This is a genomic window from Nocardioides palaemonis, from assembly GCF_018275325.1.
GTDB lineage: Bacteria > Actinomycetota > Actinomycetes > Propionibacteriales > Nocardioidaceae > Nocardioides > Nocardioides palaemonis.
On record NZ_JAGVQR010000002.1, the window covers coordinates 1 to 50,620 of the forward strand.

At 68.8% G+C, this 50,620-nt stretch carries 46 protein-coding genes and 3 pseudogenes; 35 read left to right on the plus strand and 14 right to left on the minus strand.

The genetic code is table 11. From position 1 onward, the window contains the following. Positions 1–596: 596 nt before the first annotated feature. Genes KDN32_RS23525 through KDN32_RS22895 form a run of 3 tightly spaced genes read left to right on the plus strand, consistent with a single transcriptional unit; the run spans position 597 to position 2,072 of the window. A complete protein-coding gene (locus tag KDN32_RS23525) occupies positions 597–1,241 on the plus strand; it encodes a P-type ATPase actuator domain-containing protein (RefSeq protein WP_372446527.1) in 645 nt (214 codons plus the stop codon). Beyond that, on the plus strand, positions 1,232–1,549 hold the full coding sequence (locus KDN32_RS22890; protein WP_307854022.1) for an HAD family hydrolase: 318 nt from the start codon (positions 1,232–1,234) through the stop codon (positions 1,547–1,549). Before KDN32_RS23525 ends, KDN32_RS22890 begins: the two co-directional genes overlap by 10 nt. Next, positions 1,539–2,072, plus strand: a complete 534-nt coding sequence (locus KDN32_RS22895) for an HAD-IC family P-type ATPase (protein WP_283093527.1) — start codon at positions 1,539–1,541, stop codon at positions 2,070–2,072. The genes KDN32_RS22890 and KDN32_RS22895 overlap by 11 nt, the downstream gene beginning before the upstream one ends. Positions 2,073–2,135: 63 nt before the next feature. On the opposite strand, the gene KDN32_RS12075 is transcribed toward KDN32_RS22895, so the two are convergent. Together KDN32_RS12075 and lnt are read right to left on the minus strand one after the other, a co-directional pair. Then, entirely contained in the window at positions 2,136–2,465 is a 330-nt protein-coding gene (locus KDN32_RS12075; protein ID WP_211732526.1) for a hypothetical protein, read from the minus strand. Between the two features lie 1,525 nt (positions 2,466–3,990). Continuing rightward, on the minus strand, positions 3,991–5,877 hold the full coding sequence (lnt, locus tag KDN32_RS12080) for an apolipoprotein N-acyltransferase (RefSeq protein WP_211732527.1): 1,887 nt from the start codon (positions 5,875–5,877) through the stop codon (positions 3,991–3,993). Positions 5,878–6,048: 171 nt separating this feature from the next. Between lnt and resB the strand changes: the two are divergent. The 7 genes and pseudogenes from resB (at position 6,049) to KDN32_RS12120 (ending at position 12,560) form a co-directional block, all read left to right on the plus strand. Then, positions 6,049–7,529: pseudogene (gene resB / locus KDN32_RS12085) on the plus strand (cytochrome c biogenesis protein ResB). 35 nt (positions 7,530–7,564) lie between these two features. Next, on the plus strand, positions 7,565–8,443 hold the full coding sequence (ccsA, locus tag KDN32_RS12095) for a cytochrome c biogenesis protein CcsA (protein ID WP_307854025.1): 879 nt from the start codon (positions 7,565–7,567) through the stop codon (positions 8,441–8,443). A 93-nt stretch (positions 8,444–8,536) separates the two neighbouring features. Continuing rightward, a complete protein-coding gene (locus KDN32_RS12100) occupies positions 8,537–9,190 on the plus strand; it encodes a copper resistance CopC family protein (protein ID WP_211732531.1) in 654 nt (217 codons plus the stop codon). Then, positions 9,187–9,939: a CopD family protein gene (locus KDN32_RS12105; RefSeq protein WP_211732532.1), complete on the plus strand. Its 753-nt coding sequence runs from the start codon at positions 9,187–9,189 to the stop codon at positions 9,937–9,939. Before KDN32_RS12100 ends, KDN32_RS12105 begins: the two co-directional genes overlap by 4 nt. Beyond that, a complete protein-coding gene (locus tag KDN32_RS12110; RefSeq protein WP_211732533.1) occupies positions 9,923–11,242 on the plus strand; it encodes a cytochrome c oxidase assembly protein in 1,320 nt (439 codons plus the stop codon). Before KDN32_RS12105 ends, KDN32_RS12110 begins: the two co-directional genes overlap by 17 nt. Continuing rightward, a complete protein-coding gene (locus tag KDN32_RS12115) occupies positions 11,239–11,604 on the plus strand; it encodes a BlaI/MecI/CopY family transcriptional regulator (RefSeq protein WP_211732534.1) in 366 nt (121 codons plus the stop codon). Before KDN32_RS12110 ends, KDN32_RS12115 begins: the two co-directional genes overlap by 4 nt. Then, entirely contained in the window at positions 11,601–12,560 is a 960-nt protein-coding gene (locus KDN32_RS12120; protein ID WP_211732535.1) for a M56 family metallopeptidase, read from the plus strand. The genes KDN32_RS12115 and KDN32_RS12120 overlap by 4 nt, the downstream gene beginning before the upstream one ends. 25 nt (positions 12,561–12,585) lie before the next feature. On the opposite strand, the gene KDN32_RS12125 is transcribed toward KDN32_RS12120, so the two are convergent. The 4 genes from KDN32_RS12125 to KDN32_RS12140 are packed head-to-tail and all read right to left on the minus strand — an operon-like array spanning position 12,586 to position 15,207. Next, positions 12,586–13,182, minus strand: a complete 597-nt coding sequence (locus tag KDN32_RS12125) for a TlpA family protein disulfide reductase (RefSeq protein ID WP_211732536.1) — start codon at positions 13,180–13,182, stop codon at positions 12,586–12,588. Beyond that, positions 13,179–13,958 (minus strand): cytochrome c biogenesis CcdA family protein, encoded by a 780-nt coding sequence (locus KDN32_RS12130; RefSeq protein WP_211732537.1) that lies wholly within the window; start codon positions 13,956–13,958, stop codon positions 13,179–13,181. Before KDN32_RS12130 ends, KDN32_RS12125 begins: the two co-directional genes overlap by 4 nt. Continuing rightward, positions 13,958–14,512 (minus strand): vitamin K epoxide reductase family protein, encoded by a 555-nt coding sequence (locus KDN32_RS12135; protein WP_307854027.1) that lies wholly within the window; start codon positions 14,510–14,512, stop codon positions 13,958–13,960. The genes KDN32_RS12130 and KDN32_RS12135 overlap by 1 nt, the downstream gene beginning before the upstream one ends. A gap of 29 nt (positions 14,513–14,541) precedes the next feature. Then, the gene (locus KDN32_RS12140) at positions 14,542–15,207 is read right to left on the minus strand and encodes a DsbA family protein (RefSeq protein WP_211732539.1); all 666 of its coding nucleotides are present in this window, start codon (positions 15,205–15,207) and stop codon (positions 14,542–14,544) included. Positions 15,208–15,386: 179 nt separating this feature from the next. On the opposite strand from KDN32_RS12140, the gene KDN32_RS12145 reads away from it, so the two are divergent. After that, positions 15,387–17,126, plus strand: a complete 1,740-nt coding sequence (locus KDN32_RS12145) for an alkaline phosphatase (protein ID WP_211732540.1) — start codon at positions 15,387–15,389, stop codon at positions 17,124–17,126. Positions 17,127–17,192: 66 nt separating this feature from the next. Here the strand turns inward: KDN32_RS12145 and mobF are convergent, their stop codons facing one another. Then, entirely contained in the window at positions 17,193–20,660 is a 3,468-nt protein-coding gene (mobF, locus tag KDN32_RS12150; RefSeq protein ID WP_283093529.1) for a MobF family relaxase, read from the minus strand. 286 nt (positions 20,661–20,946) lie between these two features. Between mobF and KDN32_RS12155 the strand changes: the two genes are divergently transcribed. The 9 genes from KDN32_RS12155 to KDN32_RS12190 all read left to right on the plus strand — a co-directional run bounded on the left by KDN32_RS12155 (position 20,947) and on the right by KDN32_RS12190 (position 27,553). Beyond that, positions 20,947–21,564 carry a hypothetical protein gene (locus tag KDN32_RS12155; RefSeq protein WP_211732542.1) on the plus strand — a complete coding sequence of 206 codons (618 nt, stop codon included), beginning with the start codon at positions 20,947–20,949 and terminating at the stop codon, positions 21,562–21,564. Positions 21,565–21,854: 290 nt separating this feature from the next. Then, entirely contained in the window at positions 21,855–22,502 is a 648-nt protein-coding gene (locus KDN32_RS12160) for a hypothetical protein (RefSeq protein ID WP_249217030.1), read from the plus strand. A 29-nt stretch (positions 22,503–22,531) separates the two neighbouring features. After that, positions 22,532–23,206 carry an SAF domain-containing protein gene (locus KDN32_RS12165; RefSeq protein ID WP_211732544.1) on the plus strand — a complete coding sequence of 225 codons (675 nt, stop codon included), beginning with the start codon at positions 22,532–22,534 and terminating at the stop codon, positions 23,204–23,206. After that, positions 23,206–23,964 carry a CpaE/TadZ family protein gene (locus KDN32_RS12170; RefSeq protein WP_211732545.1) on the plus strand — a complete coding sequence of 253 codons (759 nt, stop codon included), beginning with the start codon at positions 23,206–23,208 and terminating at the stop codon, positions 23,962–23,964. Before KDN32_RS12165 ends, KDN32_RS12170 begins: the two co-directional genes overlap by 1 nt. A gap of 47 nt (positions 23,965–24,011) precedes the next feature. After that, complete coding sequence (locus tag KDN32_RS22440) at positions 24,012–25,049, plus strand: TadA family conjugal transfer-associated ATPase (RefSeq protein ID WP_307854030.1); 1,038 nt, start codon at positions 24,012–24,014, stop codon at positions 25,047–25,049. Positions 25,050–25,057: 8 nt separating this feature from the next. Beyond that, the gene (locus tag KDN32_RS22445) at positions 25,058–25,489 is read left to right on the plus strand and encodes a P-loop NTPase family protein (protein ID WP_249217031.1); all 432 of its coding nucleotides are present in this window, start codon (positions 25,058–25,060) and stop codon (positions 25,487–25,489) included. A gap of 38 nt (positions 25,490–25,527) precedes the next feature. Then, a complete protein-coding gene (locus KDN32_RS12180) occupies positions 25,528–26,382 on the plus strand; it encodes a type II secretion system F family protein (protein ID WP_211732546.1) in 855 nt (284 codons plus the stop codon). Then, a complete protein-coding gene (locus tag KDN32_RS12185; RefSeq protein WP_211732547.1) occupies positions 26,379–27,281 on the plus strand; it encodes a type II secretion system F family protein in 903 nt (300 codons plus the stop codon). Before KDN32_RS12180 ends, KDN32_RS12185 begins: the two co-directional genes overlap by 4 nt. Before the next feature lie 89 nt (positions 27,282–27,370). Next, positions 27,371–27,553, plus strand: coding sequence for a hypothetical protein (locus tag KDN32_RS12190; protein ID WP_211732548.1), 183 nt, complete (start codon positions 27,371–27,373; stop codon positions 27,551–27,553). Between the two features lie 10 nt (positions 27,554–27,563). Here the strand turns inward: KDN32_RS12190 and KDN32_RS12195 are convergent. Further along, a pseudogene (locus KDN32_RS12195) lies at positions 27,564–28,479 on the minus strand (IS5 family transposase). A gap of 6 nt (positions 28,480–28,485) precedes the next feature. Between KDN32_RS12195 and KDN32_RS12200 the strand changes: the two are divergent. The 9 genes from KDN32_RS12200 to KDN32_RS22450 all read left to right on the plus strand — a co-directional run bounded on the left by KDN32_RS12200 (position 28,486) and on the right by KDN32_RS22450 (position 38,325). Further along, positions 28,486–28,902, plus strand: coding sequence for a TadE family protein (locus KDN32_RS12200; protein WP_211732564.1), 417 nt, complete (start codon positions 28,486–28,488; stop codon positions 28,900–28,902). Beyond that, a complete protein-coding gene (locus KDN32_RS12205; RefSeq protein WP_211732549.1) occupies positions 28,899–29,363 on the plus strand; it encodes a TadE/TadG family type IV pilus assembly protein in 465 nt (154 codons plus the stop codon). Before KDN32_RS12200 ends, KDN32_RS12205 begins: the two co-directional genes overlap by 4 nt. Then, positions 29,360–29,797 (plus strand): TadE/TadG family type IV pilus assembly protein, encoded by a 438-nt coding sequence (locus KDN32_RS12210; RefSeq protein ID WP_211732550.1) that lies wholly within the window; start codon positions 29,360–29,362, stop codon positions 29,795–29,797. The genes KDN32_RS12205 and KDN32_RS12210 overlap by 4 nt, the downstream gene beginning before the upstream one ends. Continuing rightward, positions 29,794–33,093, plus strand: coding sequence for a LysM peptidoglycan-binding domain-containing protein (locus tag KDN32_RS12215; RefSeq protein ID WP_211732551.1), 3,300 nt, complete (start codon positions 29,794–29,796; stop codon positions 33,091–33,093). The genes KDN32_RS12210 and KDN32_RS12215 overlap by 4 nt, the downstream gene beginning before the upstream one ends. 156 nt (positions 33,094–33,249) lie before the next feature. Further along, positions 33,250–34,305, plus strand: a complete 1,056-nt coding sequence (locus KDN32_RS12220; protein WP_211732552.1) for a bifunctional DNA primase/polymerase — start codon at positions 33,250–33,252, stop codon at positions 34,303–34,305. After that, on the plus strand, positions 34,302–35,225 hold the full coding sequence (locus KDN32_RS12225) for a serine/arginine repetitive matrix protein 2 (RefSeq protein ID WP_211732553.1): 924 nt from the start codon (positions 34,302–34,304) through the stop codon (positions 35,223–35,225). Before KDN32_RS12220 ends, KDN32_RS12225 begins: the two co-directional genes overlap by 4 nt. After that, the gene (locus KDN32_RS12230; RefSeq protein WP_211732554.1) at positions 35,218–36,261 is read left to right on the plus strand and encodes a ParB N-terminal domain-containing protein; all 1,044 of its coding nucleotides are present in this window, start codon (positions 35,218–35,220) and stop codon (positions 36,259–36,261) included. The genes KDN32_RS12225 and KDN32_RS12230 overlap by 8 nt, the downstream gene beginning before the upstream one ends. 72 nt (positions 36,262–36,333) lie before the next feature. Further along, complete coding sequence (locus KDN32_RS12235) at positions 36,334–37,005, plus strand: hypothetical protein (protein ID WP_211732555.1); 672 nt, start codon at positions 36,334–36,336, stop codon at positions 37,003–37,005. Between the two features lie 102 nt (positions 37,006–37,107). Beyond that, complete coding sequence (locus tag KDN32_RS22450; RefSeq protein ID WP_307854034.1) at positions 37,108–38,325, plus strand: NlpC/P60 family protein; 1,218 nt, start codon at positions 37,108–37,110, stop codon at positions 38,323–38,325. 98 nt (positions 38,326–38,423) lie between these two features. On the opposite strand, the gene KDN32_RS22900 is transcribed toward KDN32_RS22450, so the two are convergent. From KDN32_RS22900 to KDN32_RS22905, 4 genes are all read right to left on the minus strand, one after another. Further along, complete coding sequence (locus KDN32_RS22900) at positions 38,424–38,549, minus strand: hypothetical protein (protein ID WP_283093530.1); 126 nt, start codon at positions 38,547–38,549, stop codon at positions 38,424–38,426. A 204-nt stretch (positions 38,550–38,753) separates the two neighbouring features. Beyond that, positions 38,754–38,930 (minus strand): hypothetical protein, encoded by a 177-nt coding sequence (locus tag KDN32_RS12245; RefSeq protein WP_211732556.1) that lies wholly within the window; start codon positions 38,928–38,930, stop codon positions 38,754–38,756. Beyond that, positions 38,923–39,828, minus strand: coding sequence for an RHS repeat-associated core domain-containing protein (locus KDN32_RS12250; RefSeq protein WP_211732557.1), 906 nt, complete (start codon positions 39,826–39,828; stop codon positions 38,923–38,925). Before KDN32_RS12250 ends, KDN32_RS12245 begins: the two co-directional genes overlap by 8 nt. Positions 39,829–40,077: 249 nt before the next feature. Continuing rightward, the gene (locus KDN32_RS22905; protein WP_211732558.1) at positions 40,078–43,314 is read right to left on the minus strand and encodes an RHS repeat domain-containing protein; all 3,237 of its coding nucleotides are present in this window, start codon (positions 43,312–43,314) and stop codon (positions 40,078–40,080) included. A 1,309-nt stretch (positions 43,315–44,623) separates the two neighbouring features. On the opposite strand from KDN32_RS22905, the gene KDN32_RS12260 reads away from it, so the two are divergent. Then, a complete protein-coding gene (locus KDN32_RS12260; protein WP_211732559.1) occupies positions 44,624–45,361 on the plus strand; it encodes a chymotrypsin family serine protease in 738 nt (245 codons plus the stop codon). 133 nt (positions 45,362–45,494) lie between these two features. Here the strand turns inward: KDN32_RS12260 and KDN32_RS12265 are convergent, their stop codons facing one another. Continuing rightward, positions 45,495–46,082, minus strand: a complete 588-nt coding sequence (locus KDN32_RS12265; RefSeq protein ID WP_211732560.1) for a hypothetical protein — start codon at positions 46,080–46,082, stop codon at positions 45,495–45,497. Then, positions 46,079–46,564, minus strand: coding sequence for an RNA polymerase sigma factor (locus tag KDN32_RS12270; protein WP_211732561.1), 486 nt, complete (start codon positions 46,562–46,564; stop codon positions 46,079–46,081). The genes KDN32_RS12265 and KDN32_RS12270 overlap by 4 nt, the downstream gene beginning before the upstream one ends. Before the next feature lie 315 nt (positions 46,565–46,879). Between KDN32_RS12270 and KDN32_RS12275 the strand changes: the two are divergent. From KDN32_RS12275 to KDN32_RS12290, 5 genes and pseudogenes are all read left to right on the plus strand, one after another. After that, positions 46,880–47,795 (plus strand): annotated as a pseudogene (locus KDN32_RS12275) (IS5 family transposase). 78 nt (positions 47,796–47,873) lie between these two features. Next, positions 47,874–48,161: a DUF6112 family protein gene (locus tag KDN32_RS22465; protein WP_249217035.1), complete on the plus strand. Its 288-nt coding sequence runs from the start codon at positions 47,874–47,876 to the stop codon at positions 48,159–48,161. 34 nt (positions 48,162–48,195) lie between these two features. Next, entirely contained in the window at positions 48,196–48,495 is a 300-nt protein-coding gene (locus KDN32_RS12280) for a DUF6112 family protein (RefSeq protein ID WP_211732562.1), read from the plus strand. 10 nt (positions 48,496–48,505) lie between these two features. Continuing rightward, the gene (locus KDN32_RS12285) at positions 48,506–49,879 is read left to right on the plus strand and encodes a TrbL/VirB6 family protein (RefSeq protein WP_211732563.1); all 1,374 of its coding nucleotides are present in this window, start codon (positions 48,506–48,508) and stop codon (positions 49,877–49,879) included. Positions 49,880–49,971: 92 nt separating this feature from the next. Beyond that, positions 49,972–50,620: SCO6880 family protein (locus KDN32_RS12290; protein ID WP_372446528.1), on the plus strand; the 649-nt coding region annotated here is incomplete at its 3' end.

Genomic DNA, 50,620 nt, shown 5'->3' on the forward strand with positions numbered 1-50,620 from the left:
TGAGCACGGCACCGTCCGCGTCGACGACGGTCGCACCCGATGGGCAGGGTGCTGCCGCGGAGCACACGCCCCGGATGACGACTGCTGTGCTCCGCGCGGTCCTCACCCGATGAGCCGTTGACGTACGAGGAGCTCACGCCGTGGTGGCGCGACCGCGCGCTGCTGCTCCCCGGCGTTGGCCGGCCTGCTCCTCGCAGCCAGCCTGGTCGCCGGCTGGGTGGACGCCACTCGGTCGCAGGCAGTTCTCGAGTGGCGTCCCTGGCAGCCGGGGCATGGACCTTCGCCCGGGCGCCCCTGCGCAGGTTGCGCCGGGGTCGACTCGGCGTCGGGTTGCTGATGACCATCGCCGCGGTGGGCGCAGTGGCGCTCGGCCACATCGGTGAAGCCGCCGCCTTGGCGTTCCTGTTCTCGATCGCAGAGGCGCTAGAAGACCGCGCCATGGACCGCCGCCCAGCAGGGCCTGCGTGCCCTCCTGGCCCTCATCCCGGACCGCACCCGAGTGGAGCGCGACGGCCGCGAGGAGGTCGCGAAGCCTCCGACCTGCGCGTCGACGACGTCCTGGTCGTGGGCGCCGCGAGCGGGTATCGACCGACGGCGTGGTCCAGGACGGGTACTCGAGCCTCGACACCTCAGCCATTACCGGTGAGTCGATCCCCGTCGAGGTCGGGGCAGGCGACGAGGTCCGCTGCCGGATCGGTGAACGGCTCGGGCACGCCCGGATCCGGGCAACCGCCGCAGGGACGGACAACTCTCTGACCCAGATCGTGCGGCTCGTCGAGCAGGCCCCATGCCCGCAAGGGCGAGAGAGCCAGGCTCGCCGACCGGATCGCGCGCCCGCTGGTGCCCGAGTGCTGCTGCTCTCCGCGACCGTGGCGCTGCTCGGGCTCCTCACCGACGACCCGGGCCTGTGGCTCGAGCGCGCTCTGGTCGTTCTGGTCGCGGCATCACCGTGCGCCATGGCCATCGCGGTTCCCGTGACGGTGATCTCGGCCATCGGGTCGGCGAGCAAGCTCGGCGTGGTCATCAAGTCCGGGGCAGGCTTTCGAGCAGCTCGGCACCGTCCGTACGGTCGCGCTCGACAAGACCGGAACGCTGACTCGCAACCAGCCCGAGGTCGTCGAGGTCGCAACGACCAGTGGGTTCGACGAGGACACCGTGCTCGGCCACGCCGCCGCACTGGAAGCCACGAGCACCCCACCCGCTCGCCGACGCGGTCCGCGCGGCCTCCAGCGTGGCATTGAGCGCCTCTCAGGTGGACGAGCACGCCGGCCACGGGATCACCGGCACCGTCGATGGCCACGCCGTCCGGGTGGGCAGCCCGCGATGGATCGCGCCCGGCCCGCTGCAGCGGCGCGCGGATGAGATGGCCGCCCAGGGCATGAGCCTGGTGATCGTCGAGATCGACAGCAGCATCGCGGGCGCCATCGGCGTGCGTGACGAGCTGCGTCCCGAAGCCGCCGAGGCGGTCTCCATGCTGCACGATCGTGGCATCGGCGTCGTCATGCTCACCGGCGACAACGCCCGCACCGCGGGGGTCGTTGGCGCGTGAGGCCGGCATCGACGACATCCGTGCCGAGCAGCTGCCTGCCGACAAGGCGAACGAGATCACCCGGCGAGCCGAGCAGGCCCCGACCGCGATGATCGGCGACGGCATCAACGACGCACCCGCGCTCGCAGCTGCGACCGTCGGGATCGCCATGGGAGTGACCGGATCCGCCGCCGCGATCGAGTCGGCCGACGTCGCCTTCACCGGACACGACCTGCGCCAGATCGCCCGCGCATTCGACCATGCGCGGCGCGGCCGGCGGATCATGACCGGCAACATCGCACTCGCACTCGCCATCGTCGTCGTGCTCGTCCCCCTGTCGCTCGCCGGCACCCTGAGCCTGGCGCAGGTCGTGCTGGTCCATGAGCTCGCCGAGGTCCTCGTCATCGGCAACGGACTCCGCGCCGCGCGGCTCCGCCCCGGCGTCCGCGCTGACGCACGACCTCGTCCTACTTGCTCGACCTCGAGGCCGCGGTCCAGGGCATCCCATCGGCCGCGGCTTTCGCGTGCAGGGGTTCGTAGATGACTCGATACTGTCCAGCCCGCGCATCGACGAAGGCGTACTCGACGCCCTTGTACTCCCGCATAGTCAGTTCGGCGCGCACCCCGTTGCGTTCCACCGAGGCGAGCGCCCACCGAGCGCGGAAGTTGGGAGCATCGTCCTCAGCAAACCGTCGACCCTGTCGTCGACCCTCAGCTCGAAGTCGAGCGTGCCATTGCCCCAACGAAGGTGGTTGACGGTGGAGCCGCTCCGTCCTTCTGTCCACTCGAGCAGCTGTTGCGCCGACACCATCGGCACGTCGAGCTCACGTGCCACCCGCTCGAGCTCGACGTCGAAGTCCGTACTGAAGTCGAAGTGCGTGCCAAAGGCACCCACGAACCCCTCTGGTCCGCGCGCCCGGGTCACGAGCGCGCGCACGGCATCGGGTTGCCAACAAAGACCTCGTCCACGAGGTGCGTCTACTGTTAGTAGACGTCGACGAGTCCTCCCGCGAGGTCGCTGAAGCGAGAGGCAGGCCGGAGCCAGTCATGAAACCCGGCCTGCGCTGACCCCAAGCACCCGGCCAGTAGTAGTAGTTCATGTCCAGGCGGACACCCCCAGTCACGCTCGATGGCGGGCTGCGACGTCATCTGGCTCCACGCGATGCAGTGAAGCCGGCTCCCGGCCTGAGGCGGCAATCGGGGTAGGCCAGTCGGAAGCTCCGCAGGCTGCGCGGGAATGCCAGCCGCAACGAGCCCTCCGACCAGTTCTGGCAGTGAGTGGTGACATGAGCGCCGAGGTCGAACCCAGCGTCGCGCAGCTCGATGGAGTCCTCCCGACTGAGCCCGCTCTCGGGATAGAGCCACGACGTCGCTCGCGCGCACTCCCACGCATCGACGTCACAACCGCTCGGGTCGCCGGCCTGCAACCGTGCGAACGACGACGCGGTCCCCGAACCCGTGCCGTGGTCGTCGGCAGCCATCACCAGTACCGCCTCGGCGTCGTCCGGGAAGTACCAAACCGAGGGATGGGCGAGGCGTTGTTGGTCATCGTGCTCAGCAGGCTGGTCAGCAGCCTCATCTGCTCGTCGGCCTGAGGGACGTCGACCTCGTCGAGTCCACCCAATCATCGACACTTTCTCCCCCGAAGAACAGGTCGTTGGGCCGCACAGGAGGAATGCCATCGCGGTCCTGTCCCGCCCAACGCGGGTTGCCTTGCCGAGTGAGAACCACCGACTGAGCGAGGTCGAAGGTGAAGGCGGCGACGTTGCCTCCAGCAGAGCCGACGGACCTCATCGTCACCGCTACCGAGGATCGATCTTCCTTGGTCAGCCGAGCCACGACCTCCGTGTCGTCATCTTCTCGAATGACGCGTGCCGGCGCATGCACTGCGATGGGCGTCGAGGCCAACCCTCTTCCGGCGGTGCTGCTCCCGTCCGCCCACAGGCTGCCGTTCGTCACCGAGTCTCCCGTCGGGCTGTGACCCGCCAGGTCTGCGAGTTCCCCCTCGGGGCGCATGGTGATCAGCTGACCACCAGACTCCACCCAGCCCCGCAGCTGCGACATGGCCTCGCTGTCGGGGTTCCGGACAACAGAACGACGGCGTGACCGTCGAGAGCGGCGGCAGACAGGTCACGAAGATCCACCGAGGTGAAGGACGTGAGCCCTTCCGCCCGGAGCATCTCGGCGTAGAACTCGTCATATGGGTTGCGATTGTCCGTCACGAGAAGGACCGGTCCGCCGGGGCCGCTGCTCAATCGCGGCCGCGCCGCACCTCGAACGACCATGTGTAGGCGCTGGCCATGCTGGATGTCTCGATGCTCGCCTCATAGCGTCCTGGAGACAAACGCCCGGCTGGCTCCAGCGTCGCTGAGTGAGTCGGGACTCCACCGCGCTCCCGCCGGCACTGGATTGCCATCCACGTCGCGCAAGGTGAACGAGAGGAATCGACCGCATCACCCGCGTCACGGTCGAAGACGACGTCCAAGGTGATGCCGGCGGAATGTCCGCCGCCCCGTCGCGGGGAACTGAGCAACCACTGTCTGTATCGGCGCCGAGCCCCGTGCTGCGCTCCACACCACTGCGACAGCGACGAGCACCACCAGCGGGCGGCACCACGACAGCGCGACCTTGGTGCGCCCAGATCCTGAGATTGCCCCCACGGCGCGGAGCGTACGAGGCACCCATGGTCCGTTCCCTCCGTGCGGCCACGCCGTACCTAGCAAGGGTGAACCCTTTCCGTCTCGAGCAGGCTGTGAGGTTGGCCCGAGCTTCGCCGCGACCCCGGTTGCCCGCAGCAGGCCTGCTCCCGCGTCCCCCTTCCGGCGACGCCTCCGCACCGCCACGAACAAGCTCGCGATAGCCAGCGCCCCTGTGACGCGCGAGGGCCATGCCCCGACGCGCGTCGCCAAGGTCATCCCTGACGCGATCGGGACGTCGACCACCGTGGCGCCCGCGCGGGTATCCGGTAGACGTTCCAGTACCGACCCGTCGTACGACACGACCCCGGTGATCCCGTTCATCGAGGAAACGACGACCGACCGTCCCATCTCGACGGCTCGCACCCGGCTGATTGCCCACTGCTGCTCCTGTTGGGCGGTGCCGAGGAACATGGCGTTGCTCGTCTGCACGACCACGACGTCGGCACCCTGCCGTACCTGGTACCTGAGGACGTCGTCGTAGGCCACGTCGAAGCAGAGCGCGTTGGCGATCCGGAGGCCATCGGCATCCATCGGCGCCGCAGCAGGGCCAGGAGTCATGTCGCGGCCGATCTCCGCCACCCGTGACGACAATCGCTCGGCGAGCGGGCGCAACGGGACGTACTCGCCAAAGGGCACCAGATGCTGCTTGGTGTACCGAGCATCGGATCCGGCGCCGGACCACAGGATGGCCTGATTGAGCACACCGTTCCTGCCGCCGTCGACGATCGACCCGGCCAGGAGGGGGACGCCGGCCGCCCTGGCGGCACCGGCAAGCGCTGACCGCGCCCGCAGATCGCGCGCCGGGTCGACCGCTGTGGCATTCTCGGGCCACACCACCAGGTCGGGGGCTCGCCCGGAGGCTCTCCATCGAAGCGCGGCCGTGCGGGTCTCGGCCATCAGCGTGTCGGTGACCGCGCGGTGGTGGGACACCACATCGGTGCCGCCGCCTGGAACCTCGGCCTGGACCACGGCGATGCGGACCGACCGCTCACCGGCGCCCCCGGCCACCTGCCACCCGCCGGCACGACCTGCGAGATGAGCGGCGACGACAGCCGTAAGCCCTGCCACCGACAACGCGACGATCGTCGTCGGCGACACCGGCCGTGGGCCTTGGTGGCGCAGCGACCGGGCCAGCACCGCGAGCAGGGCGCCTCCGAGGGCGATCAGCACGCTCGTACCGGCGACACCGAGCGCGGCGAGCGATCCCACCCACGGTGTGTCGAGAGCAGTGAGGCCGAGGCGGCCCCACGGGAACCCGCCCCAGGGCCAGGCCGAACGGGCACTCTCGACTGCCGTCCAGGCGCAGGCCGTCCACACCGGCCACGCGCGCAACTCCTCCCTCAGTATCCGCGTGAGGACACCGAGCGCTCCGAACCACATGCTCTGGACCAGCGTCAAGGCGACCCATGCCGCCGGGGCGATCGACTCGGCGAGCCACCAGGACGTGACCCCGACGAACACCACACCGAACACCGCACCGCAGGGCGCACTGCGACGAGGGCCACTGCTCACCGACACGACGAACCCGGCGACCCCGACCGGCGCCAGCCACGAGACGGACCACGGCGCGAAGCACGCGCCCAGCACGAGACCTCCCGCCACTGCGGCGGTGACGGACTGCCGCCCCGTGAGCTCCACCCACACCTCCACGTATCTACTATGCAAGATAGTATGTCGCTGATGGACGCCGCTCAGGAGCAGGAGGCCCTCGGATCGGACGAAGCCGTTCGATCCACTCTCGTCGACCCTGGGCGCGGCGGTCCGTCGCGCCCGTCTGAGCTGTCCGCCTGGGCCCGATGGGTTTGGCGTCGCCTGACATCGATGCGCACCGCGGTCGTGTTGCTGGTCCTGCTCGCCCTGACCGCCGTTCCGGGCTCGCTGTTGCCGCAACGAGGCGTGTCCAGTGACCCATCGGCAGTGGCGAACTACTACCGCGCGCACCCGGATCTCGCGCCGTGGCTCGATCGCCTGTCGCTGTTCAACGTCTACAGCGCGCCGTGGTTCGCCGCGGTCTACGTCCTGCTCCTGGTGTCCATGACCGGGTGCGTCATTCCTCGCTCGGCGCAGCTGTGGCGGGACTACCGCGCCGAACCGCCCGCGGGGCCGCGTCGCCTTTCGCGGGAACAGCAGCACCGTCGCGGCTTCGTCGACGATCCGGACGCGACCCTCGACGCGGCCGTCCGGCATCTTCGCGACCACCGGTTCCGGGTCGTGCGGGTCGACGGAGAGGTGCGTGCCGAGAAGGGTCGTCTGCGCGAGCTCGGGAACCTCGCCTTCCACATCTCCCTGCTGGTCCTCCTCTTCGGCGTCGCCGGAGGCAAGCTGCTCGGCTACGAGGGTCGGGTCGCGCTGGTCGAAGGGACGACGTTCGCCAACGTCTCGTCCTCCTACGACGCGCTCACGCCGGGCCCGTGGACGGACCTCGACGGGCTCGAGCCGCTGGAGCTCACCCTCGACGACTTCACGGCGAAGTTCGAGACCGAGGGCGCACGCTTCGGTGAACCACGTGACTTCGAGGCGGCGGTCTCGTACAGCAGCGAGGCCGCAGGCGACGGGTCGTTCACGATCCGGCCGAACCGGCCCCTCGACATCGACGGAACCAAGTTCTTCCTCACCGGTCACGGCTACGCACCCGAGCTGACGGTGCGAGACGGCAACGGCGACGTCGCCGCGTCAGGACCCGCCATCTTCTTGCCCGTGGACCAGGCGTTCACCTCCGACGGCGTCGTGAAGGTCCCGGACGCACGCCCGACGTCGCTGGCCCTGCAGGGTTGTTCCTCCCCACCGGCGTGGATGGCCCTGACGGGATGGCGGTCTCGGCGTACCCGGGCGCAGCCAACCCGGTCGTCCAGCTGTCGGCCTACACCGGCGACCTGGGTCTCGACGACGGCACGCCGCAATCCGTGTACTCCCTGGACTTCAGTGACCTCGAGCGGGTGCTCGGCCCGGACGACAAGCCGTGGCGGGTGTCCCTCCTCCCGGGCGAGACCGTGCAACTGCCGAACGGGTTGGGGTCCGTGACCTTCGACGGGCTCTCGCGATTCGCCAACTTCCAGGTGGCCCGCGACCCCGGCAAGGAGATCTCCCTGGTGGCAGCGATCCTGCTGATGCTCGGGCTCACCACGTCGCTGGCCGTGCCCCGGCGTCGAGTGTGGGTCCGCCGCGGTACGGACGGGACCGTCGAGCTCGCCGGCCGCTCCCTGTCCCGTCGACCCGCGCCACCCGACGAGCTCGACGACCTCGCGGCCGCCATCGGGTTGAAGCCACTGCATGCCGAACAGCGACGAATGGAGTCACAGTGATGTACGTCGACTCGGCCCGGTGGTCCGACACACTCGTGACCACCGCGCTGGCCATCTTCTCGCTCGCCCTCGTGGCATATGCGCTGACGGCAGCGCTGACGCGCGCCCGGGCCGGTCGCGCGAGGCTGGATCCGGCCGTCGTTGGCCCCGCCGGCGCGGTCCAGCCGTCCGATGGCCCACTGCTGAACGAGCACCGGGCAGGTGCCGTCAGCCGCAGCGCCACCGCACTGATGGTGCTGGGCACGGTGTCACTGTCCCTTGCTGTCGTGGCCCGGGGGCTGGCGGCCGGACGCGCGCCCTGGGGCAACATGTACGAGTTCGGGCTGACCGGAGCCGCTTCCGTCGCCGTGGCATTTCTCGTCCTCAGCCGCGGGCGGGCGATCAGCAGCCTCGCACCTTGGACGGTCGCGATCGTCCTGGTGTTGCTCGGCGTCTCGGTCACGTCGCTCTACACACCCGTGGACGACCTCGTCCCCGTCCTGAACTCACGATGGCTCGTCGTCCACGTCGCGGCCGCGATCATCGCCGGTGGACTGTTCACGATCGGCGCAGTGGCGACCGTTGCCCATCTGGTGCGGCAGTGGCGCAACAAGGGCGACGCGCCAGCCGACGACCAGCTCTCGGAGCTCGCGCACACCGTGCACCTCGTGGCGTTCCCCATCTGGACGTTCGCCGTCATCGCCGGCGCCGTGTGGGCAGAGAACGCCTGGGGTCGCTACTGGGGCTGGGACCCGAAGGAGACCTGGGCGTTCATCACCTGGGTGTTCTACGCCGCTCACCTGCACGCCCTGTCGACCGTCGGTTGGCGGCGTCGGGCCGGCCTCCTCGCGGTCGCGGGCTTCCTGGCGTTCCTCTTCAACTTCTTCGGGGTCAACATCTGGATCCCGGGCCTCCACTCGTACGCAGGAGTTTGACGACATGAGCAATGGCCTCTCCACCCTCATCGTGGGCTTGGTCGCCACCATCGGCACCCTCGCGGTGCTCTACCTCCTGGCCAGGGCCAAGTGGTGAGCAACGCGATGAGGATTCGACGTTCTGCCGTGCTCCGTGCCGCGGGAATCCTGGCGGCCGCCGGCCTCGGCGTGCTCGTGTCGGCGACCCCGTCGGGTGCGCATACCGACTTCATCGGGGCAGACCCACACGACGGAGCCAACCTCCACGAGCTGCCTCGCGAGGTACGACTGGAGTTCTCCGAGCAGATGGATCCCGGGCTGAGCTCGGTGAGCGTGCGGGGCGGGGCAGGAACCGGCGTGAATGTCGACGTCGCGACCGGGGAGAAGCCCACCGAGCTGGTGGCGACGCTGCCGGCATCGCTGGCCCCGGAGAGTGGGACCACCACCGAGTGGACCATCTCGTTCCGCGTCGTGTCCCGCGACGGACATCCCGTGGCCGGCACCACGACCTTCACCCTGCGAACTCCCGTGTCCGCGACGCAGGACCCTGATCCGTCCGACGAAGAATCCGAATCCTCGTCCACCTCCCCGGACAGCTCGACTTCCGAGCCTGCAGGACAACCCAGCGAGGCAGGTCAGACCGACCGAGCCCAGCGCGACGACAGGAACCTGTGGCTGCCCCTCACCATCGGTGGCGGCGTGCTGATCATGCTCCTGCTGGCCGTGGCCACGACGATGCGACTCGTCGGCCGGGATCGAGAGGCGTGAGTCGTCCGGCGCGCGCCCAGGGCGTCGCCGTGGCTGTGACGGCACCTGCGCTCATGGTCTTCACTGCGCTGGTGGCGATCGGCCTGACCGGCGGCCTCAGTCCCCTGGGCATCGAGGGACTGCCAGATCCGGGGGACCTCACGCGCGTGGGGCTGCCCACGGTGCAGGTGCTGCGCGACCTCGCCGCCATGATCACCGTCGGGGTGCTGGTCATCACCGTGACCTGTGTCGGTCCCGGCACTGGCGTCGAACCGCGGGCCCTCGGCGCGACCCGCGCGCGATTGGTGGCGTACGCCCAGCTGGGTGCGACCGTCTGGTCGCTGAGCAGCCTGGCCCTGGTCGCGTTCGTCTACTCCGATGCGTCCGGCACTCCGGTTGGCGCGCCGGGGTTCATGACCGAGGCGGCGTTCTTCGCGCTCGAGTACGAGCTCGGCCAGTACGGGCTGTGGAGCGCCGCCCTGGCGGCTGCCGTTGCGGTGGGGTGCGTGATCTCTACCCGACTCGGAGGCGCGGGCATCACGACGGTCATGGCGCTGGTGGCGTTGTGGCCCATCGCGCTCACGGGACATGCGGCGGGCACCCTCAACCACGACGAGGCCGTCAACCTCCAACTGTTCCACCTCGTCGGCATCAGCGTCTGGCTCGGCGGACTGGTCGGCGTGATTCTGGTACGACGCCTGGGCGGGACCTGCTTGTCGCTACGGCCCGTCGGTACTCCACCCTCGCCGGTTGGTGCCTCGTGCTCGTGACCCTGTCGGGGTCTACGGCGCGTGGCTCCGGCTGCCGTCGGTCGCCTCCGTGATGTCGCCCTACGGAATCGTTCTCGGACTCAAGCTCCTCGCGGTCCTGGCGTTGGCCGTCGCCGGCTGGTGGCACCGGCGGCGCACCTTGGGCGCCTTGGCCGCCGGAGCGCCTCGCGCCTTCGCCAGGTTGATCACCGCCGAGATCGCAGTCCTGCTTGGAGCCGCCGGACTGGGTGTCGCCCTCAGCCGTACCGCACCTCCGGCGGGTCCCGCGACACCGCTCACCAACGCCGAGTCCTTGCTGGGCAGCCCGATGCCGGCACCGCTCGACGCCGGTCGGTGGATCGGGACCTGGTCGCTGGACACGCTCTTCCTGCCCCTCGCGCTCGCCGGCGCGATCGGATACCTGTGGGGCGTCGTACGACTGAGGAAGCGCAACGACACGTGGCCCTGGCTGCGGACCGTGTCGTGGTTGATCGGGTGCGCACTGTTCATCTGGGCCACCAACGGCGCCCCCGGCGTCTACGGACGCGTCCTGTTCAGCATGCACATGGTTCAGCACATGACCATCGCCACCGCGGTCCCGGTGTTCCTGGTCCTGGGGACCCCGATCACTCTCGCCCTTCGTGTCCTTCGTCGCCGCGAGGACGGCTCGCGCGGCCCCCGCGAGTGGCTGCTGGCCGCGAGCCGCTCCCTGCTCGTGCACGTCCTGGGCCATCCTGTGGTCGCGGCCGGCATGTTCGTGGTGAGCATGATCGCCTTCTACTACACCTCCGCCTTCGCGGCTTCCCTCGAGTCGCACACGGGTCACGTCCTCATGACGTTCCACTTCCTGTTGACCGGCTACCTGTTTGCCGAGGCCGTGGTGGGTTCCGACCCGGCCCTGAGCCGGCCTCCGTTCCCCATGCGGGTCCTGCTCGTGATGGTGACGTTCGGGTTTCACGCACTGTTCGCTGTCAGCATGATGGCCAGCACGACGGTGTTCGCGGCCGACTGGTTCAGCGCGCTCGGGCGCACCTGGGGAAGCTCGCTCCTCGACGACCAGTACGTGGGTGCCCAGATCGGGTGGCTCATGGGCGAATACCCGATCCTCATCATGGCCGCGGCGCTCGTGACGAGCTGGGTCAGGGCCGACCAGCGCGAGCGCCGGCGATTCGACCGACGCGAGGCTCGCGACGACGACCGCGAGCTGCAGGCGTACAACGCCTATCTCGGCCGCCTGCGCGACGCCGGCCTGACACATCGGCCGGCGCCTCCTACGATGGAGCCTCGTAGGTCACGTCGTCCCGAGAAGGAGCACCACGAGTGAGGCAGCTGGGTCAGCTAGAAGCCGCCGTCATGCAGCACCTCTGGAGTGCGGGTGAGCCCGTGTCCGTGCGCGCGATGCTCGAGACGCTGACGCAGGGGCGGCCTCTGGCCTACACGACCGTGATGACGGTCATGGACAACCTGCACTCCAAGGGCCTCGTGGCACGCGAGAAGGAGGGGAAGGCGTATCTCTACACACCGACCTCCACACGCGAGGAGCACACCGCCGAAGTGCTCCAGGAGGTGCTCGCCGACTCCGACGACCGGACCGCGGCACTGATGCACCTCGTCGGGAAGATGGATCCGAGCGAGGCTGCCGAGCTGCTGGCGGCACTGTCCGATCGGGCAGACGGGGCATCATGATCGCCGCGTTGCTCCTGCTGGCCTTCGCGGTCGCGGTCTCGGCGGTCGGTCGCGCGGCGCTCTGCCACCCGTGGACCCTGCGGACACCACGCCTCGCCATCATCGGGTGGCAGGCGCTCTCGACCTCCGTCGTCACGTCGATGCTCCTGGCTGCGGTCGCACTCGCGCTGCCGTTCCTGCCCCTGCGCTTCTCGCTCGCCAGCGTGCTCGGTGCCCACACCATCACCGTCGTGGAGCACTACGAGACACCACTCGGCAGCGCACCCGGGGTGCTCGGACTGCTCCTGGTGGCGGTCCTGGCCGGAATGCTCATGACGACCACGGCCCGCAACTTCCTCCGCACCCGTCGCGTCCGTCGTGCACAGCTCGACTCGTTGCAGCTGGTCGGCGCGGCGCACCCCGACGGCTTCACCGTGATCGAGCACGACGTACCCGTCGCCTACTGCCTGCCGGGCCGGTCCGCGACCGTCGTGCTGTCCTCGGCTGCGATCGCGCTCCTCGACGACCGTGAACGCGACCTGGTCCTCGGGCACGAGCGCAGGCACCTCCGCGCTCGACACGACCTGGCCCTCGCCTACTCGGGTGCGCTGCACCGCACGTTCCCGTGGGTGCCCCTGTTCGCCACCGCGCACCGGGAGATCTCGGTCCTGCTGGAGATGGCCGCCGACGACTCGGCGACGACGCCCGCCGACCGACGAGCGCTGGCCCGCGCCATCGTCGCCCTCGGGACGGGCATCCGGCCGGAGACCGCCCTGGCGGCGAGCGACACAGCGGCAGTGGCACGCGTACGACGCCTCACGTCGACGGCGCCGGACACGTCCCTGAGATCGCGAGCCCTCGCCGGGGCGGCTGTGGTCTTCGTCCTGTCGGCGCCCGTCGGACTGGCCCTCGCCCCGGCCGCCGAGGCTGCCGCACGGGACTGCTGCTCGGTCTCCGAGCTGGCCCCGGACCAATAGTCGTCCACGGTCCTCGGCGCTGCGTTCAGCCTTCGGCCCCGTCCGACGCATCTCGCACGAGGCTGACCAGCGTCGAGGCGTCGACCTGACCGACGACCCGGGCGGCCACAGCGCCGTCGCGATCCACGATCACCGTGGAGGGCACAGCAGCAGCGGTCAGCACCCCACGGAACGCCAGGATGGTGCGAGCGCTGTCTGCTGGGCGGACGCTCGGGTACGGGATGTCAAAGGCACGCTCGAACGCGCGAGCGGCGTCGGGGCTGTCGCGGACGTTGATGCCGAAGAACTGCGCTCGTCCCTTCAGGCGCCGGGCGGCATCCACGAGCTCGGGCGCCTCAGCACGGCACGGACCACACCAGGAGCCCCAGACGTTCAGCACCGTGACCGTGCCGAGCAGGTCACCGTCGCTCAGGCTCGAGCCGTCGAGGAGGGTGGCCTCGAACGAGGACACCGACGGCCGGTCACCGGGCGCGTACTGCTGGACGACGTCGCGCGTGGCGCCAGAGCCCGTCGAGCCCTCGGCACCGCCGAGGCTTGGGCGTCCCATCACCAGCCATGCCACGATCCCGGTGACGACGACTGTCGCGACGAAGACTAGACCGTTCTTCCGTCTCGGGTTCACAGCGGCGCCTGCAAGCTGACCACCAGCACCTGCAGGGCCGCAACACCCCGGGACCACAGACCCGAAGCCTGGAGCAGGCCGATCACGATGAGCAGTGCCCCTCCCCCGCGGGTGATCCACGACGAGCGACGACCGACCCAAGCGAAGACACGGGTCGCGCGGGAGATCGACATCGCCGCCACGATGAACGGGATCCCCAGCCCGACTGCGTAGAAAAGCGACAAGAACGCCCCGCGCCCAGCCGTCGCCGTGGTCGTGGCCAAGGTCAGCACGGCCGCCAGTGCCGGACCGACGCACGGCGTCCATCCGACTCCGAACACGGCGCCGAGCAGCGGGGCACCGGCCAGTCCGATGCGAGGCGTGACCCGCGGGCGGATCGTCCGCCCCAGGACGGGAAGCCGCCCGGCGACTCCCGTGAACAGGATGCCGAGGCAGATGGTCAGCACACCTGCCGCCCGCACGATGGTGTCCTGGTGGACGGCGAGCCGAGCCCCGAGCGACCCGAAGGCCATCCCATAGCTGGTGAACACGACTGCGAACCCAGCGACGAAGAGGACGGCGCCCGTGACCGTGCGGGACCTCCGCGCACGCGGGCCGCCGGCCAACTCCCGGGCAACCTCGGAGTCGGCTCCGGCCATGCCGGCGACGTACGACAGGTATCCGGGCACGAGAGGTAGCGAGCACGGCGTGAAGAACGAGAGCAACCCCGCGAGCAGCGCGATCGGGAGCGCTGCCAGCATCGACCCGTCGAGGATGGCGCCCTGTGCCCCTCCCATCACAGCAGGGTGGACCAGTAGGACCAGAAGCGCTCGCCGATCAGCACGAGCAGCAGCAGGAACGGCACGAGGAGCAGGGGCGCGTGCCACTCCCGCACGATCGCCACGCCCCTGCTCGTTCGTGCCCTCTCGCCGAATGCTCCGGCGGACAGGTTGCGGAGGGTGACGTACCAGAAGGTCGGGATCACGACCGCCCACACGACCATGCAGTAAGGGCACAACGCACCGATGCGATAGACGCTCTGGAACGCCAGCCAGGCCACGAGAACGAGACCCGCCGTCACGCCGGCCTGCAGGCCGAGCCAGTACCAGCGAGCGAGCCGACCACCGGCAAGGATCACCATCCCGGTCGTCACGACGACCGGGAACGCAGCCACCCCGATGACCGGGTTCGGGAAGCCCAGCAGCGACGCCTGAGCCGTCTCCATGACCGAACCGCAGCTGAGCACCGGGTTGATGCTGCAGGTGGGAACGTAGTCACTGTTCTGCGCGAGCTTGATGCGCTCGATCAGCAGGACTGCCGCAGCCAGCAGGCCTACCAGTCCGCCGCCCACCAGACCCCAGGCGAGCCGCCGATCGTGGTTCACCCCGCCAGGGCTTCGTCGAGGGCCGTGGAGAAGTCGTCGGCCGTCTGCGGCTGGAACAGCTCGCCGTCGATGTAGAAGGTCGGCGTGCCCGCCACCCCGAGCGACTCGCCGTCCGCCACGTCCTTGGCGATCCGCTCCTCGATCTCCTGCGAGGCGTAGTCGGCGTCGTACTGCTCCATGTCCAGTCCGATCTCCTCGGCGTACCCGCGGAACCGGTCGTCCATCGGCTCCTGCGACTCACCCCACTCAGCCTGCGTCTCGTACATCCGGTTGTACATCGCCTCGAGCTCACCCTGCCGCGCGGCGGACTCCACGGCCTTCGCTGCGCGACCCGAGTTGAAGTGACCGGGCAGTGGGAAGTAGCGGATCACGAAGGTCACCTCGCCGGCGTACGTGTCGCGGAGGTCCTCGACGATCGGGTACGCAGCACCGCACGCCTCGCACTCGAAGTCGAGGAACTCCACCATCGTGACGCCGCTCGATCCCGGCTCGCCCAGGACTCGGCTGTCCTCACGCACGATGGCGCCGTCGGCGATGGCGGCCTCGAGCTCTGCTGCGGCCGGTCCGTCGTCGCCCTGCAACCGGTCAGTGAGGAGGACACCCCCGATGGCCAGGACCACGATCACCGCCACGGCCAGTGCCGCCTTGCTCTGCTGTCGCACGCTCTCTCCTCACGTCTACTAAGAACGATAGTAGCAACGCTGCGGAAGCCCGGACGCACCCTCTACTTCTACTATCCCTGATAGTAAAGGTCGCGTCACCGGGTGGACACCTTCTGTCCCCCGCGCGGACGTCGGCTCCCGGGAGCGTCGGCGCCACCTTCAGACGAGAGGACCCCGACGTGAAGCGTCGTTCCCTTCCTGCCCTGGCTGCCGGCACCGCTGCCGTGCTCGCCGTGGGTATTGCCGCCGCCAACGCGGTTCCCATCGGCTTCGGCGAAGACCGCTCCGCGGAGCTGGCCAAGCAGATCGACCCCTCCAAGCCCAAGAACGTCATCCTCATCATCGGCGACGGCATGGACGACTCCATGATCACCGCCGCACGCAACTACGACCTCGGGGCCAACGGCCGGTTCGCGGGCCTGGACAACCTTGCCTTCACGGGCGCCATGACGACCCACGGCCTGAAGGCGGGCACCGCGCCCGACTACCCGATCGCCTACGTCTCCGACTCCGCGCCGACCGCCTCGGGCTGGTCCAGCGGCAAGAAGACGATCGACAGCCGGATCTCCCAGGGTCCGAGTGAGGCCCTCAACATCGCTGGTGAGGACTACAAGACCGTTCTCGAGTACTTCAAGGAGGCCGGCAAGCCCGTCGGGAACGTCTCCACCGCCGCCCTGACCGACGCCACCCCCGGCGCCGCCGGAGCGCACATCAACGCACGCGCCTGCCAGGGCCCGCGGAACATGGACGCCACCGGCGCCAACAACTGCACCCCGACGAAGAAGTCCGAGGGCGGCAAGGGCTCGATCGCCGAGCAGCTCGTCGACAACGAGATCGACGTGCTCATCGGCGGCGGATACGACCGGTTCGCCCAGGCCACCGACGCAGGCCCGTCGGTCATCGACTACGCCACCGCGACCTACGGCTACGACCTGGTGCGAACGGCTGGCGAGCTCGACGCCGTGACCTCGATCGACGACGGTCCTGTTCTCGGCCTCTTCGCACCCGAGAACATGACGCCGATGTACCAGCCCTTCCTCGCCACCGCTGCCGGCTCCGGCGGAGCGAACACCACGTGCCAGGCCTCGGACCGAGGAACCCAGCCTGACCTCTCCTCGATGACCAAGAAGGCCATCGAGCTGCTGGACAACGATGACGGGTTCTTCCTCCAGACCGAGAGCGCGATGATCGACAAGCAAGAGCACGCGATCGACATCTGCGGTGCGATCGGCGACCTCGTCGAGCTCAACGAGACCGTGGAGGTGGCCCTTGAGTACCAGGCCGAGAACCCGGACACCCTGATCATCGTCACCGGCGACCACGCACACTCCACGCAGATCGTGGGAGGCGCCGGCCAGGGCACCCAGACCGCAACCGTGCGTACGGCCGACGGTGACCCGATGACGGTCGCCTACTCGACCGGTGTTGGCGGCTCGAACCACACCGGCGCGCAGATCCGCGTCGCGGCGTCGGGTCCGCAGGCAGCCAACGTGACCGGGGTGATCGACCAGACCGATCTGTTCAACACGATGATGGGCCGCACGCCGAGCACCTTGCCGACCGACCCGGCACCGACCGTGACGGTCACGGCCACGCCGACGCAGAGTCCCACCCCCACGCCGACTCCGCAGCCGACGTCGACCCCCGCGCCGCAGCCGAGCAGCAAGCCTGCCGTCCAGGTCGCGGCACCGAAGACCGTCGCCCGCGGCGAGCGCGCGTGGATCGCCGTTGCGGCAGGCGACGCCGACACGGTCAAGGTCGTGCTGATCCAGGGCAAGAACCGCATCACGAGGACGCTCAAGGCCGCCGGCGGCACGTTCCGGCTCCCCGCGCTCCGCGCAGGCTCGGCCCGAGTCAAGGTCATCGCCAAGGGCGAGGGCGGCACCACCAAGGTGAAGGAAGCCATCCGCATCCGCTGATCTCACCGCCAGGCCGCACGCCGCGACCGCGGTTCCTCACGGGGAGCCGCGGTCGCCGTGTGTTCCTCAGCTGTGCCGGTCGAGCCCGATGTCGGGGTCGAGCTTCGCTGCTCGCCGGAGGTCGGGCGGTTGTGTATGCCCCTGCCCTGTGGCGAGCCGCTTGGCGCTACGCGCGGCATCTTGAGCTCGACGACGATCGAGCCGCTGTCTCGCTGAATAGGTTCTGCCTTCAGACAGATCGTCCGACGTGACGCCGTACCTGTCGCGATAGGCGGCGACGACCTCCACGTCGGAGAGCCATGTGGCGTAGTCCCCCTCGTCAGTTGGTGGCACCCCCATGGGTCGGATCCAATGTGCGTCCTCAGCGATCGCTTGAGATGTCAGGGCCGCAACCCGGAGTTCGATCAGGTTGTGTCGCTCGTTGATCGCGTTCCGATGTTCGCCAGTCATGGGACCGAGTGGTTCCGGGATGAGACCGGCGATCAGCCGCGGATGGTCGTGGCATCGGCGCGGCGCGTAGGACGCCGTCTGCGTGACGCGGTACTCCAGGACCGCGGCTAGGTCGTCGGCGTCGTCGAGTGGGTGCTGAGCGACGATGCGAGGGAGGAGGACCTCGAGGTCGTGGTGGTGCGCTTCGGCTCGACGCAGGGCCGCCACGAGTGGCCCGAATGCGGCGGACTCGTTGAGGGCATCGAGTTGATCGTTGGTGAGTCCGGATCGCTGCAGGAGGTCGAGGAAGCGTCCGCGTTGTGCTTCTGCGGCGATGGTCTCCAGCTCTGCCGCGAGCCGGTCGACGCTGTTGTAGGTCTCGTGCTCGCGCGTGATCGTGTCGTGGGCCGACAACGACGCACCGGAGGTCGCGAGGACCGCCGCCAGGACCGACCTCGCGTCAGTCTCGCGCTCGTGCATCGAGTGTTCGTCGTCGGGCTCGTCGACGGTGACGTAGGCCCGGTTCGATTCGCGTCCCCTCGTCATGGCCACGTAGAGGTTCTCGCGGGTGGTTGTGGTGGTGACGACGACGTGTGCGGTGTCGACGGTGACTCCTTGGGCGCGGTGCGCGGTCACGGCGTAGCCGAGGTCGAGGTGTTCGCGGACGTAGGGGCGTGGGAGTACGACGCAGCGGCCGTGTGACTCGGTGCTGGTGACGACGACGGATCCGTCGCGTCGCACACTGGTGACGCGCCACCGGTCTCCGTTGCGGACCCACCCGGTGCCTGGGGTTGTCAGTGTGCGGTCGTTGCGTCGGGTGATCACGAGGTCCCCGGCCGAGGCGCGGGTTCCGCCCCTCAGCTCCACCTCTCGACCATTGATCGGTCCCGGCCGCGGGCCGGTGAGGATCCGGTCGGCTCGTGCTCGTTCGTTGAGCGCATGTACCGCGCCAGCCGAGTCAGTGACCATGACGCTGGAGAGGCCGGCGTCGCGGTCGGACCGCCATCCGGCGTAGGCGGCGTCGAGCATGGCGTCGGTGTGTCCCTCGCGGAGCCGGTCGTGCCGCTGGTAGGTGTCGATGACTTGCTGGTCCCCGGCCCTGAGCCCGAGAGATGCGTTCTTCTCCCATTCGTGGTTGAAGCGGTGCAGCTCCAGCAGCTGTGGGGTGTCGGGGCGTCTGCCCACCAGGAGCGCGAACGCTCCGCCGGCATCGACTGACTGCAGCTGGTGGGGGTCACCCACGAGCAGCACCTTCGCGCCGGCCTCGGTGGCGATGGCGGTGATCCGGTCCACCGTCGTCGTACTGGCCAGGGTCGCCTCGTCCACGATCACGAGCTGCCCTGCATGCAGCGCCGTTCGGCCGCGGCCGTGCTCGTAGAGCCACTTCGCGGTGTTCTCACAAGGCACGCCCAGCTCGCCGGACAGTGCCTGCGCAGCGACCGCGGACGGTGCGAGCCCGACCACACTCCTCCGCCCAAGTCGCTCGCTGCCGGCCATCCACGCGGATCGCAGCGCACACATCGTCGTCGTCTTACCGGCACCCGCCGGCCCGACGAGCAGGTCGACCTGGCGCGCCGACCGGGTGATCGCACGGACGGCTTCTCTCTGCTCGTCACTCAGATGCGGCTGCCGTCGGAGTTGTTGCTCGACCGTCTCCGACGGGAGGGTCACACCACTTGTGTCGTTCGCGCGAGCCAGGAGGCGCGCCTCGGCGTCGAGCACCATCCGCGACGAGTACCTCTCGCCGTGACGCTGACGGAAGACGCTGGTCCCGTCTGGTCGCCTGAACGTGGGCGGTGAAGCGGCGAGCTCGGGCGGGGTGAGGGTCAGGGACCTGCGCTCGGCCGCTTCGACGATGGCTTCGGTGACCGCGACCCGGTCGGCAGTCGTGGCGAACATGCGCCCTGTGGTCTGGGTGGCTGCCTCGGCGAGCAGGTTCCAGTGGCTCCAGGTCGATCGCCGCTCGGACACCGCCGCGACAACGCGTTCGCTGAGCTCGTCGATCGCTGCCGCTGGGATCGCTTCCGCAAGCAGGGACTCGCTGCCCTGGTCGACAAGGCCCGCAGACCAGGGCGTCGGGTCCTGTCCGAGGAGCCCGGCGGCGCGAGTGCGCCACTCGGTCGTGAGTTCTGCCAGTGACCGGACCTCTTTCGGCGGTCGGGTGGCCAAGGTCGCTCGGGCGCGGATCTCCACGATGGTCCGGGCCGACGGATGGCGACCGTGCCGGGCGGCGTACTCGGCGATGAGCTCGTCCTTCTTCGCCTCGATCTGCCTGGTCCGTCCCGAGAACTCACGGATCAACTCATCCGGGACGCCCGCGAGTTCCCAACGCGGGTTCCGGTCCGACCCGCGCTGACGCAGCTCCCACTCCAGACCTAAATCGCGACTCAGCCGATCGACTAGGAGTGCGTCGTAGTGAGCCGACAACCCCGTCCGTGCCGCGAACACTGGCCGTCCGTCCAGGCTGCGCCACCCACCGTCCATCGCGGCACGGACCTTGTTCGCAATGACGACGTGGGTGTGAAGCTGCGGATCGTTCGACCGGGAGTCGAAGTGGTCAAACGCAGCAGCCGCCACACCAACCACGCCGACCTGCGCAACCGCCCCGTCTCGTTCCGCGAACCCGGCACGCGTCGCCGCAACCTCGCGCTCGAAGTACGCGAGGACGTCGCTGACGGCCGCATGGTGAGCCTCGACAATCCGCGCCTGCACGTCGGCATCAGCCACGCCCCACAGCACAGACACCGACTTCGGGACGCTGAACGTCAGGTCATACCCAGCCACAGCACGCCGACCCCGACCATCAGGCCCCTCGGGGTCGGCGGCACCCTCGTAGACCGGGTACGCCCGACCGAGCTGCACCCCCGTCACGGGGTCACGGCCCATCCCCACCAACAGACCGAGCTGCTCCTCCGTCACGACGGCGCCCGCCACGATCTGTCCATCGCCAAACTCGCCGAGCCCCGATCCCAGCCATCGTCCTGGCGGAGTCCCCACGTCGGCGTAGTAGCGAGTCAACGGCGTCGACAGCACCCGATCACTGTCACCAGCAGCCACGCTTTTGAGCAGGTACTTGTAGCCGCTGCCCGCCGACATCCGGCGCATCGAAACAGTCACGGCCAGACCAACCCCATAGATGTCAGGTAGCCCGCGTTATCCCCACCCCTCGATCTGCACAGCGTGTGAAGTCCGTGAATGCAGGTATCGAAGGTGGCGATGACGGCGTACCTGCTTGACGAGGCGGATCGAGGGAGGGCTGATGAGCTGGCAGCTGGGCGTTGCGCGGATGAGCGTGAGGTGTCGTAATAGAAGGCGGATGTCGAACGGGAGGGTTCGGCGTTCGGTTTGGTCACTTGGCCCGCGGGGGTCCAGGACGGAACGGGTCTCGGGTATGACGAACCAGCGGAGGGTCGCAGCGCTCGTTCTCGCCGCGCTCATCACGGCGGCGTTGGCCGCGTGCAGCAACGGTCCGGCCAGTACCGACGTCCCGTCGACGACTACGTCACCCGAGGAGCCATCGTCCTCGGCCCCGACCAGCGAGACCCCGACATCCGGTGCGGACGCGGCGGAGCAAGCCGCAGTTGAAGCCATGCATAAGTACTTCGCCGTGGTGGACGAGTTGCGTCAGGATCCGGCAGTTCCACTCGGCCGGCTCAAGGCCGTGGCGCTGGGTGGCCAACTCACGGCTCAACAGGTCTTCACACGGAATCAGCGCAAGGCGGGCAATCGCCAGGTGGGAGACACGAGGTTGCCTGAGGTCGTCGTCCAGCAGCTCAACACCGACGACTCAGCACCGGACGGCGCTGTGGCCCAGCTCGACGTCTGCTGGGACGTGAGCACAGTCGACGTACTGGACCGCCACGGCAAGTCCATCGTGACTCCCGACCGATCCGAACGCGGCTGGACTCGCTACACCCTGACCAACCCAAGGGGCGAGGCTCCGTTCGACGACGGTTGGTTTGTCTCCAACGGCGAGGATCTGGAGAAGGCACCGTGCTCGGCTGCGTGAGGGCTGCTGTTGCCCTCGTTCTTAGCGTTGTCGTCCTTGCCCCCAGTCCCGCAATGGCCGACACGGAGTGTGGCCAGACAGACCAAAGCACCGGCGCCTGCTTGGTATGGGTCGAGGTGCCGGGTACCACCGGAAATCCTGGAACCCCTGACGACAACGAGCCGGCGGACACCGGCTCCGGTCACGCCTGTTACTGGGATCCGGGCAAGCAAGGGCTCACTCAACCGCCGGCAGGGCCGGTCCCGTGTGAGTCGGACAGTGGCTACTGGTCCAACACGCTCAACTGTTACGTGAAGCTGATGGATCCGCAGCCGCCAGCCGGCGACACCGCATGGCAAGGACATGAACCTGGCGATGGTGCGGTCTACCTCTGCTACCAGCCACAGACGGGGATCGTGCTCTTCCGATGGTCGGCCGACCCGCCCGACCAGTCCGGGGCCGGTCCGACGCCGCGCGATGTCGCCCAACTGGCAATTGCGACGATGGACCTGAAGGCGGTTCGGATCGGGATCGCGCCGAAGGCGAGTGAGGACAGCATCGGCATCGTCGGGATGCCGGTGTGGATGTGGGCCAGCCAACCGGACACCGAGACGGTGGGACCGGCGACCGCGACGGCGTCAACCGCGGGCATCACTGTGGTCGCAACGGCGACGCTCGCCAGGGTCACGTGGGACATGGGCGACGGTACGACGCCGGTGATCTGCCGTAAGCCCGGGACGCCGTATGAGTCGAGGTTCGGCAACCGGTCGTCGCCGGACTGCGGCCACACCTACATGACGTCGAGCGCCGGCGAGGAGGACGACAGGTTCACGGTGACGGCGACGTCAAGCTGGATCGTGTCGTGGGAGGGCGCAGGGCAGGTCGGGACGATCCGCCTCAACGGGCTGACGCGGACCACCCGAGTGGCGATCGGTGAGGCGCAGGTGCTCGTGCAGTAGGCGGGCAAAGCAACGGGGAGGGCGACGACATGACGCACATGACCATGCGAGACGACCGGACGTCCGGCACGTCGCCGGCACCGGCCGCGCCGCCGTTGAGACCGCCGCCGCGGCTACGGCGCCGACCGGCGCTCATCGCCGGCGCCGTGGTGAGCATCTGCCTCGGCGCACTCCTGGCAGCGTGGGCGTGGAGCTCGACCACCAACACCCAAGAGGTGCTGACCGCCCGCGCCACCATCCCACGCGGAGCCGTCATCACCAGCGACGACCTCGCCCGGGTGCGGATCAGCACAGACCCTGCGTTGGCGCCGCTGCCAGCGTCGGCGTACGACGACCTCCTCGGCCAGCACGCCGCCCTAGACATCGCAGAAGGCGGACTGCTCACCGCCGCATCGGTCACGACCGAGCCCGTCCCTCCCGAAGGGATGTCGGTGGTCGGGGTGGCACTGACCCCTGCGCAATCTCCGAGCATGGAGCTGCGCAATGGCGACAGAGTCCGGGTCGTGGTGACTCCCGGCGAGGGCGGCGAGCCCTCGGCTGGTGCGCCCGTCTTCAGTGATGCCGAGGTGGTCGGGTCGAGGACCGATGACCTGACGGGCGACCTGCTCGTGGACCTGATGGTCCCGAGCTCGGAGGCGACCGTGCTGGCAACTCGCGTTTCGACGGCGAACGTGGCTCTGGTTCTGGACTCGGGGGCGCAGTGATGGCTGTCATCGCGCTCACCTCAGCGTCGGGTTCACCCGGTGTCACCACGACCGCAGTCGGGCTCGCGCTGTCGTGGCCACGACCCGTGCTGCTGGTCGAGGCCGACCCGACCGGATCCTCGGCGGTCCTGGCCGGCTACTTCCGCGGCACCCGGGAGTACGAGGCCGGGCTGGTGGAGCTCGCGCTCGCCCCGGTCGCCATCGCGGACGCACTGCGCGACGTCGTCACCCGTCTGAACGACGACCATGCGTGGTTCGTCGCAGGCACCCGCGCACCCTCGCAAGCGGGAAGCCTGACCCCGCTCTGGACTCCGTTGGCCGAGGCCCTGGCCGATCTGAACGATCAGGGGCAGGACGTCATCGTCGACGCCGGCCGTCTGGGGCTGGCCGGCACCCCTGCCCCCCTACTCGAGACCGCCGATCTCACGCTCCTGCTGACCCGCTCCGACCTTCCAGCCCTTGCGAGCGCTCGCGCTTGGGCGACCAGCGCGAACGGAAGCAGTGCCTGGAGGAACGGCGGAGCGATCCTGATCGGCGAGGGCAATCCGTACTCGCATCGCGAGGTAGCGAAGGTCCTCGACCTCCCCGTGATTGCCACCCTTCCGGACGCCCCCCGCGAAGCCGCTGTGTTCCATCGCGGATCCCCGCCCCCGCGCAACTTCGACGCCGGGCCACTCGCGCGCGGGCTGCGCGCAACTGCTGCGTCGGTCCAGGCCGCGGTAAGCCGAAGCCGTGCCGAGCTGGCGGGCCAGCCATGACTAACGGCATCCACCACGAACTCCACCACGAGATCACCCGGGACCTCGTGGACGTGGCGTCCCTACCCCTGTTCGCCCGGCTACCCGAGCCCACAGAGGTCACGTCGACGCACCTAGGGGAGACACCAGCCGTCGGCCCCAACAGCACCGATACCGGCGTGGACTGGTCGCTCGTCGCGGCGCTACGCGCCCAGGCGTCCGACCGCCTCAGCCAGTCGATCGCCGGCGAACGCGCCCGCCTCGACCGGATCGCGCAGGAGGAGCTCGGACGCTCCATCGTCCTCGATCTCGTCGAGTCTGCGATGGCGGAGGCGGTGAATGACGGGACCCCTGCCTGGTCGGCCGCGACGCAGACGTCTCTGGCGCATGCTGTCTTCAACTCGCTGTTCCGGCTGGGGCGGCTGCAACCCCTCGTCGACGATGACCAGGTCGAGAACATCATCATCGCCGGGCACGACAACGTGCGACTGGAGCTCGTGGACGGATCGATCGTCCGCGGACCCCAGGTGGCCGACTCCGACGAGGAACTGATCGACTTCCTGGTCTTCCTCGCATCCCGGAGCGAGGTTAACGCGCGCTCGTTCTCCGAAGCCCAACCCCGACTCCACCTCCGCCTCGACGGCGGAGCCCGACTGGCAGCGGCCGCATGGGTTACACCCCGCCCGTCGGTGGTCATCCGCCGCCACCGCCTCATGCAGGTCACCCTCGACGACCTCGTCAACCGAAATATGCTCACCCCGCTCGCGGCCTCGTTCCTCCGCGCCGCGGTCAAGGCCCGCAAGTCCATCGTGGTGTCCGGCTGCCAGGGAGCCGGGAAGACCACCCTCGTCCGCGCACTGTGCGCCGAGATCGATCCCTTGGAGGCCATCGGGACGTTCGAGACCGAGTACGAGCTCCACCTCCACCAGCTCGCCCACCACGAGATCGTCCACGCCTGGGAAGCACGGCCCGGCTCCGGTGAACGCGGCGCCGACGGCAAGCACGCCGGCGAGTTCACTCTCGACGAAGCCCTCACCGACTCGTTCCGCTTCAACCTCTCGCGCCAGATCGTGGGCGAGGTCCGCGGCCGCGAGTCTGGGCAATGATCAAGGCGATGGAGTCCGGCACCGGGTCCATCTCCACCACCCACGCATCCGACGCCGTCGCGGCCATCCGCAAGCTCGTCACCTGCGCCATGGAAGCCGGCCCCCACATCACCCAGGGACTGGCCACCGGCAAGCTCGCCGCAACCCTCGACCTGGTCGTCCACCTCGACCTCGACACCACCCGACCCACCACCAACCACCACCGGAGCAGTCACGGCACCCCCGGCCGAGGTGCAGTGCCGAGCCGAACGAGACGCGTTGCCGAGATCGTGGCGATCGACCCCGGTGAGCGAGAGACCGGCTACGCAACAACCCACGTCTTCGCCACCGGGCCCGACGGGACCGCCCGACCCGGCGTGCTCCCCGACGCGTATCGGGACTTGGGCGGGTACGGGTTCGACCTGTCGGGTTACCTCGCCGAGCAGGGGGTCCTGTCGTGACCCCGGCCGGCGGCGTCCTCGTGCCCGCGGTCGCGGGGATGCTGGTCGTCGGCGGAGCGCTCGCCCTGGTGGCGGGCCTGCGCCGCGTACCTGACACCCGTGGCAGCCGCCGGCGTCGCGCCTCCCGAGTCGTGGTCCCCCGCCGCACCCGGGGTTTGGTCGGGCTCGGTCTGGTAGCGGGGGTGCTGGGCTGGCTAATCACCGGATGGGTTCTCGCGCTTGTCCTTGGCCCGCTGGCGGTGGTGGGGCTGCCGCTGCTGCTGACCCCGGCTGGGGCCAGTGAACGCATCGAACGACTTGAGGCGCTCGAGGAGTGGACCCGTTCCTTGGCGGGGGTGCTGACCGTCGGTGTCGGTCTCGAGCAGGCGCTCGTCGCGACACTGCGCTCGACACCCGCGCCGATCTCGGCTGAGGTCCACCGCCTCGTCGCCCGGCTGCGGGCACGGTGGGTCACCGAGGACGCGCTACGCGCGTTCGCGGACGAGCTCGACGACTCCACCGGCGACCTCGTGGTCGCGAACCTGCTCTTGGGGGCACGGCGTCGCGGCGCAGGTCTGGCGAGCGTCCTCAACGGTCTCGCCGAGTCGGTGTCGGCCGACGTGCGAGCCCGACGCCAGATCGAGGCCGACCGCGCCAAGCCCCGCGCCACCGCGCGATGGGTGACCCTCATCAGCGCGTCCGCCCTGCTGATCCTCGCGGTGTCCGGTGACTACGTCGAGCCCTACGGCACACCGGTAGGTCAGGTGGTCCTCACGCTCCTCCTCGCCGCATACGTCTCCACGTTGGTGTGGATGCGTCGCATGGCCCAAGGTCGCCCCCTCCCCCGCTTTCTCGACACCCAACAATCTCCCCAACTGGCGACCGGGCGAGCGAACATGCAGGTCACCCCGTGACCACCGGACTGCAGCTCGCGATCGCCGCAGGGGCGTTCCTCGGACTCGGGGCAGCGCTCGCTGTGGGTCGACTCATCCCGGCCCAGCCCCATCTGGGCGACGCACTGGACCGCCTCGCTCCCACTCGGGCGATGCCCCCGCTGATGCACGCGACGACCTCGAGCCGCCAGGAACGCCTCGGCGTGTGGGCGATGCGAGTAGTTCCGCCCGGAGTGTGGATCCAGACCCCGCACCGTGAGCTAGCCCTGCTCCAGATCCCAGTCGCCCGGTTCTACGGCGAGAAGCTCACCTTCGCCGCGCTCGGGCTCGTGCTCGTCCCGCTCCTTGGGGTCTTCTTCAACGTCATCGGGCTCGGGCTGCCTGTTGCGGTGCCGGCCATCGCCTCGCTCGGTCTCGCGGTGGTGATGTTCTTCCTGCCCAACTACAACGCCATCGACGACGCTCGGAAGGCGCGCGTCGAGTTCGAACGAGCCCTCGGCGCCTACATCGATCTCGTCGCCCTGGAACGCAACAGCGGATCCGGTGCCCGACAGGCGATGGAAGCCGCAGCCGGCGTTGGCAACTCCTGGGTCTTCGTCCGGCTCAGCGAGGAGCTGTCACGTTCACGGTGGTCAGGACTCCCGCCATGGGACGCCCTCCACGCGCTCGCCGACGAGCTCGGGCTGCCCGCGCTCGACGACCTCGCCGACATCATGCGGCTCTCCGGCGAGGAAGGTGCCGCCGTGTACGCCACCCTGCGGGCCCGCTCCAGTGCCATGCGCGCCGCGATGCTCACCGCCGAGCACGCCGAGGCCAACGCCGTCGGCGAACGCATGTCCATCCCCGGGTCCGTACTGGGCGTGGTGTTCATGGGCCTCCTGGTCGCGCCCTCACTGCTCCGGATGGTCGGCACCACCTAGAGACCAGGGACAGAGCCAGCAGGCGGACACCAGTCATCGAAGACAACCCAAACCGCAAGAAGCAGTCGAGAACGAAGGAGGAACAGCCCATGTGGATCCTGATCCAACTGATCACGGCACGCGCCGTCATCGAACGACGAGCCACGCCAGACGAGCGCGGCTCGGTCACCATCGAGCACGTGGTGTGGGCGGTCGCAGTGATCGCTATCGTCGGCATCGTCGTCGCAGCCATCCGGGCCTATGTCACCACGCAGGCCGACAACATCAACTAGGGCGTGTCTCTTAAGTCGCGAGCCAGATGGTGATGGCTCGTAGGACGACCGCTCCTCGGTAGACGGTTGCGAGCTTGTCGTAGCGGGTGGCGATCCCGCGCCATTGCTTGTGGTCGTTGAAGGACCGTTCGATGACGTTGCGTCCCTTGTAGGTCTTGGCGTCGAAGCCTGGAGGCCTGCCGCCCGCGGATCCGCGGTTCTTGCGGTGCCGGATCTGATCGGAGGGCTGCGGGATCACGGCTTTGATCCCGCGGGTGCGGAGCTCGGTCCGGATCGCGCGGGAGGAGTACGCCTTGTCGCCCAGCAGTGCATCGGGGCGGGTCCGGGGACGGCCTGGTCCGAGGCGCTTGATCGCGAGCTGTGCCAGCATCGGTTTCAGCATTGGCGAGTCGCCGGCTTGGCCGGGCGTCAGGTTGACCACGAGTGGTCGTCCGCGGCCGTCGACGAGTTGATGGATCTTCGTCGACAAGCCTCCGCGAGAACGGCCCAGGGCGTGATCGGGTGGTTCTTCCCGCGGATTCTTGTAGTTCGAATCAGCCCCCTGTGTCGTGCTTGGCGCGGCGGCCGGCGGGCTCCTCGACGCGGCGCAGGGTGGTGGCGTGCTGGTGGGCGCGGTTGATGGTGGAGTCCACGCTGACCATCCAGTCGATGTCGCCTGCGGCGTCTGCCTCGGCGAGGAGGCGGGCGTGGATCTTGTCCCATGTGCCGTCGGTGGAGAAGCGGTGGTGGCGCTTCCACACCGTTTGCCATGGCCCGAAGGATGACGGGAGATCGCGCCATGCGATGCCGGTGCGGAAGCGGTAGATCACGCCCTCGACGACCTGGCGGTGGTCGCGGAAGGGCCGGGACTTCACGCCGTCCGTCGACGGCATGAACGGCGCGATCCGCTCCCACTGAGCGTCGGTCAGGACCCGTTCGCGAGACATGACCGCATCAAAACAGCCCTACCAGCCCGGACTTGGGAGACACGCCCTAGGCGCAACGACCGCGGCTCGGCATCGGTCGAGCTCGTCATCTTGCTGCCCGCCCTGTTCGCGATCCTGTTCCTCGGGACACAGGCCGCGCTCTACCACCACGCCCGCACCGTCGCCATCGCCGCCGCACAAGAGGGCGCACGCGCAGCTGCCGCCGAACGCGGAACCGAACAAGCAGGCATCACCGCGGCAACCGGGTTCGTCGAGGACGCAGGCGGAGACGATGTCCTCACCCGCTCCACGGTGAGCGCCACCCGCACCCCGGTCCGCGCCACCGTCACCGTCCGCGGCACCGCCCTCAGCGTGATCCCGGGATGGCGACCCACCATCCGACAGACAGCCAGCTTGTCCGTCGAACGGCTCACCAGCCCATGAACCCTCTGACAAGAACGATCGCAGTCTGTGGCCGACGAACACGTGGCGACCGTGGGTCGGCGGCGATCGAGGCCGCCGTCGGCGTCCCGGCCTTCGCACTGTTCGTCAGCCTCATCATCCTCGGCGGACGCACCGCCACGGCCCACCAGGCCCTCGAGTCCGCCGCCGCCGACGCCGCACGGACAGCCTCGATCAGCCGCACCGCTGCCAGTGCCACCGAGTCCGCCCGAGCGGCCGCCGAAGCGAGCCTGGAGAACCAGGGCCTGCGCTGCACTGACGTCGATGTCAACGTCGACACGGCCGCGTTCAGCCGGTCCGTGGGAGTCGACACAACAGTGGGAGTGACCGTCACGTGCAAGTTCACGATCGCAGACCTGGGGATCCCCGGCGTGCCCGGTAGCCGGGTCCTGCGTGCCACCGTCACCAGCCCTCTGGACACGTGGCGGGAACGCACACCATGACCCGCCCCGCTGGAGGCCGTCAGGCGGACGAACGCGGCTCCATCACCATCTGGATGGCCACAGCCAGCCTCGCCATGACCATGCTCGTCGGCCTGGCAGTCGACCTCGGCGGCCAGGTCCACGCCCAGCAGCGCGCCCACGACCTCGCAGCGCAGGCAGCCCGCGCCGGAGGGCAAAGCCTCGCAGCCGCCCCGGCCGTCGAAGGCGACGCCGTGCGCCTCGACGCCGCAGCCGCCCGCAACGCCGCCACCCGCTACCTGGCCGCCGCCAACGTCGACGGCACCGTCACCGTGACCGGCGGCACCACCCTCACCGTCACAGTCACCGACGCCTACCGACCGAAGTTCCTCAGCATCGTCGGCATCAACGACCTGACGGTCACCGCAGACGCGTCCGCACGACTCACCCGCAGCCTCGGAGGCACCGAACGATGATCACGCTCCGCACCCGACTCGCCGGCCTCGCAGCATGCACCTGCGTCGCGATCATCGTCCTCGGCGTCCCCGTCCTGCTGACGGCCATCCACGCGACCCCGACCCTCGGAGACGTCGCCTGGGAGCGGCTCACCGAACCGGATGACGGAACCCTCGCGATGGTCATCATCAGCGCTGTCGCCTGGATCGCCTGGGCGGTCATGACCGTGTCGATCTTCCTCGAGGTCACGGCACGCTTCCGGCGCCTCCCCACGATCCACCTCCCCGGCCTCGCCATGCCGCAACGAGCCGCCAGCCAACTAGTCGCGGCGGCCGCGATGCTCTTCATCGCCACACCAGCCGTCCTTCCGACCCCAATGGTTCCGGCCGCTCGCGCAGAGCCCACGAACGCGACTTCCCGAGCGGCGGAAACCACGAGCGCGACCCAATCCCCCGCCCAGTCCACCATCCAGTCCCCCGCCCAGGTTGGAGCCCCAGCGACCGCACACAGTGCACCTCGGACCAAGACAGTGCCCTACACGGTCCAGCGCGGCGACAGCCTGTGGCAGATCGCCGAACGACACCTCGGCGACGGGGCCCGGTTCAGGGAGATCGTCGACCTCAACCACGACCTACTGAACGGACACCCCGACTTCATCACCGCCGGACTGCAGCTACAGCTGCCCGACGTCCAACACACAGACACAGCCACAGCCGACGCCTCCGAGAACTCATCAGCAGGCACCACCGCAGCTGACACCTACGTCGTGCAGCGCGGCGACACGCTCTCCGGCATCGCAGGCGAGGAACTCGGCGACGCCCACGCTTACCCCGCGCTCTACGACGCCAACCGCGGCACCCAGCAGGCCGACGGGAGCGCACTCGAGGACCCCGACCTCATCCTGCCCGGCTGGAGGCTCAGGATCCCCCGACCCGCAAGTGGCACGCCTGGCTCCTCCGACACGACCGGATCGTCCGACTCTCCCGACGCGGCTTCCCAAGCTCTGGGTGACAACCGCACCGACGGTCCGGCCCGACCGCACGACCTGCCCCCTCATGGCCTCGACGACGGGCTCGACGACGGGCTCGAGAACGGGCTCGACCAAGAGCCCATCGCGGATCCGTATTCCGAGGCTTCGGCTGGCCAGGAAGCGACGAACGCCGATCCGAAAGAAGACGCCACCACCGACACGACGACCGACAACGGCGATACGGAACTACCGGCATGGGTCATGCCGGGGTTCACGGGCGCCGGCGCAGCGCTCGCAGGCTCGCTGCTGATCGCGATCCGTCAGCGGCGCCGCACACAGCTCCGCTATCGCACGCCCGGCCACTTGGTTCGCCCGACACCTGACGCGCTCACGCACGTCGAGAAGAGCGCCCATGCCGCCGGCTCGCTCACCGCGCCCCGCATCGCCGAGCTGGACCGAGCACTCCGCGCCCTCAACACCATCCAGCCCACCCCTCGGGTGGCACAGGTCGCGCTCACGCACGAGCGCATCAGCTTGTCGCTCGCCGAGCCCGCCACCCTCCCTGTGCCATGGCACGGACACGGAATCACCTGGGTGCAGGCCCTCTCGCCGCAGCGACCCGCCACCCCTGGCAACCAACCGCGAGACAACCTGCAAGATGACCCGCAGGGCGAAGGAGACGACCGTGAGTCCGCCTCAAGGGTCGCGCCGTACCCGCTCCTGGTCAGCGTGGGTCAGGGCGACGATGGGTCACTCGTGCTGGTCAACCTCGAGGAACTCCGCGCGGTCACTCTCACGGGCGCCCCCGAGCGACAGCTCTCCCTGGCGCGTCACCTCGCAGCCGAACTGGCCGTGAACCCGTGGTCCGCGCTCGTCGACATCGAGACCGTCGGCATCGGCGCCGAGCTCGAGGCGATCGACCAGGTGCGGCTACGCCAGCGTCGCGCCGGCGACGCGATCGCCCTCACCCAACTCGCGTCAGTGCTGGCGGAGGAGGACGCCGACGTTGCGCCCGACCAGTTCCGCTGCGTCATCGCACAAGTCGACGCCGCCAGTACAGAAGTGATCGCCGAGCTCGCGGACACCGTCGTGCAGTACCCCGCCCGCCCCGCGGCTGCGGTCGTCGCGATCCAAGCGAAGGCCCTCGAAGCCAGCACCGAGATGCACCTGACCTCAGACGGGCGACTACATATCACCTCCCTCGACCTCGACCTACGCGCCTCAGGGCTCACCGCCGACGAAGCACAGGCGTGCGCCGACCTGATCCAGGTCATCACGGACACCCGCGACGACGCCCTCGCACCTTTCCCGCCCCTCGACGAGACCTCGAACGCCGCCGGCGAGCTCGCACCCGAGCTCACTCACCCGCGCCCCGCCGCCGACCAGGCCGGGGATGCCTCGGTCCTTCCCGAGACCACCCAGTCGTACCAGTTGGCGACTGCAACGCGCGCCGAGGACATTCGGCGGCTCGCGCCCAGCGTGACACCGGGAGCCGCCGCACAGATCGACGCCGCAGATCCGGACCTGGACGACGACCTGGCCACCTGGGAGTCCCCCGTCCCCGTCGCGCCCAAGCTCACCCTCCTCGGACCGGTGAAGGCTCGCACCCCCGGCGACCCCAAGAAGGGCGCCAACCGACGAGCGTTCTACGTCGAGCTCCTCGCCTACCTGACCCTCCACCCGCGTGGAGTCACTGCCGAATTCGTCGCGGACGCCTTCGGGCTGCGCGTCGAACGCGCACGCATCGACCTGTCGACCCTGCGGTCCTGGCTCGGCACCAACCCACAGACCGCGGAGCCGTACCTCCCCAACGCCCGGCAGACCCACACCCCCGGCGTCGCCGCCACCTACCGCGTCGACGGGGTGCTGAGCGACCTCGACCTATTCCGCCGCCTCCGCCGCCGCGGACAGAGCCGGGGCGCCACCGGCATCGACGACCTCGTCACCGCGCTCGGGCTCGTCTCGGGGGAACCGTTCACCGAGCTCCGCGACACCGGATGGACGTGGCTCCTCGACGGCGACCGCATCGACCATGTCATGACCGCAGCCATCGTCGACACCGCCCACCTCGTCACCGCCCACGCACTCTCGAACGACGACCTCGACCTCGCCGCGTTCTCCGCGAAGACGGCCTACACAGCCGCCCCGTACGACGAGATCGCCCGCCTCGACCTCATCGCCGTCGACCACGCCCTCGGAAACCACGACGACGCCGACGACGCACTCCGCAATGAGGTCGTGAACCGCAGCGACGACGACCTCGGCCCCGTCGACCTCCCCCCACGCACGGCCGAGATCATCCACCAACGCGGATGGCAGCCGACCCGCACCCGCTCCGCAGGCTGACCACCGGCGAGACCTCCAAAATCGCCTCCTCGACTTGGGGAAACCTCCTGACCTGCACAAACGCGGTTCAATACCAGCCTTCCCCCTCCAGTCGGGCAGCCTTCCCCCGCAACGGACCCCCGGATCCGGTAAACCTGCCGGTGCAACGTCAGCCACATGGACGCACCACCCACTCCGGACTCCACCCATCCGGACTCCACCCAACGGTCTGACCGCGCGGCGCTCTCCGAACTGCCGCCGCTCCCGGACCTCGCCACCTGGGCAGTCGACGTGATGCGCACGGTGGCCAGCGCCGGCAGCCTCCGTGAGTCGGCCATGCGCTACGCCGAGGTCGGCATCCCGGTGTTCCCCTGCGTACCCGGAGCGAAGCACCCGATCACCAAGCGCGGGTTCCGCGACGCCACCACCTCCACACGCGCCGTCGACGAGTGGTGGCGCCGCTACCCCCGGGCCAACATCGGGGTCCCAACGGGGGTCACGTCCGGGCTCTCGGTCGTCGACGTCGACGTCCACTCCGGCGCATCCGGATACCCGGCCTTCGACAACGCACGCCGTGACGGCCTGGCCCTCACCTGGAGCTGGCTGGTCCGCACCCCGTCCGGTGGACTACACGCCTACTTCCCCGCCACGCCACTACCGCAACCGTGCTGGCAGTCCCCGGGCGCGCACGTCGACTTCCGCGGCGACGGCGGCTACATCGTCGCGCCGCCATCCGTCGTCGAGGTCAACGGCTCACCCACGGCATACACCGTCATCGCGACCGCGAACCACACCCCGGCACCTCTCGACGCCACCCAACTCAGGACCCACCTCGACCCCTCGTGGGACCACCGCGACCTACCCCCGCGGTCACAGGCCGCCAGACCGTTCGGGACCGCGGCGGATCCCGCGGCACGACCGGAGCGCCTGGCCGCATGGGTCGCCGCGCTCCCCGAGGGCGGACGCAACGGCGGCCTGTTCTGGGCCGCATGCCGGCTGGCTGAGGAGGGCTATCGGTTCGAGACCGCCCTCGAGTCCGTCGGCGCCGGCGCACGCGACGCCGGTCTTGCTGACCGAGAGATCCGGATCACCGTCGCGTCGGCCTACCGGACCGCCGCCCGCGCCACCTCTACGAACCCCGCCAGCACTGCCACTGCTGCCAGTCCGCGCGTTCCGGGCGGACCTGCGGGTCGCTTCACCACCCCACATCAACGGAGAGGAATCGCGCTATGACCACCACCCAAACGACCAGCCTGACGTCGGCGTTCGAGACTGCAGAGGGGCTCCGACAGGCACTCGAGCGCCTCCACATGCTCGACGCCGCCGGCGAACCGGCGTGGCGCGACGACCCCGAGGCCGAGCAGCTCATGGTCTTCGCCATCCACAAGTACCGGTCTCTGGCCCGTACCCACCGCTGCGAACCCGACGACGCCGCCTACGCCGCGTTCGAGGCGATGCGCACCCGCGCCGTCCGCACCGCCGACGACCCGTGGGCCGTCGTCACCCGCGCCGTCCAGGTCAGCCTCATCGCGGAGGAACGAGCCACCGCGCTGCTGTGCTCCAACTCCCAAGCCCGACGACAGGTGATGCGCGGCCATCACGACGCGCGCCGCTTCTGCGAGTACGAGAACGACGTCCTCGAGTACCACCCGGCACTTCGCGTTCCCGCTCCCGAAGCCGCCACGCCCCAAGCCTCCAGTGCCTCGGGCAGCTACGGGGATTCCGGCCCGATGGACCCGTCGGACCCGGCAAGCCAGCACCGTCGCGACCGGCCCACCACTCCGTTCGAGGCGACGGACATGGTGATCGCGCTCTTCACCTGCCTCGGATGGCCGGCCAGCACCATCACCTGCGCCGTGGACTACATCGCCTCCCGGCTCTCGGAGTCGAAGACCCGCGCCGCCGCCCACTCCATCCTGCGCCGCGACGAAGCCGGGCGAGCAGCCCTCGACCTGGACCGTCGCGCCTGGGCGACCGTCCTCAGGCTCGTGCTCGGCAGCCCGGACCCCACCCAGCAGCACACACGCGCCGGTCACGGGCTCCTCACCCTGTTCCTGTGCGGCTATACAGCGGCTGAGTTCCTCGCCGACGACGCACTCGTGCTCGAGATCAGCCAGACCGCCCCCGCCCCGGTGAGGCGAGCCAGTGCCTGACACGACCACCACCTCCAGGCCCCACTCGACCGGTCACGTCGAGCTCGAGCGCACCCTCGACTCGATCGTTGTCGGGGTGCGTCACCGCAAGGACCTCGGCGACATCGACGCCCTCGCCCAGTCGATCCAGGAGGTCGGCCTGCTCCAGCCCATCACGATCACACCCGCAGGTGTGCTCGTGTGCGGTCTCCGGCGACTCGAGGCTCAGCGACGGCTCGGCAGGTCCACGACGAGGGTCTACGTGCGGTCCGGGATCTCCGACGAGCTCTCTCACCTCCTCGCCCAGCAGGACGAGAACCAGCAGCGCAAGCCGCTCACCCAGCTCGAGGCTGCGCACATGTACAACGAGGTCAAGCGCCTGATGGCCGAGGAGGCCGCCGGGCGACAGGCCGCGTCCCGGTTCGGGAACCCCACCCGCGAGGGCGGACCTGCCGGTGCCGAGGGCCCCACGGCACCGCGAGGGACCGGCGACGCGAGAGCCCAGGCGTCCCGCCTCATCACCGGCACGCAGTCATTCGCGCGGCTCGAGCAGATCAACAAGCTCGAACAGGTCGAGCGTGACAGCAGCAAGCCTGCCTCAGTGCGCGAGCTCGCCGCGACCATGCTCGAGCAGATCGAGGCCGGATCACCGGTCGAGCCGGCGTACAAGCGCGTCATGGCTGCTCTCGAACTGGCGAGCGCTCCCGCCCCCTCGAACGGGCTGGCCGCAGGCAGTGGGCCGCGCAACGACTCGGACGATGGATCAGACGAGCTGGGTCGCCTCGCCGCCGAAGCGCTGGCGCGAGTGCGCCAGAGCGACGCCCGCAAGGGACTTCGTGGACTGAAGACCAAGACCGTCTCCCCACACCACCGCAGCCTCCGCTCCTTCATCCTGACCTGGACCGAGCTCGAGGGCTGGTCGGACCTGTATGACGTCGACGCCCTCGCCCGGTCGCTGACTACCGACGAGTGGGAACGTTTCGAACGCGTGGCCGCCGAGACGAGCTCGTTCGCCGACCGGCTCCGCGCTGCTCGCCTCGCCACGGCCTCAGCCTGACCCGAGCTTGCCGGGGTCTGACCTGGCTCGCGTACCTGAGCGTCATCCCGCCCGACCGCGCTTGGAGACGACATGAACGCACCCACCCCACGACAGCTCGCACTCGTCCTCGCCGGCGTCCTCACCACAGCGATGATCGCGGCCGGGATCTACGGCCTCGCCTCAGGCGCGTCCGGGGAGCGGGACCGGAGCGAGGACCCGTTCAAGTCGCAGGATGTTGTAGGCCCGTCCGTCGAGGGGGCAACTATGGACGCCGCCCTGTCGGTGCCTGCTCTCCCACGGACTTCCGATCCGGTGATGTACGCGCGGGCGGTCGCCGAGGCGCTGTTCGCGTGGGACACAACCTCCGGGCTGCTCCCGACCGACTACACCGCCCCGGTGCTCGCCGACGCCGACCCGTCAGGTGAGGAGGTCGCCGGGCTGCTGGCCGACGTCCCCACCTTCGTCCCCACCACCGATCAGTGGCTGGCCTTGGCTGACATGGAAGTGGCGCAGACGCTGACGATCTCCAGCGCCGCCGTGCCCGCGTCATGGACCCAGTCGCTCGAGCAGTCACGCGGGCGGCTCCGCCCGGGAACCAGCGCCGTCACCATCACCGGGGTCCGGTCACGCACCGGCGTCTGGGACCGCGAGCCGGTCCAGACGATGTCTGAGGTCTCCTTCACCGTCTTCGTCGCATGCCCTCCCGCGTTCGCGCGGTGCCGCATCCTGCGGCTGTCGCAGCTCGACAACCCGCTGCTCTGACCCGGGAACCTGACCCAGCTCATGGGCTTCAAGGTCCTTGCCACGACGGCCGCGGCCGTGATCCTGGCACCCGGCGTTGCTCTGGTCGGAGTAGCCACGGTTGTGAGTCCTGCAACCGCGTGCCAAAGCCAGGCCGACGAGCAGACCGCCGTCGATGCGAGCGCGTCTCAGGTCACCCTCGCGCAGGCCAACATCAAGGGCAGCCTGCCTGCCGCGGCGCACACCGCCGACCTAGCGACCGTCGTGGCCCCACGGCCCGACTTCGTCACCCTCAACGAGACCTACTTCCGCACTGACGCGCAGCTTCGCCCCGACGGCTACTCCTCCTACCGTGCCGACGCTCCGTTCGACGCCCGCGAGACCCCGGTCCTCTGGCGCACCGACGCGTGGCAACTACTCGACTCCGGTACCGAGCTCATGCACGACCGAGCGGTCAAGTGGGGCACGCGCTACGCGAACTGGGTGACGCTGACGTCCACCCAGGGCGAGACAACTGTCTCGCTCGTTTCGGTGCACGCCTCGCCTGGCGGGCCGGGCCGCGACGGTCTCCTGCGTGAGTACGTCACCCGCCTCGACGCGTTGATCGCCTCGCTCAGGGCCACAGGCCCGGTGCTGGTCGGCGGTGACCTGAACACGCCCTACCCGACGTCGGGATTTCTTCGCGACTGGCTGGACGGATCCGGAGCGACGTCGACGTTCGACGCGCTGGGCGAGCCCACTGGTGGATGGGCGACCGGCGACGGCGGCGGGACCATCGACTACATCCTGACCGCGGGCCACGTGCAGCCGATCAGCCAAGCCACCGCCGACCTCGCGCACTCCGACCACCGGCTCCTGACCGCGACCCTCAAGTTCTCGGACGCAGATCCTGGCTCAGGTTCGACGAACTGTCCCACGCCGCCCAGCGAGCAACCCACTGATCTCCCCGACGGCTTCGCAGGGGCGTTGATAGCAGCGACCGCTTCCCAGCTCGGCCTCCCCTACGTGTGGGGCGGAGGAAACTTCGACGGCCCCACCGGTGGCGGGTTCGACTGCTCCGGGCTCGTCCTGTTCGCCGCCTACCAGGCCTCCGGCGGGCAGATCCGACTCCCGCACTACTCCGGCGACCAGATCCGCGCCGGACAGGCAATCGCGTGGGAGCAGAAGCAGCCCGGCGACCTGATCTTCTTCACCTACCCAGAAGCCACCGTGCCCCACCACGTCGCCGTCTTCGTCGGAGGCGACCAGCTCCTCCACGCGCCCCACACTGGCGACGTCGTCCGGTACGGCACCATCGGGGAGTTTGCCGGCCAACGGATGACCATCCGACGACTCCTGTGACACGAGCCCTGGACTCGATCAGAACGCCGTCTCACGACCCCGGGTAGCCGCCAACAATTACACTCCACACGTTCAACCGCTTCAAGGGATTGCGGCCGCTAGCGCACGCGCTTGGACTCGCAGACACCGACGAAAACCAACAAGCGATCCGCGTACTCGAGCTCGCGCCGCGCGGCCGGGCCTTCGCCGCGGGCCGAGACGCAGGCGTAGCCGGTCAAGGTCATGCGAGAACGGTGACGAGGTGCCTCCGGCGAGAAACACAGTTTGGGTGGGCGTTTCGGTTGGTGTCGCCGGGCGTGTCGCGGCTTACGTCTGCGACGTTGACCAGAAACGACCGTTTCTGGGCCACGTCGACTAAGTCGCCTCGTACGGGTTGGTGATCACGAGGCTCGACATCACGTCTCCGCATTGAGCGGGTACCGAGTCGCTCAATCCTTTGGATGCGCGGACAGGAACAGCAAGAGCGCGATTCCGGCGACTGCACTCGCGATCGCAGCCACGGCTGGCCCGGTTCTTCCTGCGATCAGAGCGAACACCCCCGCCGCGGCGCAGAGGAGAATGACGGCCAAGGCGATCGCCCGCAACACCCCGGACTGCTCAGTCATTGGCACAACTGTCGGCGAGTGCCACCCCAGCGCCTGCAGCCCCGAACCCCGCGCCAGCGAATCCCACCGCGGCTCCGACACCAGCTAGTGTGGTGAGGCCAGAGGAAGCTGCCGAGATGCCTGCGCCGAGGAACGAGAGTCCCGCGCCCACAAAAGCCAGGCCCGCGCCCACGCAGGCGGCTGAGGCATTGCCGGTGGGGTCGATGTTGTTGATGGGGTCGCCGCCGGCGTAGGCGTAGCGGTTGCCGTTGGTGGGGTCGAGGGGTGCGTCGAGGGTGTCTTGCTGGGTCCAGGTGCCGGTGGTGGTGTCGTAGTAGCGGGCGGCGTAGTGGACCCAGCCGGTGGTGCGGTCCTTCACTCCGGTGCCGCCGAAGGTGTAGGGATTCTGGGTGATGGCGGACCCGCCGGGGTTGTTGGTGACGGTGGGCACGCCATAGGGGTCGTAGTTGACCCCGAAGGTGTTCTGGCCGTTGATGTTGATCGCGGCGATGGGTGCACCTGGTGCGCCGTCGTAGATGTACATGTTCTGGTTGCCGGTGTCGGTGCGGAGCATGAGCGGGGTGCCGGTGACGGGGTCGGAGATCACGGCGGCGGTCTTGGTGGCGGAGTTGCCGGTGCGCGTGACCTGCTCGACGACGGGCACGCCGGTGGGTGCGGTGCGGCCGTAGGTGTAGGCGTAGTCGCCGTCGGGGGTGGTCTGCGCGATCAGCTCGGTGCTGTCGGTCCCGGCATGGGTGTAGGTGTACGTGACCCCGCCCTGGCTCAGCGTCTTGGTCTGGTCGGCTGGCGTGTACGCGATCGACGACGACGCACTGAAAAGCGTCGCCTCCGAACGGCGCACGAGTGCCGTCGACACACCTGACGAGCACTGGGCTTCGATGATCCGATATTGGTTCATTGACTGCGGATGCGCGCGAGGCCAACGACCGCCGCAAGCGCGAGACAACCGAAGAGGACTGCACCAGCGATCCCGAAAGGCTGGCCGCCGTTCACATCAGCGACAGCGACGAGAACACAAACGACGAGACCTAACAGACAAAAGACCAGAAAACTGGTGAACATCTTCCGGAGATCACTGACGGGGCGTTCAGAAGGTGCATTCAAGGGTCGCTCTTTTCCTGGAGGGTTGTATCCAACCGCGGACGAATCAACTGCCGGTGACCACGTCGAGGAGGGCGGATCCGGCCGTGCGACCAATACCGATGCCTGCTAGGCACGCCGCCGCGCCAGTTGCTACCCCGCCAATGGTCCCACCGACGGGACCTCCGCCGATGACGCCGCCGAGCGCGATCCCGTTAGTGATTTGGCCGCTGGCGCCCGCGAGCCCCACGCCCGCTGAACATGCCCCTGCGTCGCCGTAGAAGTCCTTCAGGCTGTATTGGCCGGTCGGGTCAGTGTTGTTGATGGGGTCTCCGCCTGCGTAGGCGTAACGGTTGGCGTTCTTCGGGTCGAGGGGGGCGTCGAGGGTGTCTTGTTGGGTCCAGGTGCCGGTGACGGGGCTGTAGTAGCGGGCGGCGTAGTGGACCCAGCCGGTGGTGCGGTCCTTCACTCCGGTGCCGGCGAAGGTGTAGGGGTTCTGGGTGATGGCGGATCCGCCGGGGTTGTTGGTGATGGTGGGCACGCCGTAGGGGTCGTAGTTGTAGCCGAAGGTGTTCTGGCCGTTGATGTTGATCGCGGCGATGGGTGCTCCGGGTGCGCCGTCGTAGATGTACATGTTCTGGTTGCCGGTGTCGGTGCGGAGCATGAGCGGGGTGCCGGTGACGGGGTCGGAGATCACGGCGGCGGTCTTGGTGGCGGTGTTGCCGGTGCGGGTGACCTGCTCGACGACGGGCACGCCGGTGGGTGCGGTGCGGCCGTAGGTGTAGGCGTAGTCGCCGTCGGGGGTGGTCTGCGAGATGAGCTCGGTGCTGTCGGTCCCGGCGTGGGTGTAGGTGTACGTGGTGCCGCCCTGGACGAGGGTCTTGGTCTGGTCGGCCGGGGTGTAGGCGATCGATGAGGATCCGGAGGAGGGGTCGTTGGTGAGGTTGCCGGCGCCGTCGTAGGTGTAGCCGGTGGTGGTGATCTGGTTGGCGGCGTTGAAGGTCAGGGTCTGGGTGGTGCCGTTGACGGTGCCGGAGGTGCGGTTGGACTTGGCGTCGTAGCCGTAGGCGAACGACCCCCCACCCGACCCGCCCGACCCGCCGGCGACGGCGGCGTTGGTGAGCCTGCCGGAGGTGTCGTAGGTGTAGGTGGTGGTCTGGCCGGTGAGGTTGTCCTTCTTCCACACCAGCTTGTCGCGGTCGTTGGCGGTGGAGGTGGTGCAGGCTGCGCCGGGGGTGCCGCCGGGGTTGGTGGTCGGTGCGGTGCCGGCGGCGTAGCAGTAGGAGATGTCGATGATGTTCGCGCTCGTGGGGCCGGTGTCGGCGGTGACGCGGGTGACGCGGCCGGAGCCGTCGTAGGTGGTCAGGGTGCGCCCGGCCCAGGTGGTCAGCGCGGCGTCGGCCTGGAGGTAGGCGCCGGTGCGTCGGCCCTGGTTGTCGACGGTGAAGCGCAGCTTCCCGGTGCCGGTGGTGGTGGGGTACTCCACCGCGGTGGGGACGCCGGCGGCGTCGTACTCGTACGCGACGGTGCCGCCGCCGGTGGAGGTGGAGGTGGCCAGGCGGGAGGCCTTGTCGTAGGTGTAGGTGACCGCTCCCCCACCGGCGGTGTTCTCCCGGCTGGTGAGGCGCCCGAGCTGGTCGTAGGCGTAGGTCGTGGTGCCGGAGGCGTCGGTGCGGCTGTTGTTGCGTCCCGCGCTGTCGTAGCCGTAGGACACGGTGAGGGTCCCGGCGCCGGCGTACGCGACGCCGGTGACCTGGTCGTTGAGGTTGTAGGTGTAGGTGGTGGTCACGCCGCGGCCGTTGGTCGCGGTCTTGAGCCTGCCGTACACGTCGTAGGTGTAGGCGCGGGCGCCGAGGCTGGACCCGGTGACCGGGGTCATCGAGGTGGGCTGCTTGAGCGTGTAGCCGTAGCTGGTGGCGTTGGTGCCGTTGCCCGGCGAGGTCGCGCTCGCCACGGTCCCGTCGGTGTTGTAGGTCACCTGGGCCTGCGCGGACGCGGCGTTGGTGGAGGTGAGCTGGTTCCCGGCACCGTTGTAGGTGTAGGTCGAGGTGTTCCCGGCGTCGTCGGTGCTGCCGGTGGGGTTGTACTGCGCCGGCCCGGAGGTGGTGGCGTAGGTCAGGGACTGCGAGGACCCGGTCGGTGAGGTCGTGCTGGTCAGCGACTCACCGCCGTTGGCGGTGTAGCCGTTGGTGGTCGTCGATGACCCCGCACCCGTGCCACGCGTGGAGGTCGCGGTGTCGAACATCGCGGTGTAGGTCTTCGAGCGCTGCCGCCCGGCCGCGTCGACCGCGGTGGTGACGCGCTGGGTGGTGTCGAGGGTGTAGGTGGTGTGCGGGACCACGCTCACGGCCTGGGCCTGGTTGGTGGTGGGGTCCGCGACCAGCGTCTGCGTGCTCGAGGGGTAGGCGAGGCGGGTGATCGAGTCACCGGGACCGCCGGTGGAGTTCTCGATCTGGGTGATCGAGGTGACCCGCCTGGAGGAGTCGTAGGTGAACGACGTGGTCACCGCACCCGGGGCGTCGATCTCCTTGAGCAGCCCGGTGCTGGTGTAGGTGAAGTCAGTGCTCCGGCCCCGTGCATCGGTGAACCGGGTCGCGTCTGAGGCGGGGCGGGCGAAGGACACGCTGCGCGGCGACGACGCGCCCTGGGTGATGGTCGTCGTGCCCGCCGTGGTGCCGCTGGTCGCGGTGGCCACACTCGCCGCCTTGGCCGACCCGCTCCCGGCGGGAGTGGTGATGGTGACGTTCTTGTACGTGGCACTCCCGGACTGGGTGATGGTGGTGACGTTGGAGTTGCGGTCGGTGATCGAGACCAGCGCGCCGGAGGTGTTGAACCGCAGCGCGTCCTGGGAGTTGTGCTCGGTGAGCGTCCACCCCGAGGCGTCCTTGACCAGGCTGGACTTGAACCCGCCCGGCGAGGTGTACGTCGTGGTCGACCCGGACACGAGGTCGAACACCCCGGTCAGGCCGCCGGAGGCGTAGTAGGTGACCGAGTTGTCGGCGTTCACGACTAGCCGGACGTCGGGGGTGTAGTCCAGACCCCACCCGCGCCCGAGCCGCGGCACGGGCGTGGCGGAGGCGGCCGCGGAGTTGTAGAACGCGCCGACCTGGACCTGACGGTTCACGTCCGGCAACGCCAGCCCCTTCACGGTGACCAGCAGGTTCCCCGACCCGACGTCGACCTGGGCCTGCACGGAGTCACCGGCGGTGAACGACAGCCGGGTCGCACCCGGCCGCTGTCCCGCCCCCGACAGCGCCCCGATCGACGGACCCGCTGAGGCCGGTGAAGCAACGATGCCCAACATGGCTGCGACCGTCGCGGTGGAGACCAGGGCAGCACACAACGAACGCTTGACGCGCATAACGCCTCCCCCGAAGCCAGCCCAGCAAGGCTCTCCCGTGAGAGCGGACCGGTGCCCCGACTCTCGACCCGCCCTGCTGCTCTGACAAGGGTGACCTGACGGTGGTCTAGCCGCGGGTTCACCCTCGGGGGTGCACCCTGACCTGCACCGTTGACATCGGCTGCGGCAACTCCTAGGTGCCCCGGCTTAGGGGTGGATCGCCTGCCTTGAACCCATCACGAAGCGTCAGGAGCAGATTCGGCGACCCCAGGCCCGCCAACTAGCCATGACCGGTTGGCAGCCCGTTTGTGGAAGCCCGAGCTGCGTAGCAGCAACGGTGATGAGCGTCCGGGCGAACCTTTCGGGAACGTCAATCGCATCTGGTTGGTGGCTATTAGGTCGCTCACTCTTGTCGTTCTTCGGCACCCTGACCTGCCGCCTTGGGGCCGGACGCAGCCGCGCCTCACCGGCTCAGTGTCCACAGCTCTCCACGTGGCCTGCAGGCCAAAGCTCGTGCGGCACCAGAGCGAACGATTAACCACTCCTGACTAGGCAGCGTGGCGCATAACAGGGCGGCACACCGAAATTTGGCGCCACTTCGACGGGGCCCGAGGACAGTCCTGACGGCGCATCCCTCGCCGGAGGCATTGTCCGTCAAACGAACTTCTTGATGCTTGACGGCCGCTTGCCGGACGTCAACTATGTGTCCACCAACTGAACCGAACGGGGTGTGTATGAGGATTCGTCTTGCTGCCGGAGCAGCAACCGTCGTCGTGGTGAGTGGACTACTGGCGACACTCTCTCAAACGGCTGTCGCAGGTACGGACACTCGGGCTGCCGACGAAACGCTGCCGGACATCAGCCGCGGGCTGTTCGGAATCGACGACCAACCTCTTGCCTACGTCGAAACCGACGGCCTCGCCGCGACGACCAGGGGTCGTATGAACGTGCGGGCCGCGGGGCGACAGGCAGCTAGGACAGTTGACGCAAACGTCGCCGAGGTGGCCAGCGCCCTCCAGAGCCAGTACCCGGGCGAATGGACCACCTTCGGTCACGCGCCGGCGGGACAGTCTTACGACTACGCTTCGTCTTTACCGACCAGCCCTCTGCTGCTGTCGTCGCACAGATCGACCAGCTCCCGGTGGAGGTCCGTGTGCGGTGGGGAGCCCCATTGAGCACCGAGGCGCTCCAGACGGCGCAGTTGGCTGTGCTATCCCAAGCGCGGGACCTGTTCCCGGGGCACACCCCCACTGTCGAGCTGGGACTCAGCCCCATGAACACCGTGCTCGGCGTCTTCATCGGTGGTGACGTACCTTCGCCAGCCCCCCTGACGGCGGCCGAAGTCTCTCAATCGCTGAAGGAGGTGGTGGATGCTGCGGTCGGCGACAACGATCTGTCCGTCGTTGCGAAGTACGACCCGAACGTGCAGCCGGCCATCGAGCATGTCGTCCTCTCGGGAGGAAGGAACATCACCGGCTGCACGGCTGGCTTCGGCGCCTACCGCCCCAGCACTGGTCGGTACGGAGTCATCTCGGCTTGGCACTGTCCGGAACCGTCCGAGTACTCCAACGGCACCTCCTCCCCGATCGGGTTTGGTGCCTACATCAACGGCGCAGCAGGGCAGGACATCAAGTTCTTCTCGATCCCCTCGCCACACACCGCCAACTCCAAGTTTCGCGTCAACAGCTCAGGCACTGACTTCACTGTGTCCTCGGTCGCGAACCCGGGATCTGCCACGAGCATCTCGATGTATGGCCGCAACGGGGGCCGAGGAAATGGATCCGTGACAATGACCAACGTCTGCTACACGGGAGTGAACGAGACCACCGGCGCCGTGCACGACTATTGCGGCGGCTTCAAGACGAATGTGGTCACCGTCGCCGGCGACAGCGGTGGCCCGTGCTTCGACGCTGGTGCCGCCCGGGGCGTCATCTCTGTGGGCAACTCGACGGCGACCTGGTGCGCCAACATCCAGGGCGCTCCCTCGAGCGTGAACATCCTGCAGAACTAGCAAACCCGGTAAATTCCGCCGATCCTACGTATGTGCCTGCGGACCAAGAGAGCATCAGGCGCTGTACCGGCTTGAGTCGGTACAGCGCCTGATGTGCCAGGGCTTCCAACAGACAGGGACGGGGCCGGCAAACTCACTCCGTAATCGTCAGCCGGGCACATGCCTTGTCGGGGGCATTGGCCGTGCACAACAGGTAGTCCCCAGGCGCGACGGATTCGGGAATCACCACTCCATCGGGTCCAGCGCCGGTGATCAATACCTGGGGCCACCCCCGGTCCTCACTGTCAGCAGCAGGCCACCATGTGGGGCTGTACTTATCGGGCTGTCCCCAATCAGAAACCAAAAAGTACGCTAGCTCCCAAGCACCGTTACTGCTGGCCGAGAGCGAGAATGCGACACCACGCTGATTGTCTGTCGGGAAACGCATCTCGAGAGTGTCGCCCGGACCCGCCGAACGGACGCTGAGTGTCATGGTTCCGAGCAAGTCAGACGACACCGGCGTCGACGTCTTGGACTCAGCGGTACCTACCCATTGGGCGACGGGCGAGATTGCCGCTGCTACAGCCAGGACAGCAGCCGCCGAACCCAGTGTGATGTAGCGGCGTCGAACGATCCGCATGCGCCTCCCCGCTGAGACCGCCGCGCCGGGGTCCATCGCGAATGGCGGCTCGGATGAGCGAACGCGGTCGACGATGACGTTGGCCAGATCGTGATCGTTCATGTGATGTCCTCGGTCGGTGCGACGAGCAGGTGTGCTCGCAAAGTGGTGGTGGCGCGGGCGGTATGACTTTTCACCGTGCCCTCTGCGATGCCGAGCAGGCGGGCGGTTTCGGCAACGGATACATCCTCGACGAACCGCAGGGCCAACACGGCTCGCTGCTGCGCTGGGAGCATCGCGAGAACGCCATCGATGTCGAAACTCGACTCGTCGCTCTGCCCCGCAGGTTCGGGAAGCCGTTCTACGGGCGTCTCGGGCCGGTGGCGTCTCAGGTGACTCAGACTCTCGTTGACGACAGCTCGTCGGGCGTATGCGCGGCGGGCCTCAGGAGCCACCCGGGACCAATGCGCGTAGACCTTTGCCATGACTTGTTGGGTGAGATCTTCGGCGGTCTGCCAGTCGTGGACGATGAGGTATGCACTCCGTCGCAGGGTCGGACCGGTCGTCGCGAAGAAGTCGCGAAAGTCCGACTCGTCGTCAATCATCTGCTGCCCAAGCCTTCCTCACTGTGTGAAGTCCTGACGTTACGACGCCCGACCACCTCGCGCGGGTTCGCACGCCAGAGAAAAATCCTTCAAGCCCACCGCAAGTCAGTCGCAATTGGCCGCCGAACTGAGACGGCAGCTTCGAGTTCGCGTCGCCTCGCGGGCCGGGCCCGGGAGGCAGCGCAAGCATGGTGGGATTGGCGTGGGCCTAGGCGTGCGTCGGCGCCGAACTGCTCGCGCTGACTGCGTGCCAGCCCGCCCGCAGCTAGGGCGTGTCTCCCAAGTCCGGGCTGGTAGGGCTGTTTTGATGCGGTCATGTCTCGCGAACGGGTCCTGACCGACGCTCAGTGGGAGCGGATCGCGCCGTTCATGCCGTCGACGGACGGCGTGAAGTCCCGGCCCTTCCGCGACCACCGCCAGGTCGTCGAGGGCGTGATCTACCGCTTCCGCACCGGCATCGCATGGCGCGATCTCCCGTCATCCTTCGGGCCATGGCAAACGGTGTGGAAGCGCCACCACCGCTTCTCCACCGACGGCACATGGGACAAGATCCACGCCCGCCTCCTCGCCGAGGCAGACGCCGCAGGCGACATCGACTGGATGGTCAGCGTGGACTCCACCATCAACCGCGCCCACCAGCACGCCACCACCCTGCGCCGCGTCGAGGAGCCCGCCGGCCGCCGCGCCAAGCACGACACAGGGGGCTGATTCGAACTACAAGAATCCGCGGGAAGAACCACCCGATCACGCCCTGGGCCGTTCTCGCGGAGGCTTGTCGACGAAGATCCATCAACTCGTCGACGGCCGCGGACGACCACTCGTGGTCAACCTGACGCCCGGCCAAGCCGGCGACTCGCCAATGCTGAAACCGATGCTGGCACAGCTCGCGATCAAGCGCCTCGGACCAGGCCGTCCCCGGACCCGCCCCGATGCACTGCTGGGCGACAAGGCGTACTCCTCCCGCGCGATCCGGACCGAGCTCCGCACCCGCGGGATCAAAGCCGTGATCCCGCAGCCCTCCGATCAGATCCGGCACCGCAAGAACCGCGGATCCGCGGGCGGCAGGCCTCCAGGCTTCGACGCCAAGACCTACAAGGGACGCAACGTCATCGAACGGTCCTTCAACGACCACAAGCAATGGCGCGGGATCGCCACCCGCTACGACAAGCTCGCAACCGTCTACCGAGGAGCGGTCGTCCTACGAGCCATCACCATCTGGCTCGCGACTTAAGAGACACGCCCTAAACGCTGCCGTTATGAACTGGTCCCGCATCGCTTCGTGCGACGCGCACTGGCGTACCTCGGGTGTATGACTGCTCCCACTTCAGCTCGTGCTACCCATCCCGACTTCCAGGCCGTCGGGGGTTCTGACCAGCTGGGCTCGATCGTCGGAGCGCTACTTACCTATGGCCTCATCTGCGGCGTGCTGGTGACTGTGATCTCCGCGGCAACCTGGGCGGTCGCATCGAGTGCAGGTCACTGGCAGACAGCCCAGAAGGCAAAAGCGGGACTCGCTGTCGCGATTGTTGGGGCCACCCTGACGGGAAGCGCGCTCGGGTTGACGAACTGGCTGCTGGACGTGGGCGCCCACCTTTAGGACGACCGTGTCCCGACGTCCTTGGAGCAGCCTCATGCACCTCCCCGCCTCGGCCTTGCCGCTGGACATCTCGATCAGCCCGAACTCCAACGGCCTTCCCGGCATCGAGGAGCTGCGCAAGATCGTGGGCGCGTCGATGACGGTCGGCTTGATCCTCGCCGTCCTCGCTCTCATCGTCGCCGCGATCGTGTGGGCGCTCGGGTCGAACTCGTCGAACCCGCATCTGGCCGGCCGCGGCAAGCTGGGCGTGCTTGTCGCGCTCGGCGCTGCCATCGCCTGCGGGGCGTCGGTGACGCTCGTGAACTTCTTCTGGAATGTCGGCCAGAGGGTCTGAGGGGCTAGCGATGGGAGTGTGCGACGTCCCCGTCATCCGCAACGTGTGCAACGTCGCCGGCGACGCGGCCGGCACCATCGTCACCGCCCCGTTCGACTGGCTCGCCGAGAGCATCGGCAACGCAGCGGAGTGGATGTTCACCTCAGTGTGGGCCGTCATCGACTCCACCACGTACGTGGACGTGTCCAGCGGCGAGTACGCGGACGTCTACAACATCATGTTCGGCATCGCGATCTTCATGATGCTCGCGTTCTTCCTCCTTCAGGTGATGGGCGGCATGGTTCGCCGCGAGCCGGCCGCGCTCTCGCGTGCCGTCGTGGGCTTGGCGAAGTCGGTTCTCGGGTCTTTCGTGGTGCTCACCCTGCTCGCCACAGCCCTGCAGGTCACGGACCTCCTCTGCGTCGGGATCGTTCGCGCTGCAGGCACGAACATGGACGAGATGGGCGGAAGGATCGCAGTCCTCGCGAGCGGGCTCGCCGCCATCCAGGTCGCGGCGCCAGGAGCAGGATCGATCCTCACGATCTTCCTCGCCAGCCTTGCCATCATGGGCGCCCTCATCGTGTGGTTCAGCCTGCTGATCCGCAAGGCCCTACTGCTCATCGCGATCGTGTTCGCACCGATCGCCCTTGCGGGCGCGAGCTGGGACCACACCCGCTCCTGGGTCTCGCGGTGGGCGTCCTTCGTGATCGCGATGATCCTGTCCAAGGTCGTGCTCGTGGTGATCTTCCTGCTCGCGACCGCGGAGGTCTCTGCGCCGATTGAGGCCGACTTGGAGTCGGTGAGCCAGCCCATCGCGGGCGTGGTGCTGATGCTGCTCGCGGGCTTCGCGCCCTACATCACCTATAAGGCGATCGCGTTCATGGGCTTCGACATGTACCACGCGATGTCGGCCGAGCAGGAGGCCAAGTCGGCGCTGAGCCGCCCGGCACGCGTGCCGGCCATGCCGTCGCTCGGGCGTGCGGGTGCCGGCCCGGCGTCGATCCTCACCGGCGGTGGCGGTAGTGGTGGCGGTACTGGTGGCGGGGGTGCGCAGGGCGGTCTGGGAGGTCAGAGCGTCGCTCCCTCGGCGGTTGGCGGCCCCGGCGGATCGTCTGGTGGATCGCCTAGTGCGGCTGCGGTCGGGTCGGTGGGTGGGGTGGCCGGGAGCGGCTCGGCCGAAGCTGCTGGCGCCGGGACCGGAGGTGGCGCAGCCGGCGGTGGCGCGGCCGGCGGTACCGCCGTGCTGGCGAAGGAGACGGCCACCGCCGGTCCGCGTCTCGGTGGGTACGTCGCAGCGGCCGCGGCACGAGCGGCCTCGGCCGGTGAAGGGTCGTCGCCATCGGCACCGCCGCACGTCGCGGACACGACCCTGGCGGACGATCCGGACGGACGGTCCCGCAAGTGAGCGTCCCCGTTCCTCGCGCGTCCGAGTCGGCGCTGACTCCGGTCAAGTTCTCACGCTTGGCGCGGCGCGGAGTCCTGTTGGGGCTCTCCGCGATGCAGCTGGCACTGGTCGGGACTGCGGCGGGGTGCCTGCTGGTGGGGTTGTATCTCGGAGCGGTCGTTCTCGCGGTGCCACCGATCGTGGTCTGCTTGGTGGGCGCGTTCGTCCCGGTCGGGGGCCGGGCGCTTGTGGAGTGGGCGCCGATCGGTGTGGTGTGGGTGTGGCGCTCGGCCGGCGACCAGCTGGTCTATCGCTGCCGGATCCTGAAGCCGCGCCCGGCCGGCACTCTGGCGCTGCCGGGCGACGCAGCCCGGCTGCGTCAGTGGGTCGACCCCGAGACCGGGGCGGTCATGGTCCACGACCCGCACGCCGCGACCCTCACCGCGATCGTGGCCGTCACCCACCCGGCGTTCGTGCTACTCGACCCCGCCGAGCAGGAACGTCGAGTCGTCACCTGGGGACGCGTGCTGGCGACCGCGTGCCGCTCGGGGAGGCTCGCGTCCCTGCAGGTGATGGAGAGGACCCTCCCCGACTCCGGGAAGGGTCTGGCGGACTGGTGGGACCGCAACGGCGACCGCACCGGCGACCGCGGTAGCTCTTGGGCCTCACACACATACGCCGACCTGGTCGACCGCGCCGGCCCAGCCGGGGAGCGGCACGCCAGCACCATCTCGATCTCCGTTGACCTCAAGTCGTCCGCAA

Excerpts from the sequence above, each read along its gene's own strand:
- KDN32_RS12120 (WP_211732535.1), top strand. The coding sequence starts at position 11,601 with ATGATCGCCGCGTTGCTCCTGCTGGCCTTCGCGGTCGCGGTCTCGGCG.
- KDN32_RS12130 (WP_211732537.1), bottom strand. The coding sequence starts at position 13,958 with ATGGGAGGGGCACAGGGCGCCATCCTCGACGGGTCGATGCTGGCAGCG.
- mobF (WP_283093529.1), bottom strand. The coding sequence starts at position 20,660 with ATGCGCCGGATGTCGGCGGGCAGCGGCTACAAGTACCTGCTCAAAAGC.
- KDN32_RS12155 (WP_211732542.1), top strand. The coding sequence starts at position 20,947 with ATGACGAACCAGCGGAGGGTCGCAGCGCTCGTTCTCGCCGCGCTCATC.
- KDN32_RS12165 (WP_211732544.1), top strand. The coding sequence starts at position 22,532 with ATGACGCACATGACCATGCGAGACGACCGGACGTCCGGCACGTCGCCG.
- KDN32_RS12170 (WP_211732545.1), top strand. The coding sequence starts at position 23,206 with ATGGCTGTCATCGCGCTCACCTCAGCGTCGGGTTCACCCGGTGTCACC.
- KDN32_RS22445 (WP_249217031.1), top strand. The coding sequence starts at position 25,058 with ATGGAGTCCGGCACCGGGTCCATCTCCACCACCCACGCATCCGACGCC.
- KDN32_RS12180 (WP_211732546.1), top strand. The coding sequence starts at position 25,528 with ATGCTGGTCGTCGGCGGAGCGCTCGCCCTGGTGGCGGGCCTGCGCCGC.
- KDN32_RS12190 (WP_211732548.1), top strand. The coding sequence starts at position 27,371 with ATGTGGATCCTGATCCAACTGATCACGGCACGCGCCGTCATCGAACGA.
- KDN32_RS12205 (WP_211732549.1), top strand. The coding sequence starts at position 28,899 with ATGAACCCTCTGACAAGAACGATCGCAGTCTGTGGCCGACGAACACGT.
- KDN32_RS12210 (WP_211732550.1), top strand. The coding sequence starts at position 29,360 with ATGACCCGCCCCGCTGGAGGCCGTCAGGCGGACGAACGCGGCTCCATC.
- KDN32_RS12215 (WP_211732551.1), top strand. The coding sequence starts at position 29,794 with ATGATCACGCTCCGCACCCGACTCGCCGGCCTCGCAGCATGCACCTGC.
- KDN32_RS12220 (WP_211732552.1), top strand. The coding sequence starts at position 33,250 with ATGGACGCACCACCCACTCCGGACTCCACCCATCCGGACTCCACCCAA.
- KDN32_RS12225 (WP_211732553.1), top strand. The coding sequence starts at position 34,302 with ATGACCACCACCCAAACGACCAGCCTGACGTCGGCGTTCGAGACTGCA.
- KDN32_RS12235 (WP_211732555.1), top strand. The coding sequence starts at position 36,334 with ATGAACGCACCCACCCCACGACAGCTCGCACTCGTCCTCGCCGGCGTC.
- KDN32_RS22900 (WP_283093530.1), bottom strand. The coding sequence starts at position 38,549 with ATGACCTTGACCGGCTACGCCTGCGTCTCGGCCCGCGGCGAAGGCCCG.
- KDN32_RS12245 (WP_211732556.1), bottom strand. The coding sequence starts at position 38,930 with ATGACTGAGCAGTCCGGGGTGTTGCGGGCGATCGCCTTGGCCGTCATT.
- KDN32_RS12250 (WP_211732557.1), bottom strand. The coding sequence starts at position 39,828 with ATGAACCAATATCGGATCATCGAAGCCCAGTGCTCGTCAGGTGTGTCG.
- KDN32_RS22905 (WP_211732558.1), bottom strand. The coding sequence starts at position 43,314 with ATGTTGGGCATCGTTGCTTCACCGGCCTCAGCGGGTCCGTCGATCGGG.
- KDN32_RS12260 (WP_211732559.1), top strand. The coding sequence starts at position 44,624 with ATGAACACCGTGCTCGGCGTCTTCATCGGTGGTGACGTACCTTCGCCA.
- KDN32_RS12265 (WP_211732560.1), bottom strand. The coding sequence starts at position 46,082 with ATGAACGATCACGATCTGGCCAACGTCATCGTCGACCGCGTTCGCTCA.
- KDN32_RS12270 (WP_211732561.1), bottom strand. The coding sequence starts at position 46,564 with ATGATTGACGACGAGTCGGACTTTCGCGACTTCTTCGCGACGACCGGT.
- KDN32_RS22465 (WP_249217035.1), top strand. The coding sequence starts at position 47,874 with ATGACTGCTCCCACTTCAGCTCGTGCTACCCATCCCGACTTCCAGGCC.
- KDN32_RS12280 (WP_211732562.1), top strand. The coding sequence starts at position 48,196 with ATGCACCTCCCCGCCTCGGCCTTGCCGCTGGACATCTCGATCAGCCCG.
- KDN32_RS12285 (WP_211732563.1), top strand. The coding sequence starts at position 48,506 with ATGGGAGTGTGCGACGTCCCCGTCATCCGCAACGTGTGCAACGTCGCC.